General features: G+C 60.2%; 38 protein-coding genes and 2 pseudogenes. 19 read left to right on the top strand and 21 right to left on the bottom strand.

From position 1 onward, the window contains the following. Window positions 1-142: 142 nt before the first annotated feature. Together QRN36_RS16160 and QRN36_RS16165 are read right to left on the bottom strand one after the other, a co-directional pair. Complete coding sequence (locus QRN36_RS16160) at window positions 143-1,636, bottom strand: CoA-acylating methylmalonate-semialdehyde dehydrogenase (RefSeq protein WP_285424975.1); 1,494 nt, start codon at window positions 1,634-1,636, stop codon at window positions 143-145. A 67-nt stretch (window positions 1,637-1,703) separates the two neighbouring features. Further along, window positions 1,704-3,050 carry an aspartate aminotransferase family protein gene (locus tag QRN36_RS16165; protein WP_285424976.1) on the bottom strand — a complete coding sequence of 449 codons (1,347 nt, stop codon included), beginning with the start codon at window positions 3,048-3,050 and terminating at the stop codon, window positions 1,704-1,706. A gap of 146 nt (window positions 3,051-3,196) precedes the next feature. On the opposite strand from QRN36_RS16165, the gene QRN36_RS16170 reads away from it, so the two are divergent. The 6 genes from QRN36_RS16170 (at window position 3,197) to QRN36_RS16195 (ending at window position 9,886) form a co-directional block, all read left to right on the top strand. After that, window positions 3,197-4,117, top strand: a complete 921-nt coding sequence (locus QRN36_RS16170; RefSeq protein WP_285424977.1) for a LysR family transcriptional regulator — start codon at window positions 3,197-3,199, stop codon at window positions 4,115-4,117. A gap of 198 nt (window positions 4,118-4,315) precedes the next feature. After that, window positions 4,316-5,701, top strand: coding sequence for a uracil-xanthine permease family protein (locus tag QRN36_RS16175; RefSeq protein WP_285424978.1), 1,386 nt, complete (start codon window positions 4,316-4,318; stop codon window positions 5,699-5,701). A gap of 84 nt (window positions 5,702-5,785) precedes the next feature. Beyond that, window positions 5,786-6,445, top strand: coding sequence for a TetR/AcrR family transcriptional regulator (locus QRN36_RS16180; RefSeq protein ID WP_285424979.1), 660 nt, complete (start codon window positions 5,786-5,788; stop codon window positions 6,443-6,445). Window positions 6,446-6,475: 30 nt separating this feature from the next. Continuing rightward, complete coding sequence (locus tag QRN36_RS16185; protein ID WP_285424980.1) at window positions 6,476-7,060, top strand: YigZ family protein; 585 nt, start codon at window positions 6,476-6,478, stop codon at window positions 7,058-7,060. A 576-nt stretch (window positions 7,061-7,636) separates the two neighbouring features. After that, window positions 7,637-8,323, top strand: a complete 687-nt coding sequence (locus QRN36_RS16190) for an SDR family oxidoreductase (protein ID WP_285424981.1) — start codon at window positions 7,637-7,639, stop codon at window positions 8,321-8,323. 207 nt (window positions 8,324-8,530) lie between these two features. Then, window positions 8,531-9,886, top strand: coding sequence for an 8-oxoguanine deaminase (locus QRN36_RS16195; protein ID WP_285424982.1), 1,356 nt, complete (start codon window positions 8,531-8,533; stop codon window positions 9,884-9,886). Between the two features lie 67 nt (window positions 9,887-9,953). On the opposite strand, the gene QRN36_RS16200 is transcribed toward QRN36_RS16195, so the two are convergent. Continuing rightward, entirely contained in the window at window positions 9,954-11,045 is a 1,092-nt protein-coding gene (locus QRN36_RS16200) for a calcium:proton antiporter (protein WP_285424983.1), read from the bottom strand. 225 nt (window positions 11,046-11,270) lie between these two features. Between QRN36_RS16200 and QRN36_RS16205 the strand changes: the two genes are divergently transcribed. After that, on the top strand, window positions 11,271-12,224 hold the full coding sequence (locus QRN36_RS16205) for an adenosine deaminase (protein WP_285424984.1): 954 nt from the start codon (window positions 11,271-11,273) through the stop codon (window positions 12,222-12,224). Window positions 12,225-12,345: 121 nt separating this feature from the next. Here the strand turns inward: QRN36_RS16205 and QRN36_RS16210 are convergent, their stop codons facing one another. After that, window positions 12,346-13,038 carry a helix-turn-helix transcriptional regulator gene (locus QRN36_RS16210; RefSeq protein WP_285424985.1) on the bottom strand — a complete coding sequence of 231 codons (693 nt, stop codon included), beginning with the start codon at window positions 13,036-13,038 and terminating at the stop codon, window positions 12,346-12,348. Between the two features lie 714 nt (window positions 13,039-13,752). Beyond that, entirely contained in the window at window positions 13,753-14,961 is a 1,209-nt protein-coding gene (locus QRN36_RS16215; protein WP_285424986.1) for a Bcr/CflA family multidrug efflux MFS transporter, read from the bottom strand. 228 nt (window positions 14,962-15,189) lie between these two features. Here QRN36_RS16215 and QRN36_RS16220 point away from each other — a divergent pair, with 228 nt between their 5' ends. Both QRN36_RS16220 and QRN36_RS16225 read left to right on the top strand, forming a co-directional pair. Continuing rightward, window positions 15,190-15,549: a hypothetical protein gene (locus tag QRN36_RS16220; protein WP_285424987.1), complete on the top strand. Its 360-nt coding sequence runs from the start codon at window positions 15,190-15,192 to the stop codon at window positions 15,547-15,549. Between the two features lie 86 nt (window positions 15,550-15,635). Further along, window positions 15,636-16,133 (top strand): GreA/GreB family elongation factor, encoded by a 498-nt coding sequence (locus QRN36_RS16225; protein ID WP_285424989.1) that lies wholly within the window; start codon window positions 15,636-15,638, stop codon window positions 16,131-16,133. Between the two features lie 194 nt (window positions 16,134-16,327). Here QRN36_RS16225 and ettA read toward each other — a convergent pair whose 3' ends face one another. Beyond that, window positions 16,328-17,992 (bottom strand): energy-dependent translational throttle protein EttA, encoded by a 1,665-nt coding sequence (gene ettA / locus QRN36_RS16230; RefSeq protein WP_285424990.1) that lies wholly within the window; start codon window positions 17,990-17,992, stop codon window positions 16,328-16,330. Between the two features lie 375 nt (window positions 17,993-18,367). Here ettA and QRN36_RS16235 point away from each other — a divergent pair, with 375 nt between their 5' ends. Together QRN36_RS16235 and glyA are read left to right on the top strand one after the other, a co-directional pair. Further along, window positions 18,368-22,207: an EAL domain-containing protein gene (locus QRN36_RS16235; protein WP_373568761.1), complete on the top strand. Its 3,840-nt coding sequence runs from the start codon at window positions 18,368-18,370 to the stop codon at window positions 22,205-22,207. Between the two features lie 223 nt (window positions 22,208-22,430). Continuing rightward, window positions 22,431-23,684 (top strand): serine hydroxymethyltransferase, encoded by a 1,254-nt coding sequence (gene glyA, locus QRN36_RS16240; protein WP_093469797.1) that lies wholly within the window; start codon window positions 22,431-22,433, stop codon window positions 23,682-23,684. An 807-nt stretch (window positions 23,685-24,491) separates the two neighbouring features. On the opposite strand, the gene yjiA is transcribed toward glyA, so the two are convergent. The 3 genes from yjiA to QRN36_RS16255 all read right to left on the bottom strand — a co-directional run bounded on the left by yjiA (window position 24,492) and on the right by QRN36_RS16255 (window position 27,911). Further along, on the bottom strand, window positions 24,492-25,469 hold the full coding sequence (gene yjiA / locus QRN36_RS16245) for a GTPase (protein ID WP_285424992.1): 978 nt from the start codon (window positions 25,467-25,469) through the stop codon (window positions 24,492-24,494). A gap of 148 nt (window positions 25,470-25,617) precedes the next feature. Next, window positions 25,618-25,815 (bottom strand): YbdD/YjiX family protein, encoded by a 198-nt coding sequence (locus QRN36_RS16250; RefSeq protein ID WP_081566497.1) that lies wholly within the window; start codon window positions 25,813-25,815, stop codon window positions 25,618-25,620. A gap of 26 nt (window positions 25,816-25,841) precedes the next feature. Next, window positions 25,842-27,911 (bottom strand): carbon starvation CstA family protein, encoded by a 2,070-nt coding sequence (locus QRN36_RS16255; protein ID WP_093469793.1) that lies wholly within the window; start codon window positions 27,909-27,911, stop codon window positions 25,842-25,844. A 150-nt stretch (window positions 27,912-28,061) separates the two neighbouring features. Between QRN36_RS16255 and QRN36_RS16260 the strand changes: the two genes are divergently transcribed. After that, window positions 28,062-28,430 carry a PilZ domain-containing protein gene (locus QRN36_RS16260; RefSeq protein ID WP_285424993.1) on the top strand — a complete coding sequence of 123 codons (369 nt, stop codon included), beginning with the start codon at window positions 28,062-28,064 and terminating at the stop codon, window positions 28,428-28,430. A 138-nt stretch (window positions 28,431-28,568) separates the two neighbouring features. Here the strand turns inward: QRN36_RS16260 and radA are convergent, their stop codons facing one another. Then, a complete protein-coding gene (gene radA, locus QRN36_RS16265) occupies window positions 28,569-29,939 on the bottom strand; it encodes a DNA repair protein RadA (RefSeq protein ID WP_285424994.1) in 1,371 nt (456 codons plus the stop codon). Window positions 29,940-30,138: 199 nt separating this feature from the next. On the opposite strand from radA, the gene mscL reads away from it, so the two are divergent. Then, the gene (mscL, locus tag QRN36_RS16270; protein ID WP_285424995.1) at window positions 30,139-30,588 is read left to right on the top strand and encodes a large-conductance mechanosensitive channel protein MscL; all 450 of its coding nucleotides are present in this window, start codon (window positions 30,139-30,141) and stop codon (window positions 30,586-30,588) included. Between the two features lie 160 nt (window positions 30,589-30,748). Here the strand turns inward: mscL and QRN36_RS16275 are convergent, their stop codons facing one another. After that, complete coding sequence (locus tag QRN36_RS16275; protein ID WP_285424996.1) at window positions 30,749-31,525, bottom strand: ferredoxin--NADP reductase; 777 nt, start codon at window positions 31,523-31,525, stop codon at window positions 30,749-30,751. Between the two features lie 321 nt (window positions 31,526-31,846). Here QRN36_RS16275 and QRN36_RS16280 point away from each other — a divergent pair, with 321 nt between their 5' ends. Together QRN36_RS16280 and QRN36_RS16285 are read left to right on the top strand one after the other, a co-directional pair. Continuing rightward, window positions 31,847-32,092: a helix-turn-helix transcriptional regulator gene (locus tag QRN36_RS16280; protein ID WP_093469783.1), complete on the top strand. Its 246-nt coding sequence runs from the start codon at window positions 31,847-31,849 to the stop codon at window positions 32,090-32,092. 145 nt (window positions 32,093-32,237) lie between these two features. Then, window positions 32,238-33,362, top strand: a complete 1,125-nt coding sequence (locus QRN36_RS16285) for a class I SAM-dependent methyltransferase (protein WP_285424997.1) — start codon at window positions 32,238-32,240, stop codon at window positions 33,360-33,362. Between the two features lie 92 nt (window positions 33,363-33,454). Here the strand turns inward: QRN36_RS16285 and QRN36_RS16290 are convergent, their stop codons facing one another. The 4 genes from QRN36_RS16290 to QRN36_RS16305 all read right to left on the bottom strand — a co-directional run bounded on the left by QRN36_RS16290 (window position 33,455) and on the right by QRN36_RS16305 (window position 37,483). Continuing rightward, window positions 33,455-33,637 carry a DUF2474 domain-containing protein gene (locus QRN36_RS16290; protein ID WP_285424998.1) on the bottom strand — a complete coding sequence of 61 codons (183 nt, stop codon included), beginning with the start codon at window positions 33,635-33,637 and terminating at the stop codon, window positions 33,455-33,457. A 58-nt stretch (window positions 33,638-33,695) separates the two neighbouring features. Next, complete coding sequence (gene cydB, locus QRN36_RS16295; RefSeq protein WP_285424999.1) at window positions 33,696-34,703, bottom strand: cytochrome d ubiquinol oxidase subunit II; 1,008 nt, start codon at window positions 34,701-34,703, stop codon at window positions 33,696-33,698. 3 nt (window positions 34,704-34,706) lie between these two features. Next, window positions 34,707-36,146, bottom strand: coding sequence for a cytochrome ubiquinol oxidase subunit I (locus QRN36_RS16300; RefSeq protein ID WP_285425000.1), 1,440 nt, complete (start codon window positions 36,144-36,146; stop codon window positions 34,707-34,709). Between the two features lie 407 nt (window positions 36,147-36,553). Further along, window positions 36,554-37,483, bottom strand: coding sequence for an alpha/beta hydrolase (locus QRN36_RS16305; protein WP_285425001.1), 930 nt, complete (start codon window positions 37,481-37,483; stop codon window positions 36,554-36,556). 90 nt (window positions 37,484-37,573) lie between these two features. Between QRN36_RS16305 and QRN36_RS27610 the strand changes: the two are divergent. Further along, window positions 37,574-37,693, top strand: a pseudogene (locus QRN36_RS27610) (hypothetical protein); the annotation flags it as partial. Here QRN36_RS27610 and choX read toward each other — a convergent pair. The 4 genes and pseudogenes from choX to QRN36_RS16325 form a co-directional block, all read right to left on the bottom strand. Continuing rightward, a pseudogene (gene choX, locus QRN36_RS16310) lies at window positions 37,688-38,557 on the bottom strand (choline ABC transporter substrate-binding protein); the annotation flags it as partial. The pseudogenes QRN36_RS27610 and choX sit on opposite strands and share 6 nt — an antisense overlap. Before the next feature lie 293 nt (window positions 38,558-38,850). Further along, window positions 38,851-41,058 (bottom strand): xanthine dehydrogenase family protein molybdopterin-binding subunit, encoded by a 2,208-nt coding sequence (locus QRN36_RS16315; protein ID WP_285425003.1) that lies wholly within the window; start codon window positions 41,056-41,058, stop codon window positions 38,851-38,853. Window positions 41,059-41,069: 11 nt separating this feature from the next. After that, window positions 41,070-42,056 carry a xanthine dehydrogenase family protein subunit M gene (locus QRN36_RS16320; RefSeq protein ID WP_285425004.1) on the bottom strand — a complete coding sequence of 329 codons (987 nt, stop codon included), beginning with the start codon at window positions 42,054-42,056 and terminating at the stop codon, window positions 41,070-41,072. Beyond that, a complete protein-coding gene (locus tag QRN36_RS16325) occupies window positions 42,053-42,577 on the bottom strand; it encodes a (2Fe-2S)-binding protein (RefSeq protein ID WP_093469767.1) in 525 nt (174 codons plus the stop codon). Before QRN36_RS16325 ends, QRN36_RS16320 begins: the two co-directional genes overlap by 4 nt. A 252-nt stretch (window positions 42,578-42,829) precedes the next feature. On the opposite strand from QRN36_RS16325, the gene QRN36_RS16330 reads away from it, so the two are divergent. The 3 genes from QRN36_RS16330 (at window position 42,830) to QRN36_RS16340 (ending at window position 47,101) form a co-directional block, all read left to right on the top strand. Then, a complete protein-coding gene (locus QRN36_RS16330) occupies window positions 42,830-44,122 on the top strand; it encodes an NCS2 family permease (protein ID WP_093469765.1) in 1,293 nt (430 codons plus the stop codon). Further along, window positions 44,119-45,204, top strand: coding sequence for a tRNA (uridine(54)-C5)-methyltransferase TrmA (gene trmA / locus QRN36_RS16335; RefSeq protein WP_285425005.1), 1,086 nt, complete (start codon window positions 44,119-44,121; stop codon window positions 45,202-45,204). The genes QRN36_RS16330 and trmA overlap by 4 nt, the downstream gene beginning before the upstream one ends. A gap of 604 nt (window positions 45,205-45,808) precedes the next feature. Beyond that, window positions 45,809-47,101 carry an MFS transporter gene (locus QRN36_RS16340; protein WP_285425006.1) on the top strand — a complete coding sequence of 431 codons (1,293 nt, stop codon included), beginning with the start codon at window positions 45,809-45,811 and terminating at the stop codon, window positions 47,099-47,101. A 127-nt stretch (window positions 47,102-47,228) separates the two neighbouring features. Here QRN36_RS16340 and araD1 read toward each other — a convergent pair whose 3' ends face one another. Together araD1 and QRN36_RS16350 are read right to left on the bottom strand one after the other, a co-directional pair. After that, a complete protein-coding gene (araD1, locus tag QRN36_RS16345; protein ID WP_285425007.1) occupies window positions 47,229-48,224 on the bottom strand; it encodes an AraD1 family protein in 996 nt (331 codons plus the stop codon). 136 nt (window positions 48,225-48,360) lie between these two features. Next, complete coding sequence (locus QRN36_RS16350; RefSeq protein ID WP_285425008.1) at window positions 48,361-49,536, bottom strand: L-rhamnonate dehydratase; 1,176 nt, start codon at window positions 49,534-49,536, stop codon at window positions 48,361-48,363. Between the last annotated feature and the right edge of the window lie 604 nt (window positions 49,537-50,140).

Raw genomic sequence — 50,140 nt, forward strand, 5'->3', positions numbered from 1 at the left:
GTTTCGTCTGCGCCGGAAGTGGGGCGAATTATAGAGACATTGAGAGGGGCGTCAACCCCTAATTTCATTAAATTGTCATATCGGTCAAAAATCAGCTGATAAGCGAAAAGGCGAACCTTGCAGCCCGCCCTCTTGCGCGTGATTAAAGACTTGGGAAGGCAAACTGCGAAGCCTCGTGGCTGGCCCGCTGCGGCCAGCGCTGGGTGATGGCCTTGCGACGAGTATAGAAACGCACGCCATCCGGACCGTAAGCATGCAAGTCGCCGAACAGAGAACGTTTCCAGCCGCCAAAGCTGTGGTAAGCCACCGGCACAGGCAACGGCACATTGACGCCGACCATGCCGACCTCGATCTCATCGCAGAACAGCCGGGCGGCTTCACCGTCGCGGGTGAAGATGCAGGTGCCGTTGCCGTATTCGTGATCGTTGATCAGCTGCATCGCCTGCTCAAGACTGTCGACCCGGACGATGCAGAGAACCGGACCGAAGATCTCTTCCTTATAGATACGCATCTGCGGGGTGACCTGATCGAACAAGCATCCGCCCAGGAAGAAACCCTCTTCGTGACCTGAAACGGTCAGACCCCGACCGTCGACGACCAGCTTTGCACCCGCCGCCACGCCGTCTTCTATATAGCCGCTGACTTTATCCCGATGCTGACCGGTCACCAGTGGTCCCATGTCGAGGCCACAGCTGGTGCCTGCGCCAATTTTCAACGCCTTGATCTGCGGCACCAGTTTGGCTACCAGCGCATCAGCAACCTGATCGCCCACGCAAACGGCGACCGAAATAGCCATGCAGCGCTCGCCACACGAACCGTAGGCCGCGCCCATCAATGCACTGACCGCATTGTCGAGATCGGCATCCGGCATCAGCACCGCGTGGTTTTTGGCGCCGCCGAGTGCCTGAACACGCTTGCCGCGCGATGTCGCTTCCTTATAGATGTACTCGGCGATCGGCGTGGAGCCGACGAAGCTGAGCGCTTTGACCTCTGGCGCCTCGATCAGCGCATCGACCGCGGCCTTGTCGCCGTGCACGACGTTCAGGACGCCCTTGGGCAAACCTGCCTCATGCAGCAACTGAGCGATCAGCAGCGTCGAGCTTGGATCGCGCTCGGACGGCTTGAGGATAAAGCAGTTGCCACAGGCGATCGCCAATGGGTACATCCACAGTGGCACCATGGCCGGAAAGTTGAACGGTGTGATTCCCGCCACGACACCCAGCGGCTGGAAGTCGGACCAGGCGTCAATGTTCGGGCCGACGTTACGGCTGTACTCACCCTTCAGAATCTCGGGCGCGGCACTGGCGTACTCGACGTTTTCGATCCCACGCTTCAATTCGCCGGCAGCATCTTCCAGGGTCTTGCCATGTTCTTCACTGATCAACTGAGCGATGCGCGCTTCGTTCTGTTCCAGCAGTTGCTTGAAGCGAAACATGACCTGGGCGCGTTTGGCAGGTGGCGTGTTGCGCCATGCCGGGAAAGCCGCCTTGGCCGAATCGATCGCCTGCTGCACGGTTTCGCGACTGGCCAACGGGACCTTGTGAATCGCCTGTCCGGTGGACGGATTGAACACGTCGGCGGTGCGACCGGTGTCGCTGACCAGTTCGCCGTGAATCAAGTGTTGAATGTTGCTCATGGGTTAACTCCGCAAAAGGGTGCTCGCAGGCGCAGCCTGAGCCGCGCCTGTTGATAAGTCAGGTAGGTCAGTCGATCTGGTTGAGCGCTTCGCCGACCGCATCGAACATGCGGTCCAGATCCTGAGGTTTGCTGTTGAACGTTGGCCCGAACTGCAGCGTGTCACCACCGAAGCGGACATAGAAACCGGCTTTCCACAGTTTCATCGCGGTCTCGAACGGTCGAACGATTGCATCGCCATCGCGGGCAGCAATCTGAATCGCACCTGCCAGGCCGTAGTTGCGAATGTCGATGACGTTTTTGCTGCCTTTAAGACCGTGCAGCGCATTCTCGAAATGCGGCGCGGTCTCAGCGACTTGCTGCACCAGATTTTCACGCTTGAGGATATCCAGCGCCGCCAGCCCCGCAGCGCAAGCGACCGGGTGTGCGGAATAGGTATAACCGTGGGGAAATTCGACCGCGTATTCAGGAGTCGGCTGGTTCATGAACGTCTGGTAGATCTCGCTGCTGGCGATCACTGCGCCCATCGGAATGGCGCCATTGGTCACCTGCTTGGCGATGCACATCAGGTCAGGGGTCACCCCGAAACTGTCTGCGCCGAACATCGAGCCGGTACGACCAAAGCCCGTGATCACCTCGTCGAAGATCAGCAGAATATTGTGCTGGTCGCAGATTTCACGAAGGCGTTTGAGGTAGCCCTGCGGAGGCACGATGACGCCAGCAGAGCCGGCCATCGGCTCGACGATCACGGCTGCGATGTTGGAAGCGTCGTGCAGTTCGATCAACTTGAGCATCTCGTCTGCCAGCGCGATGCCGCCCTGCTCTGGCATCCCCCGGGAATACGCGTTGCTTGCCAGCAATGTGTGAGGCAGATGATCGACATCCATCAGTTGACCGAACATCTTGCGGTTGCCGTTGACGCCGCCCAGGCTGGTGCCCGCAATGTTCACGCCGTGATAACCCCGGGCGCGCCCGATCATTTTCGTCTTGGTCGCCTGGCCTTTCAGGCGCCAGTAAGCGCGAACCATCTTGACCGCCGTGTCGGCACACTCCGAACCCGAGTCGGTATAGAACACATGATTGAGGTTGCCCGGCGTCAACTCAGTGATTTTCTCAGCCAGCTGGAATGACAACGGATGGCCGAACTGGAAAGCGGGCGAGTAATCGAGAGTGCCCAGTTGCCTGGCCACGGCTTCCTGGATTTCCTTGCGTGTGTGACCCGCGCCGCAGGTCCACAGACCAGAGAGGCCATCGTAAATCTTGCGCCCCTTGTCGTCAGTCAGATAGCTGCCTTCTGCAGCCACGATCAGTCGCGGATCACGCTGGAAATTGCGATTGGCCGTGTAGGGCATCCAGTGAGCATCGAGTTTCAACTGACTGGCCAGCGACATATCGGACGATTCGGGCATGTTCATCGGAATAACCTCACAAGGACGTGGGTGGCCTGTCTTCATTCCCTTGAACAGGATCGGGAAGCAGTGCCGGTTGCAGCTACGTTGCCACGGGCATAAAGTCGGGAAAACCCTGCTTTTATGATCTTTAGTTGGCTGACTACTAAACTATGAGTACTCGACGTTCCGATCCGCTGGCACAAGTGAGTGATTTTGATATCCGCCTGCTGCGCATCTTTCGCAGCGTCGTCGAGTCGGGCGGTTTCTCCGCAGCCGAAAGTGCGCTGGGGATTGGCCGATCCGCGATCAGTCAGCAAATGAGCGATCTCGAACAACGCTTGGGACTTCGTCTCTGTCAGCGTGGGCGAGCGGGGTTTTCCCTGACAGAAGAAGGTCGTGAGGTGTATCAGTCATCGCTCCAGCTGCTCAGCGCACTCGAGAGTTTTCGTACGGAAGTAAACGGTCTTCACCGACACCTTCGAGGCGAGCTGAACATCGGCCTGACTGACAATCTCGTGACCCTCCCCCACATGCGAATCACCCACGCGCTTTCACAGTTGAAAGAGCGCGGGCCGGATGTGCACATCAACATCCGGATGATCGCCCCCAATGAGGTCGAGCAAGGTGTGCTCGACGGTAGCCTGCATGTGGGTGTCGTGCCTCAGGCCAGCGCACTGTCGGGTCTGGAGTACCAGCCGCTGTATAGCGAACGCTCGCTGCTGTACTGCGCAGTGGGTCATCCATTGTTTTATGTGGATGACGCCCAACTGGACGATGAGCGGATCGCGGATCAGGAGGCGATCGCCCCGACATTTCGACTTCCCGCCGAGATCCAGGCGCACTATCAGGCGCTCAAATGCACGGCCAGTGCTTCGGATCGGGAAGGCATGGCATTTCTCATCCTGACGGGGCGTTACATCGGCTACCTGCCAGATCACTACGCGACATTCTGGGTTCAGCAAGGCCGACTGCGGCCGCTCAAACCGCGCACTCGCTTTTATGATCTGAGCCTGGTAACCGTCACCCGCAAAGGGCGTCGCCCTCATTTGGTGCTGGAGAGCTTTCTTGAAAGTCTGGCTGCGACACGATGAGGCCTGCAAGCGCGAACAGCGTCACCAGTCAGTGCCGTCGAGATGACGCCTTCATTAGCTAACTAATTGAAATAGCTGGCAATAACGAGAGTCGTGAACCGACTACCTGATCAGTTGGACAGGTTTTTGCAATACGAGTCAGGTTGGCGCCGTTCATGCCGCGTCGACTTGGCCCCCCACAGAAACCGAGAGCACGACATGCAGCCTGATGCGCCAGAGAATAACGACCTGATCTACGGACTGAATGATCGTCCCCGCCCGGCGCCCGCCATACTGGCGGCGATTCAGCATGTGCTTGCGGCATTCGTCGGCATCATTACACCCCCCCTGATCATCGGCTCAGCCTTGGGCCTGGGTGCGTATCTGCCCTACCTGATCAGCATGGCACTGATGGTTTCTGGTGTAGGCACATTCATCCAGGCGCGTCGTCCGTTCGGAATCGGTGCCGGCATGATCTGCCTCCAAGGCACCAGCTTTGCGTTCTTGGGGGCAGTGCTGTCAGCAGGCTTCATGGTCAAGGCGCGCGGCGGCAGCCCGGAGGACATCATGGCCATGGTGTTCGGGGTATGCTTCTTCGGTGCGATTGTGCAAATCGTGCTCAGCCGGTTCATCGGACAGCTTCGTCGGGTCATCACGCCGCTGGTCACAGGCATCGTCATTACATTGATCGGCGTGAGCCTGATCAAGGTTGGCGTCACGGACTTGGGCGGTGGCTTCAACGCACCGGATTTCGGCGAGCCGCGCAACCTGCTGCTCGGTACGTTCGTGCTGCTCGTGATCATCCTGCTCAATCGCTCGAATACACCCTGGATTCGTTTGTCTGCCATCATCATCGGCCTGGCGGTCGGCAGCATCGCGGCCTGGTTTTCCGGAAAGCTTGCGCCGCAGGCCATCGGCGACGTTGCGCTGATCAGTGTTCCGATCCCCTTCAAGTTCGGATTCAGCTTTGACTGGGCAGCTTTCCTGCCCGTTGCGCTGATTTATCTGATCAGCAGCATTGAGACCGTTGGCGACCTGACCGCCAACTGCATGCTGTCTCGCGAGCCCATCAAAGGCCCCAGCTATATCGCTCGTTTGAAAGGCGGCGTGCTGGGCGATGGCGTGAGTTGCATGATCGCGGCGACATTCAGCGCGTTCCCCAACACGACATTCGCCCAGAACAATGGAGTTATTCAGCTGACGGGCGTGGCCAGTCGGTACGTGGGTCTCTACATCGGACTGATCCTGTTTTTGCTCGGACTTTTCCCTGTCATCGGCGCGATTCTTCAGCAGATTCCCAAGCCGGTGCTGGGCGGGGCGACGCTGGTGATGTTCGGCAGCGTGGCCGCGGCGGGTGTGCGCATCCTTGCCCAGTCGCCGCTGGACCGACGCAGCATGTTGATCATCGCCACTTCGTTCGGTGTCGGGCTGGGTATCGCCGCCCAACCGACGTTGCTCCATCATTTGCCGCAATTGGTGCAGAACCTGTTTGACTCCGCGATCACCAGCGGCGGGCTGACCGCGATCGTCATGAGTCTGTTGCTGCCGGAGAAGAAGGAGGCCAGCGCTGAAAAAAAGCAGGAACTTGAGGCGTTCGAGCATTAATTTGCATCGCAGGCGCTTGTCGGATCGACGCGGGTGCGTTATCTGTTCACCGCGTCGCACACAATGATCCGTCTGGAAACGCACATGACCCTTGAAGTCCCTGCTCACAGCGCCAGCGCCACGAAACCGGCCAGCCGTATTCGTCAGAAGAACGAAGAAGCGATCATGAAAGCCGCCGAGGACGAGTTCGCTCGCCACGGTTTCAAAGGCACCAGCATGAATACCATCGCGCAGAACGCCGGTCTGCCGAAAGCCAATCTGCATTATTACTTCACCAACAAGCTGGGGCTGTACATCGCGGTCTTGAGCAACATCATTCAGTTGTGGGACAGCACGTTCAACAACCTGAAGGTCGACGATGACCCGGCTCAGGCGCTGACTCAGTACATTCGCGCCAAGATGGAGTTTTCTCGTCGCCAGCCGCAGGCGTCGCGGATCTTCGCCATGGAAATCATCAGCGGTGGCGAGTGCCTCAACGAATATTTCAGTCAGGATTATCGACAGTGGTTTCAAGGCCGGGCGGCTGTGTTCCAGGCGTGGATCGATGCCGGAAAAATGGACCCCGTGGACCCGGTGCATCTGATTTTCCTGCTGTGGGGCAGCACTCAGCACTACGCGGATTTCGCCACTCAAATCTGTCAGGTGACAGGCCGCAGCCGTCTGACCAAGCAAGACATGGAAGTGGCAGGTGATAACCTGATTCGCATCATTCTCAAAGGCTGCGGGCTGACGCCGCCGATCTGAAGCCTCAACGAACGCCAGCTGGACACATTGATGCCCTCAACCCTTATCGGCCCATGCGAGTTTCGCGAAGAGATTCGCAAGAGCCGCTTCATCACCCTCGCCGCGCCTATAAACAGTCCCGCCGACGCGCAGGCGTTCATCGAACAGCACAGCGACTTGAACGCCACGCACAATTGCTGGGCCTGGAAACTCGGCGCGCAATACCGCAGCACCGACGACGGCGAACCGGGCGGCACTGCCGGCCGACCGATTCTGGCGGCTATCGAATCGCAGGATTTCGATCAAGTGGTGGTGCTCGTCATTCGCTGGTATGGCGGCATTCAACTGGGTACCGGCGGGCTTGCCCGGGCCTACGGCGGCGGAGCGAACAAGTGCTTGCAACAGGCTGACCGTCGCGCCTTGGTCAATCGGGTTGAAGTGACATTTGACTGTTCGTTCAGTGAATTGGCCTTGGTGAAATTGCGCCTTTCTGAACTCGACGGGCGGGTGAAGGGAGAAGACTTCACCGCCGTTGGTGTGGACCTCAAGGTTGCGCTGGCCCCCGAGCACATAGACACCTTTCAGCGTCAGCTTTCGGATATCAGCCGTGGACGCATCGTGCTGCATCGGCCCTGACATCGAACGACAGAACTGAACACGTTGCCCACATCTACTGTGCACCTGCCTGTGGACAAGCTGAGCACATCCCAGCGCAGGCCTTGATCCACATGGGCTGCGCAGTGATGATCATTTTTTGATCAATCACACCCTGCGCAGAATAATTCAGCCGGAAAACAGTGAGTTAGGTCGCCTTATCACGACTAGATCCTAGGGCGAGGTCGCTTATACCGCGGTTTTCAGCTTGCGCACATTAACTGTGGAGCATCCTGTGGATAACACGTGCAAGGTTGTCCACAGCGCCGGGAATACCTCGCCTGCACGGGTTTGGTCATTTTTCGTACAAATTAATTGAACCTTTGTGACAATCGCTTACAGCCCCTTCGGGCAGGGCCTCCAGCAGCGTCTGTCAGCCTGTCGGAAGCTTCACTCAAAAAATGTTTACTCACTGACCGCCCATCCATCTGTTACGTTGCGACACCTCAGCTTCACCTCATGGAAGCCGACTGACGCGAGCCAGAAAAACCAAATTCCTTCTGGCGTGCGCGGTCCACTCTGAGAGCACAGTGGTTTCGTTCTTCAAGGAGTTTAAATATGTCTGCCAAGAAAACTGCACTGATCATCGGTGCGTCTCGGGGCCTGGGCCTGGGACTGGTAAAGCGCCTGACCGAACAAGGTTGGGATGTCACTGCGACCGTCCGTGACCCGCTCCATTCGGACGCCTTGAAGGCAGTACCTGGCGTCCACGTCCAGACACTGGACATGGACGAGCAATCGTCGCTGGAAGTGCTGACGCACAACTTGAAAGACCAGACCTATGACCTGCTGTTCGTGAACGCCGGGATCAGCGGTCCGAAACATGACAATCCCACCGACGCCACTGCGGGCGAGCTGGGCCAGCTGTTCCTGACCAATGCTGTCGCGCCGATTCGGCTGGCCAAGCGCTTCGTCAACCATATCCGTCCAGAGACCGGCGTCATCGCGTTCATGAGTTCGGTACTTGGCAGCGTAACCATGCCGGATGCACCGGAAATGGCCCTGTATAAAGCCAGCAAAGCCGCGTTGAATTCGATGACCAACACATTCGTGACGCAACTGGGTGAAAACAAGCCCACCGTTCTGTCGATGCACCCGGGCTGGGTCCGCACTGACATGGGTGGCGAAGGTGCGGACATCGACGTGCAGACCAGTGTCAACGGCATGGTGGAGCAGCTCGAGCGTTTTGCGGGCAAGGGTGGACACCATTTTGTGAACTACAAAGGTGAGACGATTCCCTGGTAATCGTTGCCGATTGGACGGAGCGGTTCAGTGCTTAAGGGCCGCTCCCCTTCAAAAATGGCGGTGCTCAACGCTTGATCGAAGTGCGCACCCCCTTCTAGAATTCCCACCCTCGCCACGCGCATCATCCGACGCCGTAGCGACCCTGGATCAGCAGACAGGGCAAAACTGAGCTGGCGACCTGAACCCACTTTCAGAGGAGCCGGCACCATGCCCGCGATCCGTATCTGGTTGAAAAATCCCCTCGCTGTGTTCACTGCCAACGATCTCGACGCCCAAGGTGGCGTGGTCGTGGAAAACGGCGTGATCGTCGAAATGCTTGCCACTGGCCAGGCGCCCTCGCAGCCTTGCGATGAAATCTTCGACGCCCGCGAACATGTGCTGCTGCCGGGCCTGATCAACACGCATCATCACTTCTATCAGACGCTGACCCGCGCATGGGGTCCGGTGGTCAACCAGCCGTTGTTTCCCTGGCTCAAAACCCTCTATCCGGTCTGGGCGCGTCTGACGCCGGAAAAGCTGGCGCTGGCAAGCAAAGTGGCGCTGGCGGAACTGTTGCTGTCCGGTTGCACCACTGCCGCTGACCATCATTACCTGTTTCCCGACGGGCTGGAAAACGCGATTGACGTACAGGTCCAGAGCGTGCGGGAACTGGGCATGCGGGCGATGCTCACGCGCGGCTCGATGAGCCTGGGTGAAGCGGACGGTGGCCTGCCGCCTCAGCAAACCGTGCAGCAGGGGCACGTGATTCTCGAGGACAGCCAGCGTCTGATCGAGACCTACCACGAGCGCGGCGACGGCGCCCGGATTCAGATCGCCCTGGCGCCCTGCTCGCCGTTTTCCGTCACCACGCAAATCATGACCGAAAGCGCGGCCCTGGCCGAACAGCTGGACGTGCGGCTGCATACACACCTGGCCGAGACGCTGGACGAAGAAGACTTCTGCCTGCAACGGTTCGGCCTGCGCACAGTGGATTATCTGGAAAGTGTCGGCTGGCTGGGCCCACGCACCTGGCTCGCTCACGGGATTCACTTCAATGAGCAGGAAATCGCCCGACTGGGCAACGCGGGCACGGGTGTCTGTCATTGCCCGACCTCGAACATGCGACTGGCTTCCGGCATCTGCCCGACACTGGATCTGATCGCCGCCGGCGCGCCGCTGGGTCTGGGCGTGGATGGATCGGCGTCTAACGATGCATCCAACATGATGCTCGAGGCCCGGCAGGCGCTGTATCTGCAACGACTGCGCTACGGCGCTGAACGGACCACACCGCAATTGGTGCTGCGATGGGCGAGCAAGGGGTCGGCGCGGCTGCTGGGGCGCAGCGATATCGGCGAGTTGGCGGTCGGAAAACAAGCAGATCTGGCGCTGTTCAAACTCGATGAACTGCGTTTCTCCGGCAGCCATGATCCGGTCTCGGCGCTTCTGCTGTGTGGCGCGGACCGGGCAGATCGCGTGATGATCGGCGGTCAATGGCGCGTGATCGACGGCCAGGTCGAAGGGCTGGACGTCGCAGGCCTGATCGCCGATCACCGACAGGCAGCGGCAGCATTGATCCAGGGTTGATGGCGGGAACCTTGAAGCCGCTGCAGATTTGCCAGCGTTTGCAATCGCTGGCAAATCGGCCGCGTCGTCACAGCCCCAACAGCGACAGCATCACGAACGTGGCAAACAGTACGAAGTGAGTCATGCCTTCGATGGCGTTGGTTTCGCCGTCGTTGAGGTTGATCGCACTGACCAGCAACGTGACGAATATCATCAGCGTCTGGACCGGCGTCATCGCCATCTGGAACGGCTGACCGGTATAGAGCGCCATCGCTTCCATGACCGGGACCGTCAGGATGACCGTCGACAGCGACGCTCCCAGTGCGATGTTGACCACCGACTGCATGCGGTTGGCCAATGCCGCGCGCAAGGCCGTGAGAATTTCAGGCGCCGCCGAGATCGCGGCCACCAGGATCGCCGTCATTACCGGCGGCGCGCCGCTGCCCTCCAGTCCCAGATCGACGGTCTTGGACATCACCTCGGCCAGCGCGCCGATCACGACGACGCCAAAGACCAGCGTACCGATCGAAAAAGCCAGGTTGACCGGCTCACTGTGCTGCTCGGGCTGGTCCTTGCGGCGTTTTTTATCCGGGTAGCTGTAACTGAAAAAATAACTGTGCGGCCCCACCTGCATGCGCAGGAACAGACCGTACAGCACGATCATCGCGCCGATGGTGAAGGCCGAGTAGACCTTCCAGTTGGATTCGGGAATGAACTCCGGCACGACCATCGACACTGCCATCGCGGTCAGGATCATTACGCTGTAGGACCGCGCGGAGTCATCGTTGTAGGACTGCTCGCCATGCTTGAGCCCGCCCATCAGCGCGGCCAGTCCGAGAATCCCGTTGATGTCGAGCATGACAGCCGAGTAAATCGTGTCGCGTACCAGCGTCGGCGAAGGCTCGTTGCTCATCATGATTGCCAGGATGACCACTTCCACCAGCACTGCCGACAGCGTCAGGATCATCGTGCCATAGGGATCGCCGACCTTTTCCGCCAGCAATTCGGCGTGGTGAGCGACGCGCATCGAGGCACAGATGATGAACCCCACCAGCGCCACACCCGCCAACAACGCGACCGTGTGCCCATTACTGAGCAGAACGTGTTCCAGCGGATAGGCGATGCACGTTGCGATGATCGCCAGTAGTAGAAATTTTTCCTGCTTGAGAATCGTGCCCATCGCTGCCTTTATCCCTGCGACCGATGCCGCACGTCCATGAAGTATTCCGGATTGAAGCCGTTGAGAGTGCTGATTGTAAATAAAGGTTTCACAGCGACGCCCGGATGTTCGGAGGTCTTTTGTCGCACCCCCTTGCCGCAGGTATGAACCGTCCGGTCAGGTTTTTACCCAGCCTGGCCCGATGAATCTGTAGAATGCCGACATTGCACCTGATGAGAAACGCACATGTACGACTGGTTGAACGCCCTGCCCAAGGCAGAACTGCATCTCCACCTGGAGGGTTCGCTGGAGCCGGAATTGTTGTTCGCGCTGGCTGAGCGCAACAAAATCGCCCTGCCGTGGAACGACGTCGATGCCCTGCGCAAAGCGTACGCCTTCAACAACCTGCAGGAATTTCTCGACCTCTATTACCAAGGCGCGGACGTGCTGCGCACGGAGCAGGATTTTTACGACCTGACCTGGGCTTACCTGGAACGCTGCAAGGCGCAGAACGTGATCCACACCGAACCGTTCTTCGACCCGCAGACCCATACCGATCGGGGTATCCCGTTCGAGGTCGTGCTCAACGGCATCGCTCACGCGCTGAAGGATGGCAAGGAAAAACTGAACATCAGCAGCGGCCTGATTCTCAGCTTCCTGCGTCATCTGAGCGAAGAAGAAGCCGAAAAGACCCTCGACATGGCGCTGCCCTTCCGCGACGCATTCGTGGCAGTGGGTCTGGACAGTTCTGAGCAGGGCCACCCGCCCAGCAAGTTCAAGCGTGTGTTCGACCGCGCACGTAATGAGGGCTTCCTGACCGTGGCTCACGCGGGTGAAGAAGGCCCGCCGGAATACATTTGGGAAGCGCTCGATCTGCTGAAAATCCAGCGGATCGACCACGGCGTACGTGCGATCGAAGACGAGCGCCTGATGCAGCGAATCATCGACGAGCAGATCCCGCTGACCGTCTGCCCGTTGTCCAACACCAAGCTCTGCGTGTTCGACGACATGAGCCAGCACAACATCCTCGACATGCTCGAGCGCGGTGTGAAAGTGACCGTCAACTCCGATGACCCGGCGTATTTCGGTGGGTATGTCACCGAGAACTTCCATGCACTGCACACGCATCTGGGCATGACCGAAGCACAGGCGCAACGCCTGGCGCAGAACAGTCTGGACGCCCGCCTGATCAAACCGTGATCGTCACAGGTTAGAGATAGCCACAGATTGCCGGTCGCGCACGTAAACCGTGCCCGCGCCGGCAAGCTGTCGACGCCCCATCGACACGCCCTTCACGCAACTGCCTAGCAGCAACGATCGGCTACGCCGCCGCGGCAATGCGGTTGATTTCACGCTGCCCGTTGGAAGACACCTGCAGCGTACTGGCCTCCTCGGTCGCCCGCAGCCAACCCAACTGCAGGAACAACTGTAGAAGTCCGGCGCCCAGCGCACCTCCAAGATGCGGACTGCTTTCATTGCAATCAGCGCATGCGCAAACGGTCTCCCGTCGTCGGTGGGCCAGTGCCGGAACGAAAATGCCGCGCTCGGCAAATCTGGAAACGCCCACGCTGGTGACTTCCAGGCGCTGTTCGGATTGCTCGATCCAGCCGGCGCCCAACATCCGCTGATACAACTCGGTTGCCATCTCACCGCCCAGGTGATCCGAACAGACGCGAGCCCTGCGCAGTGGCAACGGCGGCAACGGTTGCGCGAGGCTGCGGTTGATCAGCTCGGCGCTGACCATCGACGCACTGACCAGCGCCTGAACCGCCACGCCTACTTCCGGCGCGGCCAGTCTGAAGAAGCGCTTGCGCCCGCGCACTTCTTGACGCAGCAATCCACCAGAAGCGAGTCGCGCGACATGCGCACCTACGGAGGCGGTCGACAACCCGACCATCAGGGCCAGTTCGTCAGCGGCGCGTGACGTTCCGTCCATCAGCGCCCACATGATCGCGCTGCGTTTGGGATCGGCCAGTAACGCGGCGATCTGGCTGATGCAAGGTACGTGTTCCATGTCTTCACTCCCTGTTGAACATTCATCTGTTGCGATGACCCGGCAATATCGTCTCGAACGAAAAACCACGGCGTGAGATCACTGTTGTAATCCACGCCTGATCGCTATCCATACACGGGTCCAACCATAATGGTCGTCCGGAGCGCGCTGGGGCCTTGATCTATATCAGCCAAGGGGAATTCCGAATGTCAGAATTCGCCCACATTACAGCTCCGGAATAAGGATCATCACAGTTACGAACGGTGTTCTGTTAAATCGGATCGACTGCGGCCGCATAGTATAAGCCGTACCTTCGCCAGATAATTAAGCGGGACGGCTCGGCCGCAAGAGGATGTAAGCCGTCCTGACGAACGTTGTGCAAAGCTTGCCCGTTACAGATGTTAATGCAAGCGGCGATACGGCCACTTAACCGTTCAAAACCGGGCGTCAGAAGGCATTCCTCGAAAATCTGGAAATGTCGCGATGGCAAATGCCTACAACCAAAGGTCAAAAAACTTTCAAGAAATAAATCTCTCTGAGCGTGCATGATTTCGGCACCAGCAACTGATCGACAACAGCCCACTTTATTGATCGGTGTTTTTATGTAAGAAGTTTCGACTTTTTAAGTAGTAATAAGCTGCAAAGGGAGTTTGTTTTTTCTACTCACCGAACACGTCCGTACCGGTGTTAATTGTCGGAAGGGAGTCGGCAACGCCGTGCGCGTTGCCGATGGGCTCAGATGCGGACGTCTTCGCGTTGCACCAACGCATCACGCTTTTGCTGAGCGCGACGAGTGATCGTCGCGAGGCCCGCCGCCAGAACGCCGCACAGGGTAATGACGGCGGCCATCGGCACCGCCGTGCCGTCGTGCAACACGCCGACCAGGGCCGCGGCGCCTGCCGCCACGCTGAACTGCAGACAACCGAGCAGCGCCGACGCGCTTCCGGCGCGCCTGCCCTGCCCGCTCATCGCACAGGCCGAGGCGTTGGGAATGATGCAGCCCAGGCTGGCGATGTACACGAACAGCGGGATCAGCAGCGGCCAAAGCCTTTCGGTGTGCATCGACGCAATTCCGAGCAGCGTCAGTGCGGCGGCCAGATAGATCCAGACCGTTCTGGACAACAACCAGGCCGGCCCGTAACGCCCCACCAGACGGGCATTGACTTGAGCGATCAGGATGAAGCCCGCCGCATTGGTGCCGAACAGCCAGCCGTAGTGTTCTGCCGGCACACCGTAGAGCTTGATGAACACGAACGGCGAACCTGCGATGTAGGAGAACATGCCGGCCATGGCAATCCCGCCGGTCAGCGCGTGGCCGAGGAAAATCCGGTCGCCGAACAATCGCCAGTACGAACCCAGGGCACCTGACAACGGCAGACGTGGATGATCAGCCGGCATGCTTTCCGGCAATCCCTTGAACACCGCGGCGGCGGTGAGCGCGCTGAACACCGTGAGCGTCAGGAAGATGGTCTGCCAGCCGTAGACGTTCACCAGCAGGCCGCCCAGCATCGGCGCCAGAATGGGTGCAAGCCCCATGACCAGCATGAGCTGCGAGAACACTTTCGCCGAATCCACGGGCGAGCACTTGTCGCTGACGATCGCACGCGACAACACCATCCCGGCGCAGCCACCCAGCGCCTGGACAAACCGCGCGGCGATCAACCATTCAAGGCTTGGAGCGAGCGCGCAGGCAAGCGATGCAAGGGTGAATAATCCAACGCCGAACAGCAGCGGAATTCTGCGGCCGAAGCGGTCGGCAATCGGGCCGTAGACCAGTTGGCCGATGCTCAAGCCCAGGAAATAGGAGGCCAGGGTCATCTGGACGTGTTTTTCGTCCGTGCCAAAGGCCAGGGCGATGGCTGGAAAGCCGGGCAGATAAAAGTCGATGGCCAAGGGGCCGAAAGCGCTGAGTGCGCCGAGGATCAGGATCGTTCTGAGGTTCATCAATCTTCCTAAACGGTTTGACGCAGCGCGACAGTTTACCAACGTTGAATCTTCTCAGGCCCGCCGTACGGAAATTACTAAAAGTTTTTTCAGAATGGGGCCATCAGGCGGAAAGCCGGAACTTATCGCGCCTGACCGGACATCGGTTAATGGATTTCCTACAGCGCTTTTACAAATAACTCACAGATCCGCTTCTAAACTTTTTCCATAAGTTCGAGGGTTACGGAAATGAATGCGCGCTGGGCAGTGCTGTGGTGTGTGGTGGTTGTCGCCGGATGTCAGTCTACCCACGACCAGTTATTGGCCGAAGGTTACCCGCCGGCGTTTGCCGATGGTTTTCAGGATGGCTGCGGCAGTGGCCGGCAGTCGGTGGACATCATGAAGGGGCAATACAAAAAGGATGTTCCGCGTTATCTGCGTGACACGATCTACGCGCAAGGGTGGAGCGACGGATTCCGTCAGTGTCAGGCGCAGTTGGAGAATCGCAATATTCAGGATCAGGGCCGCGACAGTATCTGGAATGACCGCGACCGGGCCTGGGAACAGCAGAAGACGCAGGACGCCGCCAAGGCCTACCGCTCTCACTGACGTGCAGGTCGTTGGCGGATCGACGAGGAAACTATCCGCGTGTCGGCACGGCCCAACGTTCATGAGTCTTGAACAGGGAGCACATCATGAGTAGGGCCTTCGTCAATGAAGATCACGCCGCCGCGCAGGCGAGTCAGCCGGTAGAGCGCCAGGTCAGCGGCAATCCCAATTACGTGACCGCCAACGGACTTGCCCAACTGCAGACGCATGTGGCGACGTTGCAGGCGCAGCATGGCGAGCAGACATCGCGCGGAGAAAGTGCAGACAAACAGCGCTTGGCCGACATCGAACGCGACCTGCGTTATTTCAATCAGCGTCTGCACAGCGCTCAAGTGGTGACGCCAGCGATCTCCACGGAAAAAGTACAGATCGGCAGCTGGGTGACGTTTGCTGATGAAGACGATCAATCACAGCGCGTGCAGCTGGTGGGCGAGGATCAGGCCGATGCCGCCAGCCAGCTGATCAACTGGGCCTCGCCCTTGGGCAAAGCGTTGCTGGGCGCGGAAGTGGGTGATGAGGTCACCTGGCAGCGTCCGGCGGGGGATCAGATCATCGAGATTCTGCAGATTGAGGCGGATACGTGACTTGGCAGAGGCCTTGTCGGGGATGTTGATTGCCGGGTGTGTGCGTCTGCTGCGGGGTGTGGTCAGGCAATAGAGCTTTGTCGGATACGAACGTCTTCGCGAGCAAGCTCGCTCCCACAGAGGTTGGGGTCAGCCCATCTTTCGAGGTAAAAAAAACGGAGCCCTGAGGCTCCGTTTTTCGTGCGCATCGCGGATCAGGCGAGTTTTTTGTGGCGTACGCGGTGCGGTTGGGCGGCGGCGTCGCCCAGGCGTTTCTTGCGATCGGCTTCGTACTCGGTGTAGTTGCCTTCGAAGAACACAGCCTGCGAGTCATCTTCGTACGCAAGGATGTGAGTCGCCACGCGGTCAAGGAACCACCGATCGTGGGAGATCACAATGGCGGCGCCCGGGAAGTCCAGCAGCGCTTCTTCCAGCGAACGCAAGGTTTCGACGTCGAGGTCGTTGGACGGTTCGTCGAGCAGCAGGACGTTGCCACCCTCCTTCAACGTCAATGCCAGGTGCAAACGACCGCGTTCACCACCGGACAGGTCCTTGACGAACTTCTGCTGATCGCCGCCCTTGAAGTTGAAACGGCCCACATAGGTGCGCGACGGGATTTCATAGTTGCCGATCTTGATCATGTCGGAACCGTCGGAAATCTGGGCGAACACGGTTTTGCTGCCGTCCAGGTCGTCACGGCTCTGATCGACGCAGGCCAGTTGCACGGTTTCACCGATTTCAATGGAGCCCGAATCCGGTTGCTCTTTGCCCATCAGCATTCGGAACAGGGTCGACTTACCGGCACCGTTACCGCCGATCACGCCGACGATGGCGCCTTTAGGCATGGCGAACGACAGGTTGTCGATCAGCACGCGATCGCCGTAGCCTTTGCTGACGTTCTTGAATTCGATGACCTTGTCGCCAAGGCGCGGACCGGCCGGGATGTAAATCTCGTTGGTCTCGCTGCGCTTCTGGAATTCCTGCGACTGCATTTCTTCGAAGCGTTGCAGACGGGCCTTGGATTTGGACTGACGGGCCTTGGCGCCTTTGCGCACCCATTCCAGTTCTTCCTTCATGGCCTTTTCATGAGCCGACTGCTGCTTGGATTCCTGGGCCAGACGATCGGACTTGGCTTCGAGCCAGCCGGAATAGTTGCCCTCGTAAGGAATACCGGCTCCGCGGTCGAGTTCCAGAATCCAGCCAGCGACGTTATCCAGGAAGTAACGGTCGTGGGTGATCGCAACCACGGTGCCCGGGAAGTCGTGCAGGAAATGCTCCAGCCAGGCGACGGAATCGGCGTCCAAGTGGTTGGTGGGTTCGTCGAGCAACAGCATGTCCGGTGCGGACAGCAGCAGGCGGCACAAGGCCACGCGGCGCTTCTCACCGCCGGAGAGGTGTTCGACCTTGGCGTCCCAGGCTGGCAGACGCAGCGCATCGGCGGCGACTTCCAGTTGACGTTCAAGGTTGTGACCGTCGCTGGCCTGAAGAATGGCTTCGAGCTTCGCTTGCTCAGCGGCGAGCTTGTCGAAATCGGCATCAGGCTCGGCGTAGGCCGCGTAGACCTCGTCCAGTCGAGCCTGAGCGTCCTTGATCACGCTGACCGCTTCCTCGACCACTTCACGAACGGTCTTGGTCGGGTCCAGCTGTGGCTCCTGGGGCAGATAGCCGATGTTCAGTTCCGGCATCGGGCGCGCTTCACCGTCGAACTCGGTGTCGACACCGGCCATGATCTTCAGCAGCGTGGATTTACCCGACCCGTTGAGGCCGAGGACGCCGATCTTGGCGCCCGGGAAGAATGACAGTGAGATGTTTTTCAGGATTTCCCGCTTCGGCGGAACAACTTTGCTCAGCCGATGCATGGTGAAGACGTATTGAGCCATGGAATGAAAACCTGGTTAGGACTGTGAATAAAGGCGCGAGCCGAGTCGCAAAAATCGCTTTTTTTAGCTGCGCAACTTGCCGTCGGGCGATTCCGGGCCTTGAATTGATCAATACTTGACCGCAACAGCTGCGGCAAACTTCCGAGCACCGGTATTAAAGCTGGAGCAATGTTTGCAAGCGTCGAGTCAGGCGTACAGAAATCGGGCGCAGCGCGCGTCGCGCAAAGCTACCCGAATGCTGTCGACAGGGCAAACCGTGCGGCCCAATGGGGCTGGCACTTAGCCACAAGTCAAGGCATGCTAGCCGCCCTTTGGGCGTCGAGCATATAGTGCATTTCGCACACGCTGATTCAGTCCGGCAGTCAGGATCACAGTTTGTCCACACCAACACCCACTTCACCCTTGCGCCCATCGAGAAGCGCGACGGCAGTGCCTTTTCGAGGCTCGCTGAAAGGCGCGCTCGCGGTGCTGGTGCTGCTGATGCTTGCGCTTCTGCTCTGGCAACTGGTCGAGCAGTTCCAGCAGACCCAAGAGCGTCAACATCAACGCGCGGTGGATTACAGCATTCAACTGGCCGACCGGCTTAGTCTGAACATGGCGCTCAATGCCCAGGTTGCGCTCAATCTGCTGGACGATGCCAAAGGCCCGCCTCAGAACGCCGATCAGAAGGCATCGATGCTGGCTCATTTGCGTCAATCGATGCCGGGCCTCGACAGTGTCGTGTGGCTCGACGCCGATGCGAAGGTCACTGCAGACAGCGACCCGGCGAGCAGCGACGCCAGCTTTTTGACTCAGATGCTGCCGTCCATCCAGGGACGCACCTACTATTACGCAGACGCCAGAGACAGTGCGTCTTTTTACCTGTTCGTTCGTCAGCCCGGCGCCAGCAACGACCGCTACTGGGTGCTGCGGCTCAATCCGACCGCGCTCAGAACCCTGACGCGCCAGAGCGATCAGGACTATCAGCCAGCGTGGCTGTTGGAGAATCGCGACAATCAGCGGCAGATTTATCGCGGCGGCGCACAAGATGCGCAACTGACCGACAGCAACATCCAGACCGTGCTGCTCGAACCGCTGACCAACAGCGACTGGCAGCTGCGCGGCCTCTACGACGCGTACAAAACCCGTCAATCGCTGATCGCGCCGTTGATCGGCAAATGCCTGATTGCCCTGCTCTGCTCCATCGTTCCGCTTTTCGCATTGCGCAGTTTGCGTCGGCGCCAGTTGCAGTTGCACGAAAGCCGTCGTCGCTACAAAGACATCTTCGAAGGCACCGGCGTCGCACTGTGCGTGCTGGACCTGTCCGGCTTGTCCGAATACCTGAAACACCTGCAACTCTTCAGCAGCGAAGATTTGAGGGCACGCCTGCTAAAGCACCCGGATCAGCTGGAAGGCCTGCTGCATCAACTGCGCATCGCCGAAGTCAATCAGGTCGCGGCGCAACTGCTGCAAGCCGAATCGGCGGAGAACGTCTGGCAGCAATTGATTGAAGGTTGCCCACGCTCCCGGCAAGGCATAGGCCTGCAGATACTGGAGGCGGTGCTCGATGGCCGGCGTCAGCTGGAACTAGAAATCCTCCTGCCGGACGCCGGCGGCAACGATAAGCATCTGTGGCTGGTGGTGCGTTTTCCCGAGCATGCCGAAGATTTCAATGCGGTCATCCTGAACATCAACGACATCACCAATCGCAAGCAGACCGAGCTCTCGCTGCAGGAACGGGAAGGTTTCTGGTCCGACGTGGTGCGCACCGTTCCCGACCATCTGTACGTCCAGGACGTCACCAGCCGTCACATGATTTACAGCAACCATCATCTGGGCCACACGCTGGGTTACAGCCGAGATGAGCTGCAGCAGATGGGTGAGTATTTCTGGGAAATCCTGCTGCACCCGGAAGACACCGATCAATACGAATTCTTGCGTCTGGCACGCACCGAAGAAGGCCGCAGCGACCTCACGCAGTGCCAGTTGCGCTTTCGGGACCGGCAGGGCCGCTGGCGTCGCTTCGATATTCGCGAACAGGCACTGGCGCCGGACAAACACGGCAAGGTCACTCGCATCATCGGGGTGGCCAAGGACATCACGGAGCAGATCGAAGCCAGCCAGTCGTTACGCGACAGCGAGCAGCGCTACCGGATGCTGGCTGAAAGCATCAGCGACGTGATCTTCTCCACCGATCAGAGACTTCAGCCCAACTATGTCAGCCCTTCGGTCAACGCCGTATTGGGCTACAGCGCCGACTGGATTCTGGAGAACGGCTGGAACTCGATCATCGCCAACCCGCAGCAACTGGTTGCACTTCAGGCGCTGCTTCATCGCATCGGCAAGTCGCTGTCGCAACCCGAAGCGCTCGCCGAATTGCGCACAGAGATCGGCACCCAGTTGTTCCTTTTCGACTGCCTGCGCGCCGATGGGCGCAAGATTCCGGTGGAATTGCGCCTGGTGCTGGTATGGGATGAATTCGGAACCTTCGAAGGCGTTCTCGGCGTCGGCCGTGACATTAGTCAGCAGCGCCGCGCAGAAAAAGACCTGCGCATGGCGGCCACGGTTTTCGAGCACTCGACCTCGGCGATCCTGATCACCGACCCCGCCGGCTACATCGTTCAGGCCAACGATGCGTTCAGTCGCGTCAGTGGTTATGCCGTTTCGCAGGTGCTCGACCAGTTGCCGATCATGCTGACGGTCGAGGACCAGCAAGAAGCGCACATGAGCTACATCCTCAAACAACTGCATCAGCGCGGCAGTTGGGAAGGTGAGCTTTGGCTCAAGCGTCGCGACGGCGAACATTATCCGGCCTGGGTCGGCATCACCGCGGTGTTCGACGACGAAGGCGATCTGGCCAGTTACGTGTGCTTCTTCAGTGACATCAGCGAGCGCAAGGCCAGCGAGCAACGCATTCATCGCCTGGCCTATTACGACGCCCTGACCCACCTGCCCAACCGCACGCTGTTCCAGGATCGGCTGCACACTGCGCTGCAGCAGGCTGAACGGCAGAACGCCTGGGTCGTGCTGATGTTTCTGGATCTGGACCGCTTCAAGCCGATCAACGACTCGCTGGGCCATGCCGCCGGCGACCGGATGCTCAAGGAAATGGCCTCGCGGCTGCTGGACTGCGTGGCCGACGATGACACCGTCGCGCGCATGGGCGGCGACGAGTTCACCTTGTTGTTGCAACCTGGCGCCTCGCAGCAGGCCGCACTGACACGTGCCATTCATGTGGCCGAGCAGATTCTCGCCAGTCTGGTGAAACCGTTCGTGCTGGAAGGCCGGGAGTTCTTCGTGACCGCCAGTATCGGTATTGCGCTCAGCCCGCAGGACGGCAACGAACTGAGCCAGCTGATGAAGAACGCCGACACGGCGATGTACCACGCCAAAGAGCGCGGCAAGAACAACTTCCAGTTTTATCAGGCCGATATGAACGCCAGCGCCCTGGAGCGTCTGGAACTGGAAAGCGACCTGCGTCATGCATTGGAGCAGGAAGAGTTCACGCTGTACTACCAGCCGCAGTTCAGCGGCGATGGCAAGCGCCTGACCGGTGCCGAAGCGCTGCTGCGCTGGCGCCATCCGCGTCGCGGCCTGGTGCCGCCGGGGGATTTCATTCCGGTGCTCGAAGAGCTCGGTCTGGTGGTCGAGGTGGGCGAATGGGTGCTCAAACAGGCGTGCCAGCAGCTGCGCGAGTGGCATAAGGCGAAAGTCCGGGTGCCAAAAGTGTCGGTGAACATTTCGGCGCGGCAGTTCTCCGACGGCCAGCTGGGCACGCGCATCGCCAACATCCTCAAGGAGACAGGTCTGCCGCCTGCCTGCCTGGAGCTGGAACTGACCGAAAGTATCCTCATGCGGGAAGTCAGCGAAGCGATGCAGATCCTGGCGGGGCTCAAGCGTCTCGGCCTGAGCATTGCGGTCGACGACTTCGGCACCGGTTACTCGTCCCTGAACTACCTCAAACAGTTCCCGATCGACGTGCTCAAGATTGACCGCACTTTCGTCGACGGCCTGCCGTCGGGCGAGCAAGACGCTCAGATCGCCCGCGCCATTATTGCGATGGCTCACAGTCTGAACCTCGCCGTGATCGCGGAAGGCGTGGAAACCCACGAACAACTCGAGTTCCTGCGCGAACACGGCTGCGACGAAGTGCAGGGCTACCTGTTCGGTCGCCCGATGCCGGCCACCCGCTTCGAAGCGCAATTCAGCAATGACGCGCTGTTCATGCTCGATTAGAAGCAGCTCCCCTCTGTAGGAGTGAGCTTGCTCGCGATTGCGGTCGTCCTGACAGAAATGCGGAGACTGATACACCGAATCGCGAGCAAGCTCACTCCTACAGGTGCCGCGTCAGTCTGGATGAAAACCGCTTGTCCAAGACATGACTGGCTTTCATATGCCAGATAAAACCCGATGTTGTAGAATGCCCCCCTTTTCTACTGCCCGATCCCCGAGGACCGCCATGTTCAGCCGTAATTTGACTATCGCCAAGTACGACTCCGACCTGTATGCCGCTATGGAACAAGAAGCCAAGCGCCAGGAAGAGCACATCGAGCTGATCGCCTCGGAAAACTACACAAGCCCTGCTGTCATGGAAGCCCAGGGTTCGGTGCTGACCAACAAATACGCTGAAGGCTACCCAGGCAAGCGTTACTACGGTGGCTGCGAATACGTCGACATCGTCGAGCAACTGGCCATCGATCGCGCCAAAGAGCTGTTCGGTGCCGACTACGCCAACGTTCAGCCGCACGCCGGTTCCCAGGCCAACAGCGCCGTTTACCTGGCCCTGCTCAACGCTGGCGACACCATTCTGGGCATGAGCCTGGCCCACGGCGGTCACCTGACTCACGGCGCCAGCGTGTCTTCCTCGGGCAAGCTCTACAACGCAGTTCAGTACGGCATCGATGGCAACGGCCTGATCGACTACGACGAAGTCGAGCGTCTGGCGGTCGAGCACAAGCCCAAGATGATCGTGGCCGGTTTCTCGGCGTACTCGCAGATTCTGGACTTCCCGCGTTTCCGCGCCATCGCTGACAAGGTCGGCGCTTACCTGTTCGTCGACATGGCCCACGTGGCCGGTCTGGTCGCCGCTGGTGTCTACCCGAACCCGGTTCCATTCGCGGACGTGGTCACCACTACCACCCACAAAACCCTGCGCGGCCCACGTGGCGGCCTGATCCTGGCGCGCGCCAACGCCGAGATCGAGAAGAAGCTGAACTCCGCTGTATTCCCGGGTGGCCAGGGCGGTCCTCTGGAGCACGTCATCGCCGCTAAAGCGATCTGCTTCAAGGAAGCGCTGCAGCCAGAGTTCAAGGCTTACCAGCAGCAAGTCGTGAAAAACGCCAAGGCCATGGCTGGCGTGTTCATCGAGCGCGGTTTCGACGTGGTGTCCGGCGGGACCGAAAACCACCTGTTCCTGCTGTCGCTGATCAAGCAGGACATCTCCGGTAAAGATGCTGACGCCGCGCTGGGCAAAGCCTTCATCACCGTGAACAAGAACTCCGTGCCTAACGATCCGCGCTCCCCGTTCGTCACCTCCGGCCTGCGCTTCGGCACCCCGGCCGTGACCACTCGCGGCTTCAAGGAAGCAGAGTGCAAGGAGCTGGCGGGCTGGATCTGCGACATCCTGGCTGACCTGAACAACGAAGCGGTCATCGACGCCGTTCGTGAGAAAGTCAAAGCCATCTGCGCCAAGCTGCCGGTTTACGGCGCGTGATCTGACGCAGCAGCAGTGGCATGAAAAAGCCCGGCTCCAGAGCCGGGCTTTTTGTTTCAGGGCGCACTTTTCGTAGGAGCGCTTGGTCCTGGGACGCGGTACATCAGACAGACCGCATGGCCCGTGTTCACGACGACTGCGTCGCCGATCGCGAGCAAGCTCACTCCCACAAGTTCTGCGCTCGACACAAATTCTGGCAACGCCACAAATCCCCTGTAGGAGCGTGGCTTGCCCGCGATCTGGCGCGCAGCGGCAGCAGAATCGGATGACGCGGTGCATCAGACAGACCGCATGCGCAGGTTTTACGACGACTGCGTCGCCGATCGCGGGACAAGCCACGCTCCCACAGGTAGTGCGTCAAGTTCGCGAGCATGTTCTCTCCTATAAATTCTGCGCTCGACACAAAACTTCGCAACGCCACAAATCCCTTGTAGGAGCGTGGCTTGTCCCGCGATCTGGCGCGCAGCGGCAGCAGAATCGGATGATGCGGCGCATCAGACAGACCGCATGCGCAGGTTTTGCGACGACTGCGTCGCCGATCGCGGGACAAGCCACGCTCCCACAACTTCGCAACGCCACAAATCCCTTGTAGGAGCGTGGCTTGCTCGCGATCTGGCGCGCAGCGGCAGCAGAATCGGACGACGCGGTACATCAGGCAGACCGCATGCGCAGGTTTTACGACGACTGCGTCGCCGATCGCGGGACAAGCCACGCTCCCACAACTTCGCAACGCCACAAATCCCTTGTAGGCGCGTCATGTATTCGCGGGCAAGCGCTCGTGCAAGGTTAGGCAGTGCGCATGAGGACTCAGCCAGCCGCCACTTTGGCGAACCCTTCTCGTATCTTTTCTTCCGGCAAGTCATCGGCAATGAACACGATCACGCTTTCGCGTTGTTCATCGGGCGCCCACTCCACGTCGAAGTCGAAGCCATACAGTTTCAGCACGCCCTGAAACACCAGCTTGCGGTCTTCGCCCGCGATGTTGAGGACGCCCTTGTAGCGCAGCAATTGCTTGCCGTGGTCTTCCAGCAGCGTGTTCATGAACTCACTGAGTTTGTCGATATCCAGCGCCTTGTCACTGCGCAGGACCAGGCTGCTGATGCGGTCGATCGATCGGCCCGCTGGCGCCGCAGGGCGCAAAATCATGCCCCCGACGTCGGCATTCAGGTTGAACCCACGCACATCCAGCAGTTCGGCCAGATCGATCTTGCCATGCTCGACCACGCGTATCGGCGCGCGGCGGTTGATTCGTGTCAGGCGCTCGCTCAGGGCAGTGAACGTGGCCTCGTCTACCAGATCGGTCTTGCTCACGAGCAGGCGGTCGGCAAATCCGATCTGCGCCTGGGCGATGGTTTGCTCCAGATGAGTGTCGGCATGGGCCGCGTCGACCAGCGTGATGATGCCGTCGAGGATGTAGCGTTCGCGAAGCTCTTCATCGATGAAGAAAGTTTGGGCGACAGGCGCCGGATCGGCCAGCCCGGTGCATTCGATCACCAGCCGGTCAAAGGAAATAGCGCCGCTGTCCAGCCGCTCCAGCAGCAGAACCAGTGCCTTGGTGAGATCGGTGTGGATGGTGCAGCACACGCAGCCGTTGGACAGGGTCATCACTTGCACGGGCTCATTGCCGAGCAATTGGGTGTCGACGCCTGCGTCGCTGAATTCGTTTTCGATCACGGCGATCTTCAAGCCGTGCTCTTCCTTGAGCAGGTGACGCAGCAACGTAGTCTTGCCTGCGCCGAGAAAGCCACTCAGCACCGTGACGGGAATGGGTTGCGAAACGGTCATGCCGACTCCTGCAATCAGATGCGCGCCGACGCACGCTTGTGGCGCGAATGGGTTCGCGAGGCGTCGGCACAAACAATAAAAGTATCCAAATGAAAACGCGCCACGACAAGCGTGGCGCGTCAGTCAAACGTGTCGACAGCCTAAGCCATCAACAGCACTTGGGCCCACCCTTGCCGCCGTAGCGTGCGTCCTGACGTTCGCGAAAGAACGCTTCGTACGACATCACCGGCTTGTCCGGGTGTTTGTTCTGCATGTGCTCGACGTAATTGTCGTAGTCAGGCATCCCGACCATCAGACGCGCGGCCTGGCCGAGGTACTTACCCAGACGACTCAGATCATTGAACATACGCAGCTCCTCGCCTCACAGCGCACTCAGTGGGTTTTCGGGAAGGCCTGGAATGGCGCTTCCTTGTCGGTACGCTCTTTCTTCACCCATGCCGCGCGACCCACTTTGATCGCGTAGAACAGGATGCTCAACACCACGAACAGGAACAGCGTGGTGAGTGCCGCGTTGGTGTAGGCGTTGAAGATCACGTGCTGCATCTGCTCCATGCTCTTGGCAGGCGCCAGCACCTGACCGGCATCGGCCGCCGCGCTGTACTTCTTCGCCAGCGCCAGGAAGCCCACCGCCGGGTTGGAATCGAACAGCTTGATGAAGCCTGCGGTCACGGTGCAGATCAGCAGCCACGACGCGGGCAGGATGGTCACCCATGCATACTGCTGGCGCTTCATCTTGATCAGCACGACCGTTGCCAGCATCAACGCGATCCCGGCGAGCATCTGGTTGGAGATGCCGAACAGCGGCCACAGTGTGTTGATGCCGCCCAGCGGATCGATCACGCCCTGATACAGCAAGTAGCCCCACAACGCGACGCAACCACCGGTGCCGATGGCGTTGGCGGTCCAGGACTCAGTACGTTTCAGCGCGGGCACGAAGCTGCCGAGCAAGTCCTGCAGCATGAAACGACCGGCGCGGGTACCGGCATCCACTGCGGTCAGGATGAACAGCGCTTCGAACAGAATCGCAAAGTGGTACCAGAACGCCATGGTGTTCTGGCCGGGGAAAGCCTGATGGAGGATCTGCGCTATCCCCACCGCCAGCGTCGGCGCACCACCGGCACGGGCCAGGATAGTGTTTTCACCGATGTCCTTGGCCGTTGCAACCAGCTGATCCGGGGTGATCACGAAGCCCCAACTGCTGACCATCTGCGCGACCGCGTTGACGTCCGTGCCGACGATGGCCGCCGGGCTGTTCATCGCGAAGTACACACCGGGCTCGATGACCGACGCGGCCACCATGGCCATGATCGCCACGAACGATTCCATCAGCATGCCGCCGTAACCGATGTAGCGCGCGTTGACTTCGTTATCCAGCAGCTTGGGCGTAGTGCCCGAAGAGATCAGCGCGTGGAAGCCCGACACCGCACCGCAGGCGATGGTGATGAACAGGAACGGGAACAGCGTGCCCTTCCAGACCGGGCCGGAACCGTCGGTGAACTGGGTCAACGCCGGCATTTTCAACTCGGGCGCGAGGATCAGAATGCCGATCGCCAGAGCGATGATGGTGCCGATCTTCAGGAAAGTGGACAGGTAATCACGGGGCGCAAGCACTAGCCAGACTGGCAGCATGGCGGCGACGAAGCCATAACCGACCAGCATCCAGGTGATCTGCACGCCAGTGAAGGTGAACAGCGGCGCCCATTCAGGGCTGGCCGCGACCTGACCGCCGATCCAGATCGACAGCAGCAACAGCACCACGCCGACCACAGAGATTTCGCCGATGCGACCCGGGCGGATGTAGCGCATGTAAATGCCCATGAACATCGCGATCGGGATGGTCGCCATGACCGTGAACATGCCCCACGGGCTTTCCGCCAGGGCCTTGACCACGATCAGCGCCAGCACCGCAAGGATGATGATCATGATCAGGAAGCAGCCGAACAGCGCAATGGTGCCGGGGATCCGGCCCATTTCTTCGCGGACCATGTCGCCGAGCGAACGGCCGTTACGGCGAGTGGACAGGAACAGGATCATGAAATCCTGCACCGCACCGGCCAGCACCACGCCGGCAATCAGCCAGAGCGTGCCGGGCAGGTAGCCCATTTGCGCGGCAAGCACCGGACCGACCAGCGGGCCCGCGCCAGCGATGGCGGCAAAGTGGTGGCCGAAGAGGATGTGTTTATTGGTGGGAACGTAATCGAGCCCGTCGTTGTTGAGCACCGCGGGCGTAGCCCGGGTCGGGTCGAGTTGCATGACACGTGTTGCGATGAACAGGCTGTAGTAGCGATAGGCGACCAGATAAATGGCCACCGCAGCCACCACGATCCAGAGTGCGTTGATCGCCTCCCCGCGACGCAATGCAACTACCCCCAGGGCCCAGGCCCCAAGAATCGCAACAATCAGCCAGGGCACATGGCGCAGCAGACTATTATTATTTTTCATTTTTTATTTCCAGCTGAGTGGACTTATTTAGAGCAGCAAAAAGAGTTTAGCGCTGCTGAAGCGAAAGGCCACCCCCCACGATGGTCTGACGCCGGTTTTGTCCTATAGTCAACTCAGCTATGGCCAAGCACGCACCGGAGAAGTCGGCTCATGACAGCATCCCACGAAGACCGTCGGCGCTTTAAACGCATCTCGTTTGACGCCAGGACTGAACTGACCCAAGGCGATAAAAGCTGGCCCGTTCACTTGATCGATCTCTCGCTCAAGGGCCTGCTGATCGAGCGGCCTTCGCCCTGGCTTGGCGACCCGGACAAATCATTTATTGTGGATATCCACCTGAACGTCGATATCGACGTGCAGATGGAAGTGCGCCTGACCCACGACGACCATGACCATCTGGGGTTCGTGTGTGAGCACATCGGACTGGATTCGGTCACCCATCTGCGTCGGCTGATCGAACTGAATCTGGCCGATCACGACGAGCTGGAGCGGGAGTTGGCGGCGTTGATCGAGGTTTGACGGTAGGCCGAAATCCAGTCCTCTGCAGGAGCGCGCTTGCCCGCGATTCGATGGCGGACCCGACCCATTAGTCGCGGCTGCACGAATGTTTTCTCGGGCAGGCGCGCTCCTGCAATGTTTCTTGTCGCGTACTCCGAATTACTCCTCGAACAACGCATCCAGCGCCTGATCCAGTCGAGTCACGCCGATCACGGTCAGGCCCGGCGGCGACTCTTTTGGCGCGTTGCCTTTGGGCACGATTGCCCGTTTGAAGCCATGCTTGGCCGCTTCCTTGAGGCGTTCCTGTCCACTGGGCACCGGACGGACTTCGCCCGACAGTCCCACCTCGCCGAATACCAGCAAATCCCCCGGCAGCGCGCGGTTGCGCAGGCTGGACATGACGGCTGCCATCAACGCGAGGTCAGAGGCGGTTTCCAGCACCTTCACCCCGCCTACCACGTTGAGAAAAACGTCCTGATCATGGGTCGGAATGCCGCCGTGCCGGTGCAGAACCGCCAACAGCATCGCCAGCCGGTTCTGATCGAGGCCCAGCGTGACCCGACGCGGATTGGACAAGTGGCTGTCATCGACCAGCGCCTGGACTTCGACCAGCATGGGCCGCGTGCCTTCCCAGGTTGCCATGACTACGCTGCCGGCGACTTCTTCCTGCGCCCGGGTGAGGAAGATCGCCGAGGGATTCGAGACCTCTTTCAGCCCCCTGTCGGTCATGCCGAAGACGCCAAGCTCGTTGACCGCGCCGAAACGGTTTTTCACTGCACGCAACAGGCGCAGGCGACCGTCTGATTCGCCTTCGAAATACAGCACGGTGTCGACCATGTGCTCCAGAACACGCGGGCCCGCCAGCGCGCCTTCCTTGGTCACGTGACCAACCAGAAAAATCGCCGTGCCGCTCTGTTTCGCGTAACGCACCAGCAACGCCGCGCTTTCCCGAACCTGCGACACGCCGCCGGGCGCCGATTGCAGTTGTTCGGTGAAGATGGTCTGGATCGAGTCGATCACCATGACCTTGGGCTGCTCGATGCGCGCTGTCGCAATGATGGTTTCGATGCAGGTCTCGGTCATCACCCGCAACTTGTCCTGGGGCAGCCCGAGGCGCCGGGCGCGCATGGCGACCTGCTGCTGCGATTCTTCGCCGGTCACGTACAACGCAGGCATGCGCTCGGCAATGGCGCACAGGGTCTGCAACAGGATCGTCGATTTGCCGATGCCCGGATCGCCGCCGATCAGCACCACCGAACCATCGACCAGGCCGCCGCCCAGCACACGGTCAAGTTCGGTCGAATTAGTGGAGAACCGCGGAATTTCCTCGACGCTGACCTCGGCCAGGGTCTTGATCTGCGCCTGTTGGCCGGTCCAGCCCGCGCGACCGCTCGGGGCCGCCGCCGTGCTGCTGTCGATGACCGTTTCGACCAGGGTATTCCAGGCGCCGCATTCGCCACATTGCCCGGCCCATTTGGGAAAGGTCGCGCCGCACTCGGTGCAGCCATACATGCGCTTGGCCTTGGCCATGAAACCCCCGACGCGAAAAAAGGGGCAATGATAACCCATGCCTCAAGTCGCTGCGTACGACACCGGCGCAGGCCACTTTTTTGGGGGATTCAATAAAACTAACCGGGCATGAGCCGGTCGATTGCAGGGATTACGCGGGATGCAGATAGCTGACATACACTGCATCCACAACACTCATCTGTAACAAAGGAATACACCCATGAGCGTACTAAGCGAGTTCAAAGCCTTCGCCGTCAAAGGCAATGTGGTCGACATGGCCGTCGGTATCATCATTGGCGCGGCATTCGGCAAGATCGTTTCGTCGTTCGTCGGCGATGTAATCATGCCGCCCCTGGGGCTGCTGATCGGCGGCGTGGACTTCAGCGATCTGGCCGTGACCCTGCGCGCTGCCGAAGGCAATGCCCCCGCTGTGGTTCTGGCCTACGGCAAATTCATCCAGACCGTGGTCGATTTCATCATTGTCGCGTTCGCGATCTTCATGGGCGTCAAGGCGATCAACCGTCTGAAACGCGAAGAGGCCAAGGCTCCAACGCTTCCGCCGACTCCCAGCAAAGAGGAAGTGCTGCTGGGCGAAATCCGCGACCTGCTCAAGGAGCAGAACGACAAACCCGCCGCGCCGATTCAGGTGACGCCAGACCGGTTGGTCTAAGCAAAGCGCCTGGCCATAGCCCGCGCAGCTAGGCGGGAAACTCTGGGAAGGAATTCATTCGCGGTGCGGACCGTCAGACGCCAGGTCTTTGGCAGGATGTCACGGCGTCTGGTGAATGAATTCGCTTCCACAGCGACGCGTCCGCCAGCTGATACCCGCCCTACCAATAATTCTCGACTGCGATCTGCCCCGGCTTGCGGGTCAAGGCCAGGCGCATGTCGCGGGTCTTGAGCACTGCACGGGTGTCCTCGATCATCTGTGGATTGCCGCAGATCATCACGCGCGAATGCTCCGGGCCAAGCGTTATCCCGGCAGCCTGTTCCAGCTCACCGTTCTCGATCAACGTCGTGATGCGACCATGCAGCGCGCCGGGAAGCTCTTCGCGAGTGACGGTCGCGATGAACCGGAACTTGTGCGCGTATTCGGCCAGATAGTCGCGCTGGGTCAGCTCAGCGATCAGTTGCTGATACGCCAGCTCCTTCGCCTCACGAACGCTGTACACCAGAATGATCCGCTCGAATTTTTCCCACACTTCGAAGTTCTGAAGTATCGACAGGAACGGGGCCACGCCGGTACCGGTGGACAACATCCAGAGATCGCGGCCATCGGTAAATCGATCCAGCGTCAGGTACCCGACCGCCTGCTTTTCTACCATCAGCGTGTCGCCTTCGCGCAGCCTGCTCAGCTCGCTGGTGAACTCGCCGCCCGGTACGACAATGGAGAAAAACTCAAGAAACTCATCAAACGGCGAAGAGACGACCGAGTACGCCCGCCAGACCGTGCTGCCGTCGGCCTTGGTCACGCCCAGTCGTGCGAATTGTCCGGCGGTGAAGCGGAAACCAGCATCCCGCGTCGTACGAAAGGTAAACAGACTTGGCGTCAGCGGGGTAACGTCCAGCAGCGTTTGCCGGGTGAATTTCTCTGCACTGGCAGTCATGAGGCGCTCCTGGCTCCTGTCATTCCAAACGGACATCCAGTTTCCCGCAAACCGACGCGGATAAACACCGCAGGTTTGTAGTGGTATCACGAAGCGCCCGCCTCGCTTTTAAGATTGTTTGGCTATTGGGGCTATCGCGCCAAGCTCTCAGCAACCTGACGTGCGTCGTAACCCGTTGATTCGATGAGGGGTCGCTGTAGCGAGTCGGACAGGTCAACATGTCCCGGCGCCAGACTGCGATGGATGCGTGTATCGCGTCCTTATTTTCTTCCTAGACTTTGATCACATGGACGAAAGCGCGATCCGGCCTGGAGGCTGATGATGGAAGACATGATGGCTGCAACCTCACGCATGGAGGTCGTGAGTGCTGAGCACGACGGCCTCACCGTACGAGAAGTCGAAGTACTGAAATGGTCCGCCGAAGGCAAGACAGCAGCGGAAGTCGCGATGATTCTGGAGTTGAAAACCCGCACCGTGAACTATCACATTGGCCGCGCGATTCAAAAGTTCGGCGTTGCCAACAAGACCTGCGCAGTGGTGAAAGCAGCCCGCAGAGGGCTGTTTTGAGGCACGCGGCCCCGACTGGAAAAACCTCGGATACGAACGCACAGAAAACACGTAAAATCGGCGCTTTTCGCGAGCCCGATCACTGCGGCGCTTACGTGACCCACGCCGATTCTGATTGCGTCCTCAACGATGGATTTTTCCGCTCATGCCCCTGCTTACCACGCCCTTTGCCCAGCTTGACCTGATCCGCCAGCCGGAGCAGTCGGACGAGCCTTTGCAGGCTTTCGATGCCGCTGACGAATACTTGCTCAATCATGTGGCCGAACATGGGCTGACGCTTCAGACCCGCGTGCTGGTGCTCAATGACAATTTCGGCGCACTGGCCGCCAGTCTGGCGCCCCACGCGGCAGTGTTCAGTAGTACCGACTCGTTTCTGGGCGTGCAGGCGCTCGAGAAGAATCTTGTGCGCAACGATCAGGCCTACGATGCCGTGCCGGTGATTCCTGCGAGCGAACCGCTGCAGGGGCCCTTCGACTGGGTATTGATCCGCGTCCCGAAAACCCTTGCCCTGCTTGAGGAGCAATTGATTCGTCTGCAAGGCCAGCTGGCGCCGAACGCCAAAGTGGTTGCGGCAGGCATGATCAAGCACCTGCCGCGCTCGGCGGGCGAGCTGATGGAGGAATACATCGGGCCGGTGCAGGCATCGCTTGCGGTGAAGAAGGCGCGGCTGCTGTTCTGCACACCGCAAGACAAGCCATTCCAGGCTTCACCCTTCCCCACCCGTTACACGCTGGACGATCCGAAGATCGAGTTGATCAACCACGCCAACGTCTTCTGCCGCGATGGTCTGGACATCGGCACCCGTGCGTTTCTGCCCCACTTGCCCAACAATCTGGGATCGGCGCGGGTGGCTGACCTGGGCTGCGGCAATGGCGTGCTCGCGATCGCGAGCGCGCTGGCGAACCCGGATGCCCATTACACGCTGGTGGACGAGTCGTTCATGGCCGTGCAATCGGCCCGGGAGAACTGGGACCTGGCGCTGAGTGAGCGACCTGCGGTGATCCGGGCCGCCGATGGGTTGGCGGGCCAGGAAGCCGATTCGCTCGATGTGGTGCTGTGCAATCCACCCTTCCATCAACAGCAGGTCGTGGGCGACTTCCTTGCCTGGCGGATGTTCCAGCAAGCGCGCTCGGCGCTGGTAACGGGGGGATCGCTGTACATCGTCGGCAACCGGCATCTGGGCTATCACAGCAAACTGGCACGGCTGTTCAGGGGTGTCGAGCAAGTGGCGGCGACGCCCAAATTCGTCATTCTCAAAGCGCGCAAGTAATCTCGACTGCAGGCACAGCGTCTGGCCAGACGAATGAATGGCCGGCCATTAAAAAACCCGCCGAGGCGGGTTTTTTAATGCGCAAGACGCGCTCAGTGAGTCTTCATCCCGGCGGCCGTCATGAACATGCGCAACAGGGTGGCGACGATGAACAGCGCGAAGACGCTCCCGGCCCAGATGATCGCCAGCCAGCCCAGTCGCTTCCACAGCGGCGTGTTCTTGGCGGGATCTTCTTCGTGGGCAGGTTTATCGTGAAAAGATTCTTTGCCAGACATCACAGGACCCTCGTCTCAAATCCCGCGCCGATGCAGCACGCATCGGCGCGGACCGTACTCAGTGGTAGCCGTCTTCGTGGGTCACCTTGCCGCGGAACACGTAGTAGCTCCAGAAGGTGTAACCCAGGATGAACGGGATGATGAACAGCGTACCGACCAGAATGAAGCCCTGGCTTTGGGGCGGCGATGCGGCGTCCCAGATCGAGATCGACGGCGGCACGATGTTCGGCCACAGGCTGATACCCAGACCGCTGTAGCCGAGGAAGACCAGTACCAGCGTCAACAGGAACGGCGTGTAATGCGCGTTGCGTGCCACCGCTTTGAACAGGCCATACAGGGTCAGCAGCACCAGCGCCGGAACCGGCATGAACCAGAACAGGTTCGGGATGCTGAACCAGCGATCGGCGATGTCCTGATGCGCCAGCGGCGTCCACAGGCTGACGATCGCCATCACGACCAGCAGAACGATCGCCAGCGGACGCGCCAGGTCGTGCATGGCCTTTTGCAGGTCACCTTCGGTTTTCATGATCAGCCAGGTGCAGCCCAGCAGCGCGTACGCCACGATCAGTGCCAGACCGCAGAACAGCGAGAACGGCGTCAGCCAGTCCAGCCCGCCGCCGGCATAGGCCCGGTTTACCACCGGAATGCCGTCGATGAATGCGCCCAGCGCCACGCCCTGGAAGAACGTCGCCACCAGCGAGCCGCCGATGAACGCTTTGTCCCACAGATGACGCTTGGCATCGGTGGCCTTGAAGCGGAACTCGAAGGCCACGCCGCGGAAGATCAGGCCGATGAGCATGAAGATCAGCGGCAGATACAACGCCTCGAGGACGACCGAGTACGCCAGCGGGAACGCGCCGAACAGGCCCGCACCGCCCAGCACCAGCCAGGTTTCGTTGCCGTCCCAGACAGGCGCGACGGTGTTCATCATCACGTCACGGTCGGTTTTGTCCTTCATGAACGGAAAGAGGATTCCGATCCCGAGGTCGAAGCCATCCATGATGACGTACATCATGATGCCGAAGATGATGATCACGGCCCAGATCAGTGGAAGATCGATACCCATGGCTCAGTTCCCCTCACGCAGGCTGGAAGGTTCGCCTTCGCCGTCGCCTTCATGGGCGGCGGAGAGAGGACGTGCGGGTGTGCGCTGCTGGCCAGGTCCGCCATGCGGCGTATCATCGCCTTCATGGGTTTTCGGCCCTTTGCGCACCAGACGCATCATGTAGCCGAAGCCAGTACCGAACAGCGCGAAGTACACCACCACGAACAGCACGAGGGTCAGACTCATCTGCCCGACGCTGTGGTTGGACGATGCATCGGCGGTGCGCATCAGGCCGTAGACGACCCATGGCTGACGCCCGATTTCAGTGGTGAACCAGCCTGCCAGCAGGGCGATCAGACCGGACGGCCCCATGCACATCACCAGCCTCAGGAACAGCCGGTTGCTGTACAACCCGCCGCGCCAGCGCAGCCAGGCGCTCCACAGACCGACCGCAATCATCAGCATGCCCAGGCCAGCCATCACCCGGAATGACCAGAAAATGATGGTGGAGTTAGGACGGTCTTCTGGTGGAAACGATTTGAGCGCCGGAATCTGTTTATCCAGGCTGTGGGTCAGGATCAGGCTGCCAAGGTAAGGAACCTCGATCGCGTACTTGGTCCTTTCCTCTTTCATGTCCGGAATGCCGAACAGGATCAGCGGGGTCGGTTCGTCACCGACGTTTTCCCAGTGCCCTTCAATGGCGGCAATCTTGGCCGGTTGATGTTCCAGGGTGTTCAGACCGTGGGCGTCGCCGACCATCGCCTGAATCGGCGCGACGATCAGCGCCATCCACATGGCCATCGACAACATGCGACGAATGGCCGGGTTATCGCGACCGCGCAATAAATGCCATGCCGCCGAAGCGCCGACGAAGAAAGCGGTGGCGACGAACGCGGCAATTGCCATGTGCGCAAGGCGGTAAGGGAACGACGGGTTGAAGATGACGGCCAGCCAGTCAACCGGCACGACGCGACCATCGACAATGTCGAAGCCCTGAGGCGTCTGCATCCAGCTGTTGGAGGCCAGGATCCAGAAGGTCGAGATCAACGTGCCGACTGCGACCATCGCAGTGGCGAAGAAGTGCAGCCCACGACCCACGCGGTTCCAGCCGAACAGCATGACTCCCAAAAAGCCTGCTTCCAGGAAGAAGGCGGTCAGCACCTCATAGGTCAGCAACGGGCCGGTGATCGCCCCTGCGAAATCGGAAAATCGACTCCAGTTGGTGCCGAATTCATACGCCATGACCAGCCCGGAGACCACGCCCATCCCGAAGTTCACGGCAAATATCTTGGACCAGAAGTGGTAGAGGTCGCGGTAGGTATTGTCGTGGGTTTTCAGCCACAGGCCTTCGAGCACGGCAAGGAAGCTCGCCAGACCGATGGTGATGGCAGGGAACAGGATGTGAAATGAAACAGTGAATGCAAACTGAATTCGGGCGAGATCGAGTGCCTCTAAACCGAACATAGGTCTTCCTCTATCAGGTGAAACCGGCTTCAGACCTCGGGGCCTGCAGCATCTGCCCCCACGGATTTATTGAGTGCGATGTTGTGCGTTTGTTCTTTTTGGTTCGCGCTCAGGTTGTTGACGCGGGAGTTGTGTCAAGCGGCCCGGTCAATCAATACGTGTAAAGACATTGATTCAGGTCAACCGACCCTCAAAGAGTAGTCTCATTTTGTCACATGCTCCGCGTGGTCTTTTGTCGCGTGGCGAGTTGCCTCACCTTCAGATGCAGAGCAGTTCGCGTGTGATCGGATCAGTTGAGTGTTCTGGCAAGGATCGCACGGCGCCCGACACGCAGGGCTGCCGCGCGGGCCGGGCAATTTCGCCGGGGCGATCCGGCTGCCGTGAGCCGTCTTCCCCGAGGTGATTGCCTACAACGGCGAACGAATAAATCCCAGCAAAGCCGAGACAAGTCGCCGGTAGAGATCGTCGACCTCCGGCGCCAGTCCCTTCGCCCTCAGGCTGCCGTGCACCAGCCCCGGCCCCGCATCGAATTCAGTCGTGACGCCCGCTTCGCGCAGGGCGCGCTCGTAGCAGACGCCGTCGTCGCGGAGCGGATCGAATTGGGCGACGGCGATAAATGCTGGCGCCAGACCGCGGAAGTCAGTCGCCTGCAGCGGCATGGCGTAGGATGAACGCTCGCCCTCCTTCATGTAGAGCTGATCATAAAACGCCAGCTCAGCGGTGCTGAGCATGGGCGCGTCAGCGCATTCGGTACGCGAAGGCAGGTTATCCGCGCCGCCCAGCGCGGGATAAATCAGGGCTTGACCCACCGGCTGCCGGTCGCCGGCATCACGCAACGCCAGGCAGACGGCGGCGGCAAGATTGCCGCCCGCGCTGTCTCCGGCAATGGCCACCCGACGCGGATCGATATCCAGCCGTTGGGCCTGAATCTGCACCGCATGCCAGACTGCCAGGCAATCGCCGAAACCGGCCGGAAACGGATGCTCCGGCGCCAGACGGTAATCCACGGCAATCACCACCGCATTGAGATCGGCTGCCAGCGCGGCGGTCAGGAAGTCATGGGAATCGAGGTCACCCACCACCCAGCCACCGCCATGCAGGTAAACCACGCACGGCGCCGGGTGCTCAGGGGAAAGAAGATGCGGCCGATAGCTGCGCACGGGCACGCCAGCCAAGGTGAAATCCCGGACCTCCAGCCCTTCCGGGCGCGCCGGGGTGAAGGCTTCGCACATGCGCGAATAAGCACGGCGCTGGTCATTGAAATCAGGCGCGTCGCTGCTGAAGCTCAGCGTTCGCGCAATGAAGTCAGCCATGGCGGTTGAAAGTCGGTAAGGCATGACAGCGCTCCCCTCAGCGTTGAACCGCTCAAGCGCAGCCGACAAGCGCACGAAGCAGTCCGGCCTGTTGGCAGTCGTCACTGAGGACGCTGCCGACAGGCCGGACTGCCAGGTGATCAGCCAGTGCGCCGCTTATTTGTTGACGGCAACCTGTACGGCAGCCACTGCATCCTTCCCGTCAAACGTGGTGACGCCATCGAGCCAGCGGCGCATGTCGTCCGGATGATCCTTGAGCCACTGTTTGGCAACATCGTTCGGCGCCTTGCGGTCCATGATCGGCACCATCATCTGACTCTCTTGCGCCGCCGTGAATTTCAGATTGCTCATCAGTTTACTGACGTTCGGGCAACGGGTCGCGTAATCCGGGGCGGTCACCACTGACACGGTCGCGGCGCCTTCGTCCGGGCCAAACACGTCTTCGCTGCCGGTCAGGTAGGCGATCTTCATGTTGATGTTCATCGGGTGCGGGGTCCAGCCGACGAATACCACCCATTCGTTACGCTTGATCGCACGCTGAACCGCCGCCAGCATGCCCGCCTCGCCGGATTCGACCAGCTGGAAACCGCCGAGCCCGAACTGGTTCTTGTCGATCATGCCTTTGATGTTGGCGTTGGCGCCGGTGCCCGGCTCGATGCCGTAGATCTTGCCACCGAGCTTGTCCTTGAATTTGGCGATGTCGGCAAAGGTTTTCAGCCCGCCTGCGGCCACATAATCGGGCACGGCAAGCGTTGCCTGGGCATCGCTCATGCTTGGGGCGTCGAGGACTTTCACCTGATTGGCGGCCACGAACGGCGCGATGTTCTTGTCCATCGCCGGTTTCCAGTAGCCCAGGAACACGTCGAGACGATCGTCACGCAGGCCCCCGAAAACGATCTGCTGGGCCGCACTGGTCTGTTTGACGTCGTAACCCATGTTCTCCAGCAAGACCTGCGCGACGGCGCTGGTGGCGACCACGTCGGTCCAGTTGACCACGCCCATGCGCACGCTCTGGCACTTGGCTGGCTCCGCCGCCAGCAACACGGTGCTGCTCAGCATCAACACACCGCAACTGATGTGACGAATAAATCTCTTCATGCGTGCTCCTCGGGTCGGCTCGTTATTTTATTCAGCTCTTTGCGGCAGTTTTCTAAGGCTTCAAGACCCACGGCAATTCGAATGTTGCCGCGTAGATGCAAATTACGCAGCAGCCCCCTGCACGAAGCGCACCAGCGCGACCTGTGCTTGCACTGGGGCGACATTGAATGAGCAGTGAGGATGAGCAGATTGCAGGATCGCACCCGCCCGCGGCGGGTACACATCAGGCTTCCCTCTATAAGCCTGATGCGTTGCAGACGCGGGTCGGTGCGTGCCTGTGCAAGGCGCTGTGGTTACAGCACTTTATCCAGCGTAATCGGGAACTCCCGAACCCGCTTGCCGGTAGCGTGGAAGATGGCGTTGGCGATCGCGGCAGCCACACCGACGATGCCGATTTCGCCGACCCCTTTGGAGCCCAGGTCGTTGACGATGCTGTCGTTCTCCTCGACGAACAGCACATCGATGTCGCCGATGTCGGCGTTCACCGGGATGTGATATTCGGCCAGGCTGTGGTTCATGAAGCGCCCCAGGTTGTGATCGGTCTGAGACTCTTCCTGCAGGGCCTGACTGATGCCCCACACCACGCCACCGAGTATCTGACTGCGCGCCATCTTCGGATTGACGACCCTTCCCGCCGCCACTGCACTGACCACGCGGTTGACGCGAACGGTGCCCAGGTCTTCATCGACCCGTACCTCGGCGAACACTGCCGAATGGGTCGCGGTCGCGTAGCCTTCGCGTTTCTCGTCCGGTTCGCAGTCGATCTGAACGTCGAGCACGTCATGGGAGGAGTCTCGGACGATGTCGGCGTAGGAAAAGCGCTGGTCGTCGATATGCAGATAGCCATCGCCGAAGCCCACGTCTTCCATGTCCACGACAGCATATTGCGGATTGGCCATGCGCACGGCGTCGAGCAATTTGGCGCGCAATGCGCGGCAGGCCTGCTGGACCGCGGACCCCACGGACGAGACCGTGAAAGAGCCGCCTTGAAGCGGCGCTGTCGGCAACGACGAATCGCCCAGCACGAAGGTGACGTCCTGCGGCATCACGCCCGCCGCTTCGGCCGCGATCTGCGTCATGACCGTGTAGGTTCCCGTCCCGATGTCGGTGGTCGCGCTGCTGACGGTCAGTTTGCCATCGCTGTCGATGCTGGCCTTGGCGCTGGCCTTCATCTGCATGGCTTCCCACACGCCACCCGCCATGCCCCAACCGACCAGCTGGCGACCTTCGCGCATGCTGCGTGGCTCAGGATTACGCTTGCTCCAGCCAAAACGTTCAGCGCCCTGCTCGTAGCAGGCGCGCAACTCTTTGCTGGAATACGGCTTGTCCTCGTTGCCGTTGCGCTCGGCGAAATTGACCACGCGCAGTTGCACCGGATCAATGCCCGCCGCGCAGGCAAGCTCATCCATGGCGCACTCCAGCCCGATCATGCCCGACGCAGCGCCCGGCGCGCGCATGTCCAGCGGCGTATAGACGTCCAGCGGCGCCAGTTTATAAGTCAGCTGCACGTTGTCGCACTGGTAGAGCATTCCGCTCCACTCCACCACGTGCTCGGTGAAATCCTCGAACCGCGACGTCTGGCCGATCACATCGTGTCCGACAGCGACCAGTTTGCCGTCAGCCGATGCACCCAGGCGCAGGCGTTGCAAGGTATTGGGGCGGTAGCCGAAGGTGAACATCTGCTGGCGGGTCAGCGTCAGGCGGACCGAACGCTTCAGGTGCAAAGCCGCCATCACGGCCAGCGGCAACTGATATTGGGGACGCAGGCCGGAACCGAATGCACCGCCGACAAACGCTGCAAAGATCCGGATCTTGTCCTTGCCCAGGCCGAATACCTTGTGCAGATAGTCCTGACAGTTCTGTGGGCCTTGGGTCTTGTCGTGGATTTCCAGGCAGCCGTCGTCGCGGTACAGCACGGTAGACGCATGAGGTTCCATCGGGTTGTGGTGTTCGTTCGGCGTGGTGTAGTGGGCGTCCATGGTCACCGCCGCACCGGCGAAACCGGCCTGAAAATCGCCCCGAGGCTTCGGCGTTTCGGCTGGCGCAGTGTGGGCCGTTTCCTTCACGGCAGCCAGATTGGTCTCATGGCCATCGACCTGGTATTCGATGCGCACCAGCGACCCGGCATAGCGAGCCAGTTCGAGCGTATCGGCGACCACCAGCGCCAGAGGTTGGCCGCTGTAGAGCACGCGGTCGTTGTAAAATGGCCGGAACGGCGAGCCTTCTGCTGAATCGGCGTCGGTGTAGTCCTTGTCGTAACTGGCGATGTGCGGACGATTGGTATGGTCGAGCACCGCAACCACCCCCGGCACCTGCATGGCTGCTGAGGTATCGATGCTGACGATTCGTCCGCTGGCGATGGTGCTGGAGACCACGCTTGCGTACAGCAGGCCCAGTTCCTGGTATTCGCCGGCGTAACGCGCCTGCCCCGTAACTTTCAGCAGACCGTCGACACGGTCCATCGGTTGCCCCAGCGACGACGTGGTTTCAGGTGGAGACATTTTCGCGTTCATCAGGATTGCCCTCCCACAGCGGCATCGCTCAAGGCGCGCACGATCGCGCGACGCGCCAGCTTGATCTTGAAAGCGTTGTGCGCGAGCGGCTGAGCATCGCGCAGCATCGCATCGGCCACCGCGACGAAATTCTCACGGGACACCGGCTTGCCCACCAACAGCTGCTCCACTGCTTTGTCGCGCCACGGCTTGTGCGCAACGCCGCCCAATGCCAGGCGCGCATCGCGGACCACATCGCCATCCAGCTCCAACGCTGCAGCGACAGAGACCAGGGCGAAGGCATAGGACGCGCGGTCGCGGATCTTCAGGTAATGACTGTGTTGGGTGAACCTCGCCGGTGGCAGCTCGATGGCGGTAATCAGCTCATCGTCGGCCAGTTGGTTGTCACGTTGCGGTGCGTCCTCGGGCAGACGATGGAAATCTGCGAATTCGATGGTGCGTTTGCCTGCGCGGCCTTCGACGTGAACCACCGCTTCCAGCGCCGCCAGCGCCACGCACATGTCCGAAGGATGGGTGGCGACGCATTCGGCGCTCGCGCCAAGGATTGCGTGAATCCGGTTCAAGCCGTCTTTGGCGGGACAACCGCTGCCTGGCTCGCGTTTGTTGCACGGCACGCTTGCGTCGTAGAAGTAGTAGCAGCGGGTGCGCTGCAAGAGATTGCCGCCAGTGCTTGCCATGTTGCGCAACTGCGGCGACGCACCGGCCAGAATCGCCTGAGACAGCAACGGGTAGCGCTGCTCGATCAAGGGATGCCAGGCCAGGTCAGCATTGCTGACCAAAGCGCCGATCATCACTCCGCCGCCGGCCGTCTCGCGCACTTCCTTGAGCGGCAGCCCGGTGATGTCGATCAGATGCTCGGGGCGAGCGATGTTTTCCTTCATCAGATCCAGAAGGTTCGTCCCTCCCGCGATGAAACGACTGGCCGGCCCTGCGAGGTCGATCGCCTGGCTGACGTCTTCTGGCTTGCTGTAGCTGAACGGATTCATTGACCACGCCCTCCCTGGTCTGGCGCCGCGCTCATCTGCGGCAACACCTCTTCGACCGCTGCGCGAATGTTGCTGTAGGCGCCGCATCGGCACAGATTGCCGCTCATCAATTCTTTGATTTCATCGTCGGTGCGCGCACGACCTTCATTGGCCAGGCCCACGGCCGAGCAGATCTGACCTGGCGTGCAATAGCCGCACTGAAAAGCGTCATGCTTGATAAAGGCTTGCTGCATCGGGTGCAGCACATCGCCGCTGGCCAGACCTTCGACAGTGGTCAGCTCGGCGCCATCGCACATCACCGCCAGTGTCAGGCAGGCATTGATGCGTTTGCCATCGCGCAACACGGTGCACGCGCCGCACTGGCCGTGATCGCAGCCTTTCTTGGTACCCACCAGATCCAGCTGATCACGCAGCAGGTCCAGCAGGGTGGTCCAGGGCTGTACTTCCAGTTGTCTGGTCTGGCCGTTCAATGTCAGGGCAATGGTGTGCTCTGCGAAGGCCTGTTGGTTCGTCGCGCTCATGGGGAAACCTCACGGTAGGTACTCGTTCAGCGCAGTTGATAGCCATGTGATGCTCTGCGTCTTAAGGGGTACGACTTGCGGGTTTTGGCAAACGTTCACGGTTTGTGATGAGCGTGCGGGATCGCGGGGGACGCTGGTATGATGCGCCGCTTTTTGCAAGTGGCAGAATTTGTGCAAGCCGTTTCGGCTAGCTGTGCTTTGCTGTTTTAGTCGATTACATAAATGACGCGGAGCGTCACCGGGGAGCCATACATGCTGGAGCGGCTGTTTCAACTCAATGCACATAACACCAATGTGCGCACCGAAATTCTGGCCGGGGTCACCACCTTTCTGGCCATGGCCTACATCCTGTTCGTGAACCCGAGCATTCTCGGCGAGACCGGCATGGACAAGGGCGCCATCTTCGTCGCCACCTGCCTTGCCGCCGCCATCGGTTCCACAGTCATGGGCCTGATCGCCAACTACCCGATCGCACTCGCGCCGGGCATGGGTCTGAACGCCTTCTTCACCTATACCGTCGTGCTGCACATGGGCCACACCTGGCAAGTGGCGCTGGGCGCGGTGTTCATTTCGGCCGTGATGTTCTTCCTGCTGTCGATCTTCCGGATCCGCGAATGGATCATCAACAGCATCCCGCTGCCCCTGCGTTCGGCGATCGCCGCCGGTATCGGCCTTTTCCTGGCACTGATCGCGCTGCACAACGCCGAAATCGTGGTCAGCAACCCGGCGACCATGGTTGGTCTGGGCGACCTGGCCAAGCCGGCACCGATCCTGGCCGCGCTCGGTTTCGCACTGATCGTGGCACTGGACGCCCTGAAAGTGCGCGGCGCGGTGCTGATCGGCATTCTCGCCGTCACCGTGATTTCCATCGTGCTGGGTTTCTCGCCGTTTGGCGGCGTGATTTCGATGCCGCCATCGCTGGCGCCGACCTTCCTCCAGCTGGACATTCCGGGTGCCCTGAACATCGGTCTGGTGAGCGTGATCTTCTCGTTCCTGTTCGTTGACCTCTTCGATAACTCGGGGACCCTCATCGGCGTCGCCAAGCGCGCGGGGCTGATGGGCAAGGACGGTCATATGCCGAAAATGGGCCGCGCCCTGATCGCCGACAGCACCGCCGCCATGGCAGGTTCACTGCTCGGCACATCGACCACCACCAGTTACATCGAATCGGCGGCCGGCGTCAGTGCCGGTGGTCGTACCGGTCTGACAGCCATCGTGGTTGCCGTGCTGTTCCTGCTGGCGCTGTTTTTCGCACCGTTGGCCGGCAGCGTTCCGGCGTTCGCCACGGCGCCTGCGCTGTTGTTCGTTGCGGTGCTGATGACCTCGGGCCTGGCTGAAATCAACTGGGACGACATCACCGAAGCCGCGCCGGTGGTCATCACCGCGCTGGCGATGCCGTTCACTTACTCCATCGCCAACGGCATCGCCTTTGGTTTCATTTCCTGGACAGTGATCAAGCTGTTGTCGGGACGCGGCCGTGAGCTGAATTCGGCGCTGGTCGTGCTGTCGATCCTGTTCGTGATCAAGCTGGGCTTCTATCCATGAGTTCTACGTTCGACCCTTCGAGCTACACCCTTCAGCTCGATGAAAAAGCCGACCGTCTGCGTGAATTGCTCGCGCCGTTCGACGCGCCGCAAGCTCAGGTGTTCGATTCGCCGCGCGAGCATTACCGCCTGCGCGCCGAGTTCCGCCTGTGGCGCGACGACGGCAAGCGGCACTATGCGATGTTCGCTCCCGGCGACAAGCACACTCCGATCCTGATCGATGATTTCCCGATCGCCAGTCAGCAGATCAACGCGCTGATGCCTGTGCTGCGCGAACGCTGGGAAGCCAGCAAGACGCTTAATCACAAGCTGTTCCAAGTGGATTTTCTGACCACGCTGGCGGGCGACGGCATGATCACGCTGTGCTACCACCGCCCGCTGGATGACGCCTGGAAGCTGGAGGCCGAACAACTGGCGGCAGATCTCGGCGTCAGTGTCATCGGTCGCTCCAAGGGCCAGCGCCTGGTGGTGGGTCGCGACTACGTGACCGAAGAGCTGGAAGTCGCGGGCCGCACTTTCAGCTATCGCCAGCCGGAAGGTGCGTTCACCCAGCCTAACGGCACCGTGAACCAGAAGATGCTGAGCTGGGCCTACGAAGCACTGGGCCAGCGTGACGATGACCTGTTGGAGCTGTATTGCGGCAACGGCAACTTCACCTTGCCGCTGGCGACACGGGTGCGCAAAGTCCTCGCGACGGAAATCAGCAAGACGTCGGTCAATGCAGCGCTGAGCAACCTGGCGGACAACGCGGTGGACAACGTCACGCTGGTGCGTCTGTCCGCCGAAGAGCTGACCGAGGCGCTCAATGACGTGCGTCCATTCCGCCGTCTGGCAGGGGTCGATCTGAAAAGCTACGACTTCGGCAGCGTTTTCGTCGATCCACCTCGCGCAGGGATGGACCCCGACACCTGCGAGCTGACCCGACGGTTCGAGCGCATTCTGTATATCTCCTGCAACCCGGAAACCCTGGCCGCCAACATCGCTCAACTGCACGACACCCATCGGGTGGAGCGCTGCGCGCTGTTCGACCAGTTTCCGTATACGCACCACATGGAATCGGGCGTGTTGCTGGTTCGGCGCTGATCTGCTGTTCCTGTGTCATATCCGCACTCTGGGAGCGAGTTCGCGACGGGCCGTGTCAGGTGCATCGATGTTCAATGCACCGACGCCATCGCGAACAAGCTCGCTCCTACAAGGTTTGTGTCTGTCCGGAGATACATGTGGGACTGAGCTTGCTCGCGATAGCTTATTTCCAGACGCCGTATCTCTACAGCATTCACCGGTATCCTCCCGGCTGAAGCCGGTCCTACGGACGCCGCGAGCTTTTCGTAGGACCGGCTTTAGCCGGGAAGGCGGCGGGGGTTACGGCGTTAATCGAAGGGTGCATTAAAGACAGTTGGCTCACACGTACGCGAATCTCCGGCCCTTGCCGAATGCTCCGGCCAGACACAAATCCTGTGGGAGTGAGCTTGCTCGCGATGACTGATTTCCAGACGCCGCATCTCTAAAGCATTCACCGGCCTCTTCCCGGCTGAAGCCGGTTCTACAGCGCTGGGCCAGGTCCTTGGGGTATGCACAGGCCTTATGTCCCGCCGCTTTCATCATTAAATTTATGACAGTAAGCGGCACACATCTGCTTACAGGTGTATAACACTCGGCCGTCTTTCGATTTGATGGATGTCCTGCCTTGAGTTCCGAATCGCCTGCCCCAGCTTCAGAATCCTCCTCTGAAAGCGTCATTCGCCAGCCTGGCTTTTTCGCTTTCCTGACGGCCCGCCTTGCCGCCGTGTTCGCCATGCAGATCCAGGCCGTGGTCGTCGCCTGGCAGGTATACGACATGACGCGTAGCCCGATTTCGCTGGCGTATGTGGGTCTTGCGCAGTTCATTCCCATGTTGCTGTTGCTCATGCCCGCAGGCGACCTGATCGACCGTTATGACCGCAAGTTGATCCTGACCATCAGTTGGAGCGTGCAGGCATTTTGCAGCCTGATGCTGATGCTGTTCTCGGTCACGCATCACCAGGACACCCGACTCATTTACGCCACGCTCGCCCTGTTCGGCTGCGCCCGGGCCTTCACCGGCCCCGCCCTGCAGAGCCTGTTGCCGCAGGTCGTGCCTCGGGAAAAACTGGCGTCGGCAATTGCCACCAACAGCATGATCATGCGCATCGCCACGATTGCCGGCCCTCTGGTGGGCGGTGGCTTGTATGCCGCCGGTGGCGGCGGGCTGACGTATACGGTGTGCATGGCCAGCTTCATCGCCGGCGTGCTGTTGCTGACCCGGGTACCGGTGCTGTACGCCGGGAAGAAGCAGATCCTCGAATCCACGGCGTGGAAACGCTTCACTGCCGGCATCGCGTTCATTCGGTCGCGTCCGATCATTCTCGGGACCATCTCGCTGGATCTGTTCGCCGTGTTGCTGGGCGGCGTGGTAGCGCTGCTGCCGATCTACGCGCACGAAGTCCTGCATCTGGGTCCGCAGGGGCTCGGGGCCTTGCGCAGCGCGATGAGTCTGGGCGAAGTCGCGACCGGCCTGTACCTGAGCGTGCGGCCGTTCGACCGTCACGTCGGCATGGTCATGTTCATCGCGGTGGCGGTGTTCGGTCTGGCGAACCTGGTGTTCGCGCTGTCCACGCTGTTCTGGCTGTCGCTGCTGGCGCTGATGATCGCCGGGGCAGCGGACATGGTCAGCGTGTACATCCGCTCGACGCTGGTGCAGTTCTCGACGCCCGATGACATGCGTGGCCGGGTCAACGCCGTGAACATGCTGTTCATCGGCTCTTCCAACGAACTGGGCGAATTCCGCGCCGGCAGCAGCGCAGCGCTCTGGGGCGCAGTGCCCGCAGCGGTGATTGGCGGGCTGTGCACGCTGGGCGTGGTGGGGACGTGGATGGTGGGCTTCAAGGCGCTGCGTCAGGTGAATCGCTTTGCGGATGCCTCGCCCGCCGAAGTCACTGAGAAACAGACTGCACGAGTCTGACAGGACCGTCGAACGCAGCCGATCCGCAGAGCGCGCACTCGTCCAATACGGCCAAGGCGCCGATGAAGCGGAACGCTGCTGATCCCGGCGCCCGTGATGCATGACATCACGGGGCCCTTCGCCTCCCTTAAAGCGCTTTGATCTGACCGATTGCCACCGGACGCGGGCCTTCGCCGATACCGTTTTCAAGCGGCGCCCCGAACGCCTCCAGGCTGATCTGAAAGCGGTCTGCGGGCTGCGTCTTCACGCCATCGGCGAATGACAGCGTGGCGGTGCCGAAGTAATGAATGTGCACATCGCCAGGGCGCAGAAACTGCGCGTACTTGAAGTGGTGGTATTCAAGGTTCGCCAGGCTGTGGCACATGTTGTCTTCGCCGCTGAGAAACTCCTTCTCCCAGATCACCTCGCCGTTGCGAATAATGCGGCTCATGCCCGCCAGATGTCGGGGTAACTCACCGATGCGCAACTCGGGCCCGTACGCGCAGTAACGCAGCTTGGAATGAGCGAGATAGAGGTAATTACGCCGCTCCATGACGTGATCGGAGAACTCGTTGCCCAGCGCGTAGCCGAGTCGATAAGGCTGGCCGTCGTCACCGATGACGTACAGCCCGGTCAGCTCAGGCTCCTCGCCCGCGTCTTCTGCGAACGGCGGCACCGGAAAGTCGCCGCCCGGACGCACGACGATGCTGCCGTCGCCCTTGTAGAACCATTCGGGCTGCGCGCCGATCTGGCCATGATCCGGCTTGCCGCCTTCGATGCCCCATTTGAAGATCTTCATGGTATCGGTCATACCGGCTTCGACCTGACCGTCATGCTGATGCATCTTGTCCCTGGCCGACGCGCTGCCCAGATGGGTCAGACCGGTGCCGCTGATCAGGCAGTGGGCAGGATCTTCGTGATCCAGCGGTGGCAGGAGCCGGCCACTCTGCAGCAGCGGCGCGTAGTCAGGACCCGGCTCGGTGCCGCGGTCTTGCACCTCAGCCTGCAGACTTCGCCGGCTGCGAATCGCCGCCAAGGCGAGTTCGCGAGTGCTGGTCGTGTTGCGGACGACATCGATCCGCGAAGCTTCCACAACGCCGACCTGGCGCTGTCCCTGTGGGTTTTCAAATTGAATCAGGCGCATGGTCTGAAACTCCGAAAAAGTGTGAACGATGTAAACCTGTGGAACGAACGCCACCCATGCGTCGGATTCAACGTCTTCTTCGCGAGCAAGCTCACGCCTACAGGTCTGCGTCGTCGTAATGGGCTAGCGATCGACATCACTCGATGATGTTGAACTCGCTCAGGTATTCGTCGGAGATTTCCAGGCCCAGGCCCGGCCTGTTGTCGTCCAGCTGGATGTAGCCGTTGACCGGCTGCGGCTCGCCTTTGAACACGTAGTAGAACAGCTCATTGCCGACCTCGACGTCGAACACCGGGAAGAATTCGGCCATCGGCGACGCGGTGGTGGACATGGTCAGGTGGTAATTGTGCATCTGGCCTGCGTGCGGGATGACCGGCACCGACCAGGCTTCCGCCATGGCGTTGATCTTGCGGGCTGCAGTGATGCCGCCGACGCGGTTGGTGTCGTACTGAATCACGTCGACCGCACGACGTTCGAGCATGTCTTTGAAGCCATACGAGGTGAACTCATGCTCGCCGCCGGAGATCGGCATGATGCCCATCTTCTTCAGCTCGATGTACCCTTCGAGGTCGTCCGCAATCACCGGTTCCTCCAGCCAGCGCGGTTCGAACTCTGCGAGCTTGGGCAGCATGCGGCGCGCGTATTCCAGGGTCCAGCCCATGTAGCATTCCAGCATGATGTCGACGTCGGGGCCGGCCAGTTCGCGCAGCGCACGGACTTGCTCGATGTTGCGGCGCATGCCGGCCGGGCCGTCCTTGGGTCCATAGCCGAAGCGCATCTTCATCGCTGTGAAGCCCTGACTCAGATAGCCCTGCGCTTCCTCCAGGAAGAGGTCCAGATTGTCGTTGGCGTAGAGTTTGGAGGCGTAGGTCCAGATCTTCTCTTTGGTCCGCCCGCCGAGCAGTTTGAAAACCGGCTTGTTCACGGCCTTGCCCATAATGTCCCAGATGGCGATGTCAATCGCCGAGATCGCCGCCATGCCAATGCCCTTGCGGCCCCAGGCGTGGCTCTGGCGATACATTTTCTGCCAGATGTATTCGTTGTCGAACGGGTCTTCGCCAATGGCGATCGGCGCCAGGTAGGTGTCGATGATTTCTTTAGCCACACGCGGCGCCAGCGCGCAGTTGCCAATGCCGACCAGGCCATTGTCGGTCTCGACTTCCACGACCAGCCAGCCGTGGAAACGGAACGAGCCCATGGCATCGCCGCGCTCGAACAGGATGTCGCTGGCGTTGGTGCAGAAATGCGCCTGAGGTGGCACGACTTTGCCTTTCCATTCGAATACGCGGGTACGGATTGCTTTGATTTTCATGAGGAGGGTCCTTGCCACTGCTGGTTGTGCCCAATGATTCCGCGGGGTTCGGAACAGGGCTTCTTGTAGTTGTCGTTCGATCCGCTGCAGTTCGCCGCAGGCTCTGCATCGCGTGTCGATGAGAGAATTTAGCCAGCCGCGCAAGGGCTCGGCTAATCACTTATGCGTATCCAGTGATAGCTACAGGTGATGGGTAGCGATAGTTAATAGGTGTGGGGGTTATAGGGACGTGACGCACCCGCTGCAGGAGCGCGGCTTGTCCCGCGATCGGCGACGCAGTCGCCGTGAATCGGGGCTATGCGGTCTGCGTGGTGAACCGCGTCATCCGATTCTGCTGCCGCTGCGCGCCAGATCGCGGGCAAGCCGCGCTCCTACAAGGGATTTGTGGCGTTGCCAGGTTTTTGTATCAAACGCAAAACTTGTGGGAGATCGCGGGCAAGCGCGCTCCTACAAGGGATTGTGGCGTTGTGAAGTTGTGGGAGCGTGGCTTGTCCCGCGATCGGCGACGCAGTCGCCGTGAATCGGGGCTATGCGGTCTGCCTGGTGAATCGCGTCATCCGATTCTGCTGCCGCTGCGCGCCAGATCGCGGGCAAGCCACGCTCC

This window comes from Pseudomonas sp. efr-133-TYG-103a (assembly GCF_030209235.1).
In the GTDB taxonomy this organism is placed as follows: domain Bacteria; phylum Pseudomonadota; class Gammaproteobacteria; order Pseudomonadales; family Pseudomonadaceae; genus Aquipseudomonas.

Excerpts from the sequence above, each read along its gene's own strand:
- QRN36_RS16290 (WP_285424998.1), bottom strand. The coding sequence starts at position 33,637 with ATGTCTGGCAAAGAATCTTTTCACGATAAACCTGCCCACGAAGAAGAT.
- ettA (WP_285424990.1), bottom strand. The coding sequence starts at position 17,992 with ATGGCTCAATACGTCTTCACCATGCATCGGCTGAGCAAAGTTGTTCCG.
- QRN36_RS16250 (WP_081566497.1), bottom strand. The coding sequence starts at position 25,815 with ATGTTCAATGATCTGAGTCGTCTGGGTAAGTACCTCGGCCAGGCCGCG.
- QRN36_RS16175 (WP_285424978.1), top strand. The coding sequence starts at position 4,316 with ATGCAGCCTGATGCGCCAGAGAATAACGACCTGATCTACGGACTGAAT.
- QRN36_RS16325 (WP_093469767.1), bottom strand. The coding sequence starts at position 42,577 with ATGAGCGCGACGAACCAACAGGCCTTCGCAGAGCACACCATTGCCCTG.
- yjiA (WP_285424992.1), bottom strand. The coding sequence starts at position 25,469 with ATGACCGTTTCGCAACCCATTCCCGTCACGGTGCTGAGTGGCTTTCTC.
- glyA (WP_093469797.1), top strand. The coding sequence starts at position 22,431 with ATGTTCAGCCGTAATTTGACTATCGCCAAGTACGACTCCGACCTGTAT.
- mscL (WP_285424995.1), top strand. The coding sequence starts at position 30,139 with ATGAGCGTACTAAGCGAGTTCAAAGCCTTCGCCGTCAAAGGCAATGTG.
- trmA (WP_285425005.1), top strand. The coding sequence starts at position 44,119 with ATGAGTTCTACGTTCGACCCTTCGAGCTACACCCTTCAGCTCGATGAA.
- araD1 (WP_285425007.1), bottom strand. The coding sequence starts at position 48,224 with ATGCGCCTGATTCAATTTGAAAACCCACAGGGACAGCGCCAGGTCGGC.
- radA (WP_285424994.1), bottom strand. The coding sequence starts at position 29,939 with ATGGCCAAGGCCAAGCGCATGTATGGCTGCACCGAGTGCGGCGCGACC.
- QRN36_RS16160 (WP_285424975.1), bottom strand. The coding sequence starts at position 1,636 with ATGAGCAACATTCAACACTTGATTCACGGCGAACTGGTCAGCGACACC.
- QRN36_RS16315 (WP_285425003.1), bottom strand. The coding sequence starts at position 41,058 with ATGTCTCCACCTGAAACCACGTCGTCGCTGGGGCAACCGATGGACCGT.
- QRN36_RS16185 (WP_285424980.1), top strand. The coding sequence starts at position 6,476 with ATGCCCTCAACCCTTATCGGCCCATGCGAGTTTCGCGAAGAGATTCGC.
- QRN36_RS16195 (WP_285424982.1), top strand. The coding sequence starts at position 8,531 with ATGCCCGCGATCCGTATCTGGTTGAAAAATCCCCTCGCTGTGTTCACT.
- QRN36_RS16305 (WP_285425001.1), bottom strand. The coding sequence starts at position 37,483 with ATGCCTTACCGACTTTCAACCGCCATGGCTGACTTCATTGCGCGAACG.
- QRN36_RS16205 (WP_285424984.1), top strand. The coding sequence starts at position 11,271 with ATGTACGACTGGTTGAACGCCCTGCCCAAGGCAGAACTGCATCTCCAC.
- QRN36_RS16275 (WP_285424996.1), bottom strand. The coding sequence starts at position 31,525 with ATGACTGCCAGTGCAGAGAAATTCACCCGGCAAACGCTGCTGGACGTT.
- QRN36_RS16225 (WP_285424989.1), top strand. The coding sequence starts at position 15,636 with ATGAGTAGGGCCTTCGTCAATGAAGATCACGCCGCCGCGCAGGCGAGT.
- QRN36_RS16200 (WP_285424983.1), bottom strand. The coding sequence starts at position 11,045 with ATGGGCACGATTCTCAAGCAGGAAAAATTTCTACTACTGGCGATCATC.
- QRN36_RS16210 (WP_285424985.1), bottom strand. The coding sequence starts at position 13,038 with ATGGAACACGTACCTTGCATCAGCCAGATCGCCGCGTTACTGGCCGAT.
- QRN36_RS16285 (WP_285424997.1), top strand. The coding sequence starts at position 32,238 with ATGCCCCTGCTTACCACGCCCTTTGCCCAGCTTGACCTGATCCGCCAG.
- QRN36_RS16260 (WP_285424993.1), top strand. The coding sequence starts at position 28,062 with ATGACAGCATCCCACGAAGACCGTCGGCGCTTTAAACGCATCTCGTTT.
- QRN36_RS16180 (WP_285424979.1), top strand. The coding sequence starts at position 5,786 with ATGACCCTTGAAGTCCCTGCTCACAGCGCCAGCGCCACGAAACCGGCC.
- QRN36_RS16170 (WP_285424977.1), top strand. The coding sequence starts at position 3,197 with ATGAGTACTCGACGTTCCGATCCGCTGGCACAAGTGAGTGATTTTGAT.
- QRN36_RS16300 (WP_285425000.1), bottom strand. The coding sequence starts at position 36,146 with ATGTTCGGTTTAGAGGCACTCGATCTCGCCCGAATTCAGTTTGCATTC.
- QRN36_RS16220 (WP_285424987.1), top strand. The coding sequence starts at position 15,190 with ATGAATGCGCGCTGGGCAGTGCTGTGGTGTGTGGTGGTTGTCGCCGGA.
- QRN36_RS16350 (WP_285425008.1), bottom strand. The coding sequence starts at position 49,536 with ATGAAAATCAAAGCAATCCGTACCCGCGTATTCGAATGGAAAGGCAAA.
- QRN36_RS16280 (WP_093469783.1), top strand. The coding sequence starts at position 31,847 with ATGGAAGACATGATGGCTGCAACCTCACGCATGGAGGTCGTGAGTGCT.
- QRN36_RS16255 (WP_093469793.1), bottom strand. The coding sequence starts at position 27,911 with ATGAAAAATAATAATAGTCTGCTGCGCCATGTGCCCTGGCTGATTGTT.
- QRN36_RS16165 (WP_285424976.1), bottom strand. The coding sequence starts at position 3,050 with ATGAACATGCCCGAATCGTCCGATATGTCGCTGGCCAGTCAGTTGAAA.
- QRN36_RS16320 (WP_285425004.1), bottom strand. The coding sequence starts at position 42,056 with ATGAATCCGTTCAGCTACAGCAAGCCAGAAGACGTCAGCCAGGCGATC.
- QRN36_RS16190 (WP_285424981.1), top strand. The coding sequence starts at position 7,637 with ATGTCTGCCAAGAAAACTGCACTGATCATCGGTGCGTCTCGGGGCCTG.
- QRN36_RS16215 (WP_285424986.1), bottom strand. The coding sequence starts at position 14,961 with ATGAACCTCAGAACGATCCTGATCCTCGGCGCACTCAGCGCTTTCGGC.
- QRN36_RS16330 (WP_093469765.1), top strand. The coding sequence starts at position 42,830 with ATGCTGGAGCGGCTGTTTCAACTCAATGCACATAACACCAATGTGCGC.
- cydB (WP_285424999.1), bottom strand. The coding sequence starts at position 34,703 with ATGGGTATCGATCTTCCACTGATCTGGGCCGTGATCATCATCTTCGGC.